Origin of the sequence: Mannheimia massilioguelmaensis (assembly GCF_000940515.1) — a bacterium.
Taxonomy (GTDB): domain Bacteria; phylum Pseudomonadota; class Gammaproteobacteria; order Enterobacterales; family Pasteurellaceae; genus Basfia; species Basfia bettyae.
This window is the reverse complement of the sequence record NZ_CDQL01000005.1, coordinates 1-57,671: the sequence shown is the minus strand read 5'-3', so window position 1 is coordinate 57,671 and position 57,671 is coordinate 1. Positions and strand designations below refer to the sequence as shown.

59 protein-coding genes, 2 rRNA genes and 1 pseudogene (1 of these 62 running past the window's edge) are annotated in these 57,671 nt (G+C 37.5%); 29 read left to right on the top strand and 33 right to left on the bottom strand.

The features are described 5' to 3' along the window. Nucleotides 1-1,178, bottom strand: partial view of a monovalent cation:proton antiporter-2 (CPA2) family protein gene (locus BN1226_RS03405; protein ID WP_044470000.1) — the 5' portion only. It extends 637 nt beyond the left edge of the window; only the first 1,178 of its 1,815 coding nucleotides appear in the window; its start codon is at nt 1,176-1,178; the stop codon falls past the left edge of the window. Between the two features lie 246 nt (nt 1,179-1,424). Here BN1226_RS03405 and hutZ point away from each other — a divergent pair, with 246 nt between their 5' ends. After that, nucleotides 1,425-1,940, top strand: coding sequence for a heme utilization protein HutZ (gene hutZ, locus BN1226_RS03400; protein ID WP_005761166.1), 516 nt, complete (start codon nt 1,425-1,427; stop codon nt 1,938-1,940). Nucleotides 1,941-2,015: 75 nt separating this feature from the next. Here the strand turns inward: hutZ and BN1226_RS03395 are convergent, their stop codons facing one another. The 4 genes from BN1226_RS03395 to envC form a co-directional block, all read right to left on the bottom strand. Next, complete coding sequence (locus tag BN1226_RS03395) at nt 2,016-2,522, bottom strand: DUF2301 domain-containing membrane protein (RefSeq protein WP_044469999.1); 507 nt, start codon at nt 2,520-2,522, stop codon at nt 2,016-2,018. Between the two features lie 109 nt (nt 2,523-2,631). Then, nucleotides 2,632-3,393, bottom strand: coding sequence for a uridine phosphorylase (udp, locus tag BN1226_RS03390; RefSeq protein WP_005761170.1), 762 nt, complete (start codon nt 3,391-3,393; stop codon nt 2,632-2,634). Between the two features lie 80 nt (nt 3,394-3,473). Further along, the gene (locus BN1226_RS03385) at nt 3,474-4,322 is read right to left on the bottom strand and encodes a divergent polysaccharide deacetylase family protein (RefSeq protein WP_156149886.1); all 849 of its coding nucleotides are present in this window, start codon (nt 4,320-4,322) and stop codon (nt 3,474-3,476) included. After that, nucleotides 4,319-5,536, bottom strand: a complete 1,218-nt coding sequence (envC, locus tag BN1226_RS03380) for a murein hydrolase activator EnvC (RefSeq protein WP_044469998.1) — start codon at nt 5,534-5,536, stop codon at nt 4,319-4,321. Before envC ends, BN1226_RS03385 begins: the two co-directional genes overlap by 4 nt. Nucleotides 5,537-5,692: 156 nt before the next feature. Between envC and BN1226_RS03375 the strand changes: the two genes are divergently transcribed. Then, nucleotides 5,693-6,376, top strand: a complete 684-nt coding sequence (locus BN1226_RS03375; protein WP_005761127.1) for a 2,3-diphosphoglycerate-dependent phosphoglycerate mutase — start codon at nt 5,693-5,695, stop codon at nt 6,374-6,376. Nucleotides 6,377-6,526: 150 nt separating this feature from the next. Here the strand turns inward: BN1226_RS03375 and BN1226_RS03370 are convergent, their stop codons facing one another. Further along, nucleotides 6,527-7,849, bottom strand: coding sequence for an anaerobic C4-dicarboxylate transporter (locus tag BN1226_RS03370; protein ID WP_044469997.1), 1,323 nt, complete (start codon nt 7,847-7,849; stop codon nt 6,527-6,529). Between the two features lie 258 nt (nt 7,850-8,107). Here BN1226_RS03370 and BN1226_RS03365 point away from each other — a divergent pair, with 258 nt between their 5' ends. The 5 genes from BN1226_RS03365 to BN1226_RS03345 all read left to right on the top strand — a co-directional run bounded on the left by BN1226_RS03365 (nt 8,108) and on the right by BN1226_RS03345 (nt 11,821). Beyond that, complete coding sequence (locus tag BN1226_RS03365; RefSeq protein ID WP_077064985.1) at nt 8,108-8,545, top strand: rhodanese-like domain-containing protein; 438 nt, start codon at nt 8,108-8,110, stop codon at nt 8,543-8,545. 13 nt (nt 8,546-8,558) lie between these two features. Continuing rightward, nucleotides 8,559-9,077, top strand: coding sequence for a protein-export chaperone SecB (secB, locus tag BN1226_RS03360; protein WP_044469996.1), 519 nt, complete (start codon nt 8,559-8,561; stop codon nt 9,075-9,077). Between the two features lie 91 nt (nt 9,078-9,168). Beyond that, a complete protein-coding gene (gene gpsA / locus BN1226_RS03355; RefSeq protein ID WP_044469995.1) occupies nt 9,169-10,176 on the top strand; it encodes an NAD(P)H-dependent glycerol-3-phosphate dehydrogenase in 1,008 nt (335 codons plus the stop codon). A 27-nt stretch (nt 10,177-10,203) separates the two neighbouring features. Next, nucleotides 10,204-11,001, top strand: coding sequence for a serine O-acetyltransferase (gene cysE, locus BN1226_RS03350; protein WP_005761137.1), 798 nt, complete (start codon nt 10,204-10,206; stop codon nt 10,999-11,001). Nucleotides 11,002-11,008: 7 nt separating this feature from the next. After that, entirely contained in the window at nt 11,009-11,821 is an 813-nt protein-coding gene (locus tag BN1226_RS03345) for a shikimate 5-dehydrogenase (protein WP_044469994.1), read from the top strand. A gap of 151 nt (nt 11,822-11,972) precedes the next feature. On the opposite strand, the gene BN1226_RS03340 is transcribed toward BN1226_RS03345, so the two are convergent. The 3 genes from BN1226_RS03340 to BN1226_RS03330 all read right to left on the bottom strand — a co-directional run bounded on the left by BN1226_RS03340 (nt 11,973) and on the right by BN1226_RS03330 (nt 13,279). After that, the gene (locus BN1226_RS03340; RefSeq protein WP_044469993.1) at nt 11,973-12,302 is read right to left on the bottom strand and encodes a MaoP family protein; all 330 of its coding nucleotides are present in this window, start codon (nt 12,300-12,302) and stop codon (nt 11,973-11,975) included. Between the two features lie 71 nt (nt 12,303-12,373). Next, nucleotides 12,374-12,988 (bottom strand): thiol:disulfide interchange protein DsbA, encoded by a 615-nt coding sequence (gene dsbA / locus BN1226_RS03335; RefSeq protein ID WP_044469992.1) that lies wholly within the window; start codon nt 12,986-12,988, stop codon nt 12,374-12,376. 24 nt (nt 12,989-13,012) lie between these two features. After that, a complete protein-coding gene (locus BN1226_RS03330; protein WP_044469991.1) occupies nt 13,013-13,279 on the bottom strand; it encodes a YihD family protein in 267 nt (88 codons plus the stop codon). A 66-nt stretch (nt 13,280-13,345) separates the two neighbouring features. Here BN1226_RS03330 and mobA point away from each other — a divergent pair, with 66 nt between their 5' ends. The 4 genes from mobA to BN1226_RS03310 all read left to right on the top strand — a co-directional run bounded on the left by mobA (nt 13,346) and on the right by BN1226_RS03310 (nt 17,561). Next, nucleotides 13,346-13,921, top strand: a complete 576-nt coding sequence (gene mobA, locus BN1226_RS03325; RefSeq protein WP_044469990.1) for a molybdenum cofactor guanylyltransferase MobA — start codon at nt 13,346-13,348, stop codon at nt 13,919-13,921. Nucleotides 13,922-13,954: 33 nt separating this feature from the next. Then, nucleotides 13,955-14,473 (top strand): molybdopterin-guanine dinucleotide biosynthesis protein MobB, encoded by a 519-nt coding sequence (gene mobB / locus BN1226_RS03320; protein WP_239384663.1) that lies wholly within the window; start codon nt 13,955-13,957, stop codon nt 14,471-14,473. Between the two features lie 9 nt (nt 14,474-14,482). Continuing rightward, entirely contained in the window at nt 14,483-15,871 is a 1,389-nt protein-coding gene (locus tag BN1226_RS03315) for a DHA2 family efflux MFS transporter permease subunit (protein WP_044469989.1), read from the top strand. Between the two features lie 91 nt (nt 15,872-15,962). Further along, the gene (locus BN1226_RS03310) at nt 15,963-17,561 is read left to right on the top strand and encodes an ABC transporter substrate-binding protein (RefSeq protein WP_044469988.1); all 1,599 of its coding nucleotides are present in this window, start codon (nt 15,963-15,965) and stop codon (nt 17,559-17,561) included. Nucleotides 17,562-17,780: 219 nt separating this feature from the next. Here the strand turns inward: BN1226_RS03310 and proS are convergent, their stop codons facing one another. The 4 genes from proS to lptM form a co-directional block, all read right to left on the bottom strand. Next, complete coding sequence (proS, locus tag BN1226_RS03305) at nt 17,781-19,496, bottom strand: proline--tRNA ligase (protein ID WP_044469987.1); 1,716 nt, start codon at nt 19,494-19,496, stop codon at nt 17,781-17,783. Nucleotides 19,497-19,665: 169 nt separating this feature from the next. Then, nucleotides 19,666-20,283, bottom strand: coding sequence for a glutathione S-transferase family protein (locus tag BN1226_RS03300; RefSeq protein ID WP_044469986.1), 618 nt, complete (start codon nt 20,281-20,283; stop codon nt 19,666-19,668). A gap of 18 nt (nt 20,284-20,301) precedes the next feature. After that, entirely contained in the window at nt 20,302-21,552 is a 1,251-nt protein-coding gene (gene lysA / locus BN1226_RS03295; protein WP_044469985.1) for a diaminopimelate decarboxylase, read from the bottom strand. Nucleotides 21,553-21,575: 23 nt separating this feature from the next. Next, a complete protein-coding gene (lptM, locus tag BN1226_RS10885) occupies nt 21,576-21,698 on the bottom strand; it encodes an LPS translocon maturation chaperone LptM (protein ID WP_239384661.1) in 123 nt (40 codons plus the stop codon). A gap of 97 nt (nt 21,699-21,795) precedes the next feature. Between lptM and cyaY the strand changes: the two genes are divergently transcribed. Together cyaY and recQ are read left to right on the top strand one after the other, a co-directional pair. Then, nucleotides 21,796-22,104, top strand: coding sequence for an iron donor protein CyaY (cyaY, locus tag BN1226_RS03290; RefSeq protein ID WP_044469984.1), 309 nt, complete (start codon nt 21,796-21,798; stop codon nt 22,102-22,104). Continuing rightward, nucleotides 22,104-23,996 (top strand): DNA helicase RecQ, encoded by a 1,893-nt coding sequence (recQ, locus tag BN1226_RS03285; protein ID WP_044469983.1) that lies wholly within the window; start codon nt 22,104-22,106, stop codon nt 23,994-23,996. Before cyaY ends, recQ begins: the two co-directional genes overlap by 1 nt. Before the next feature lie 260 nt (nt 23,997-24,256). Here the strand turns inward: recQ and BN1226_RS03280 are convergent, their stop codons facing one another. Both BN1226_RS03280 and BN1226_RS03275 read right to left on the bottom strand, forming a co-directional pair. Continuing rightward, on the bottom strand, nt 24,257-25,045 hold the full coding sequence (locus tag BN1226_RS03280; RefSeq protein ID WP_044469982.1) for an MBL fold metallo-hydrolase: 789 nt from the start codon (nt 25,043-25,045) through the stop codon (nt 24,257-24,259). 185 nt (nt 25,046-25,230) lie between these two features. After that, nucleotides 25,231-26,133, bottom strand: coding sequence for a LysR family transcriptional regulator (locus BN1226_RS03275; RefSeq protein WP_044469981.1), 903 nt, complete (start codon nt 26,131-26,133; stop codon nt 25,231-25,233). Between the two features lie 112 nt (nt 26,134-26,245). Here BN1226_RS03275 and BN1226_RS03270 point away from each other — a divergent pair, with 112 nt between their 5' ends. From BN1226_RS03270 to BN1226_RS03260, 3 genes are read left to right on the top strand one after another with little or no spacing between them, the layout of a single operon-like run. Beyond that, nucleotides 26,246-26,893: a nitroreductase gene (locus BN1226_RS03270; protein WP_044469980.1), complete on the top strand. Its 648-nt coding sequence runs from the start codon at nt 26,246-26,248 to the stop codon at nt 26,891-26,893. 2 nt (nt 26,894-26,895) lie between these two features. Beyond that, nucleotides 26,896-27,228: a nuclear transport factor 2 family protein gene (locus BN1226_RS03265; RefSeq protein ID WP_044469979.1), complete on the top strand. Its 333-nt coding sequence runs from the start codon at nt 26,896-26,898 to the stop codon at nt 27,226-27,228. A gap of 27 nt (nt 27,229-27,255) precedes the next feature. Beyond that, a complete protein-coding gene (locus BN1226_RS03260) occupies nt 27,256-27,594 on the top strand; it encodes a nuclear transport factor 2 family protein (protein ID WP_044469978.1) in 339 nt (112 codons plus the stop codon). Between the two features lie 331 nt (nt 27,595-27,925). Here the strand turns inward: BN1226_RS03260 and trpS are convergent, their stop codons facing one another. From trpS to rpe, 3 genes are read right to left on the bottom strand one after another with little or no spacing between them, the layout of a single operon-like run. Further along, a complete protein-coding gene (trpS, locus tag BN1226_RS03255; RefSeq protein ID WP_044469977.1) occupies nt 27,926-28,936 on the bottom strand; it encodes a tryptophan--tRNA ligase in 1,011 nt (336 codons plus the stop codon). Nucleotides 28,937-28,982: 46 nt separating this feature from the next. Beyond that, a complete protein-coding gene (locus BN1226_RS03250; RefSeq protein WP_044469976.1) occupies nt 28,983-29,657 on the bottom strand; it encodes a phosphoglycolate phosphatase in 675 nt (224 codons plus the stop codon). Nucleotides 29,658-29,673: 16 nt separating this feature from the next. Next, on the bottom strand, nt 29,674-30,348 hold the full coding sequence (gene rpe, locus BN1226_RS03245; protein WP_005761160.1) for a ribulose-phosphate 3-epimerase: 675 nt from the start codon (nt 30,346-30,348) through the stop codon (nt 29,674-29,676). Nucleotides 30,349-30,488: 140 nt separating this feature from the next. On the opposite strand from rpe, the gene BN1226_RS03240 reads away from it, so the two are divergent. After that, entirely contained in the window at nt 30,489-31,118 is a 630-nt protein-coding gene (locus BN1226_RS03240; protein ID WP_044469975.1) for a LysE/ArgO family amino acid transporter, read from the top strand. A 139-nt stretch (nt 31,119-31,257) separates the two neighbouring features. Here BN1226_RS03240 and ilvC read toward each other — a convergent pair whose 3' ends face one another. After that, nucleotides 31,258-32,736, bottom strand: coding sequence for a ketol-acid reductoisomerase (gene ilvC / locus BN1226_RS03235; RefSeq protein ID WP_044469974.1), 1,479 nt, complete (start codon nt 32,734-32,736; stop codon nt 31,258-31,260). A 163-nt stretch (nt 32,737-32,899) separates the two neighbouring features. On the opposite strand from ilvC, the gene ilvY reads away from it, so the two are divergent. The 6 genes from ilvY to BN1226_RS03205 all read left to right on the top strand — a co-directional run bounded on the left by ilvY (nt 32,900) and on the right by BN1226_RS03205 (nt 39,037). Continuing rightward, nucleotides 32,900-33,781 (top strand): HTH-type transcriptional activator IlvY, encoded by an 882-nt coding sequence (gene ilvY / locus BN1226_RS03230; protein ID WP_044469973.1) that lies wholly within the window; start codon nt 32,900-32,902, stop codon nt 33,779-33,781. Nucleotides 33,782-33,925: 144 nt separating this feature from the next. Continuing rightward, a complete protein-coding gene (gene dprA / locus BN1226_RS03225; RefSeq protein WP_044469972.1) occupies nt 33,926-35,017 on the top strand; it encodes a DNA-processing protein DprA in 1,092 nt (363 codons plus the stop codon). 89 nt (nt 35,018-35,106) lie between these two features. Continuing rightward, complete coding sequence (locus BN1226_RS03220) at nt 35,107-35,370, top strand: oxaloacetate decarboxylase subunit gamma (RefSeq protein WP_044469971.1); 264 nt, start codon at nt 35,107-35,109, stop codon at nt 35,368-35,370. A 24-nt stretch (nt 35,371-35,394) separates the two neighbouring features. Continuing rightward, a complete protein-coding gene (gene oadA, locus BN1226_RS03215) occupies nt 35,395-37,194 on the top strand; it encodes a sodium-extruding oxaloacetate decarboxylase subunit alpha (RefSeq protein ID WP_044469970.1) in 1,800 nt (599 codons plus the stop codon). Between the two features lie 10 nt (nt 37,195-37,204). Beyond that, entirely contained in the window at nt 37,205-38,512 is a 1,308-nt protein-coding gene (locus BN1226_RS03210) for a sodium ion-translocating decarboxylase subunit beta (protein ID WP_044469969.1), read from the top strand. Between the two features lie 108 nt (nt 38,513-38,620). After that, nucleotides 38,621-39,037 carry a PACE efflux transporter gene (locus tag BN1226_RS03205; protein WP_044469968.1) on the top strand — a complete coding sequence of 139 codons (417 nt, stop codon included), beginning with the start codon at nt 38,621-38,623 and terminating at the stop codon, nt 39,035-39,037. Nucleotides 39,038-39,082: 45 nt separating this feature from the next. On the opposite strand, the gene BN1226_RS03200 is transcribed toward BN1226_RS03205, so the two are convergent. Continuing rightward, nucleotides 39,083-40,717, bottom strand: coding sequence for a DNA recombination protein RmuC (locus tag BN1226_RS03200; RefSeq protein WP_044469967.1), 1,635 nt, complete (start codon nt 40,715-40,717; stop codon nt 39,083-39,085). 135 nt (nt 40,718-40,852) lie between these two features. On the opposite strand from BN1226_RS03200, the gene BN1226_RS03195 reads away from it, so the two are divergent. The 4 genes and pseudogenes from BN1226_RS03195 to aroE all read left to right on the top strand — a co-directional run bounded on the left by BN1226_RS03195 (nt 40,853) and on the right by aroE (nt 43,337). Next, nucleotides 40,853-41,416, top strand: coding sequence for a DNA topoisomerase family protein (locus BN1226_RS03195; RefSeq protein ID WP_044469966.1), 564 nt, complete (start codon nt 40,853-40,855; stop codon nt 41,414-41,416). Nucleotide 41,417: 1 nt separating this feature from the next. Continuing rightward, nucleotides 41,418-41,969, top strand: a complete 552-nt coding sequence (gene tsaC, locus BN1226_RS03190) for an L-threonylcarbamoyladenylate synthase type 1 TsaC (protein WP_044469965.1) — start codon at nt 41,418-41,420, stop codon at nt 41,967-41,969. Nucleotides 41,970-41,972: 3 nt separating this feature from the next. Then, nucleotides 41,973-42,425: pseudogene (locus tag BN1226_RS10880) on the top strand (GNAT family N-acetyltransferase); the annotation flags it as partial. A 102-nt stretch (nt 42,426-42,527) separates the two neighbouring features. Further along, on the top strand, nt 42,528-43,337 hold the full coding sequence (gene aroE / locus BN1226_RS10875) for a shikimate dehydrogenase (RefSeq protein ID WP_044470220.1): 810 nt from the start codon (nt 42,528-42,530) through the stop codon (nt 43,335-43,337). A 75-nt stretch (nt 43,338-43,412) separates the two neighbouring features. On the opposite strand, the gene rimO is transcribed toward aroE, so the two are convergent. From rimO to BN1226_RS03145, 8 genes are all read right to left on the bottom strand, one after another. Then, entirely contained in the window at nt 43,413-44,747 is a 1,335-nt protein-coding gene (gene rimO / locus BN1226_RS03180) for a 30S ribosomal protein S12 methylthiotransferase RimO (RefSeq protein ID WP_044469964.1), read from the bottom strand. A gap of 219 nt (nt 44,748-44,966) precedes the next feature. Continuing rightward, nucleotides 44,967-45,605, bottom strand: a complete 639-nt coding sequence (slyD, locus tag BN1226_RS03175; RefSeq protein WP_044469963.1) for a peptidylprolyl isomerase — start codon at nt 45,603-45,605, stop codon at nt 44,967-44,969. Nucleotides 45,606-45,706: 101 nt separating this feature from the next. Beyond that, nucleotides 45,707-46,423 (bottom strand): SIMPL domain-containing protein, encoded by a 717-nt coding sequence (locus BN1226_RS03170; RefSeq protein ID WP_044469962.1) that lies wholly within the window; start codon nt 46,421-46,423, stop codon nt 45,707-45,709. Nucleotides 46,424-46,471: 48 nt separating this feature from the next. After that, complete coding sequence (gene rraB, locus BN1226_RS03165; RefSeq protein WP_005761113.1) at nt 46,472-46,906, bottom strand: ribonuclease E inhibitor RraB; 435 nt, start codon at nt 46,904-46,906, stop codon at nt 46,472-46,474. 92 nt (nt 46,907-46,998) lie between these two features. After that, complete coding sequence (mscL, locus tag BN1226_RS03160; protein WP_005761154.1) at nt 46,999-47,382, bottom strand: large-conductance mechanosensitive channel protein MscL; 384 nt, start codon at nt 47,380-47,382, stop codon at nt 46,999-47,001. 73 nt (nt 47,383-47,455) lie between these two features. Beyond that, entirely contained in the window at nt 47,456-48,832 is a 1,377-nt protein-coding gene (trkA, locus tag BN1226_RS03155; protein ID WP_005761121.1) for a Trk system potassium transporter TrkA, read from the bottom strand. 11 nt (nt 48,833-48,843) lie between these two features. After that, nucleotides 48,844-49,647: a glycosyltransferase family 2 protein gene (locus tag BN1226_RS03150; protein ID WP_044469961.1), complete on the bottom strand. Its 804-nt coding sequence runs from the start codon at nt 49,645-49,647 to the stop codon at nt 48,844-48,846. A gap of 20 nt (nt 49,648-49,667) precedes the next feature. Beyond that, nucleotides 49,668-50,237, bottom strand: coding sequence for an anthranilate synthase component II (locus BN1226_RS03145; protein ID WP_005761141.1), 570 nt, complete (start codon nt 50,235-50,237; stop codon nt 49,668-49,670). Between the two features lie 87 nt (nt 50,238-50,324). On the opposite strand from BN1226_RS03145, the gene BN1226_RS03140 reads away from it, so the two are divergent. Both BN1226_RS03140 and BN1226_RS03135 read left to right on the top strand, forming a co-directional pair. Then, complete coding sequence (locus BN1226_RS03140) at nt 50,325-51,305, top strand: aminodeoxychorismate synthase component I (protein ID WP_044469960.1); 981 nt, start codon at nt 50,325-50,327, stop codon at nt 51,303-51,305. Continuing rightward, nucleotides 51,305-51,889 carry an aminotransferase class IV family protein gene (locus BN1226_RS03135; protein ID WP_082041901.1) on the top strand — a complete coding sequence of 195 codons (585 nt, stop codon included), beginning with the start codon at nt 51,305-51,307 and terminating at the stop codon, nt 51,887-51,889. The genes BN1226_RS03140 and BN1226_RS03135 overlap by 1 nt, the downstream gene beginning before the upstream one ends. Nucleotides 51,890-51,942: 53 nt before the next feature. Here BN1226_RS03135 and BN1226_RS10960 read toward each other — a convergent pair whose 3' ends face one another. The 5 genes from BN1226_RS10960 to BN1226_RS03110 all read right to left on the bottom strand — a co-directional run bounded on the left by BN1226_RS10960 (nt 51,943) and on the right by BN1226_RS03110 (nt 57,531). Further along, nucleotides 51,943-52,188 carry an IS3 family transposase gene (locus tag BN1226_RS10960; protein ID WP_082041900.1) on the bottom strand — a complete coding sequence of 82 codons (246 nt, stop codon included), beginning with the start codon at nt 52,186-52,188 and terminating at the stop codon, nt 51,943-51,945. Nucleotides 52,189-52,924: 736 nt separating this feature from the next. Continuing rightward, complete coding sequence (locus BN1226_RS03125) at nt 52,925-53,578, bottom strand: TfoX/Sxy family DNA transformation protein (protein ID WP_044469958.1); 654 nt, start codon at nt 53,576-53,578, stop codon at nt 52,925-52,927. Between the two features lie 307 nt (nt 53,579-53,885). Further along, entirely contained in the window at nt 53,886-54,197 is a 312-nt protein-coding gene (locus tag BN1226_RS03120) for an IS200/IS605 family transposase (protein WP_044469957.1), read from the bottom strand. Between the two features lie 200 nt (nt 54,198-54,397). Next, nucleotides 54,398-54,513: ribosomal RNA gene (rrf, locus tag BN1226_RS03115) — 5S ribosomal RNA — on the bottom strand. Between the two features lie 118 nt (nt 54,514-54,631). After that, nucleotides 54,632-57,531: ribosomal RNA gene (locus BN1226_RS03110) — 23S ribosomal RNA — on the bottom strand. Nucleotides 57,532-57,671 lie beyond the last annotated feature (140 nt).

Here is a 57,671-nt window from a genome sequence, read left to right as displayed (position 1 = left end):
GATTTTTTAGGCAGACGAGGCTCAATTAATTTTTTATAAACTAGAATAAAAACTGGACTTAACAACATGGAAATAACCACAATAGCTACCCCATTTGCTTGTTCTGTACGAGTAATCACTCTTTGGCTAGCGGCGGCAGAATAAAGCACAAACGCAAATTCACCACCAAGTGCCATTACCACCGCCCGATCAAATGCATCTGTTAAACTTGCTCGAGTTAAGCGTGCAATCATAAAAATACCAATCGCGTTAGCAAACATTAACAACAGCACACTCATGATAATAAAACGAAAATTTTTCATCACTAGCGAAAGATCTAGTGACATTCCAACACCTAGAAAAAATAATCCAAGTAGCAATCCTCGGAAAGGCTCAATATCTGCCTCTAATTGGTGACGGAAACTTGACTCCGATAGCAATACACCTGCCATGAAAGCGCCCATTGCCGTAGAAAGCCCACTGGCTTCCATTAATAATGCGGAACCTAATACCACTAATAATGCAGCGGCAGTCATCATTTCTCGTAATTTTGTTGAAGCGAGAATTCGGAATAGTGGATTCAAATAACGTCCACTGAGCAATAATATTCCGATGCCTCCCATTGCAATCAAAATTTGTTGCCAAATGGGTTCTGCGTCTGAAGCTCCCTCAACAGGAGAAAGGAAGGTGACAATGGCAAATAAGGGCACGATTAATAAATCTTCAAATAATAAGACCGAAATCATACGCTGACCACGTGGTGAACCAATGTCCCCTCGTTCAGTAAGAATTTGAACCACAATCGCCGTTGAAGTCAGCACAAAGCCTGAAGCGATAATAAATGCGGTTTGAAAAGAAAAATTTAATAAATAATATCCCACTAAGGTAATCAAAACACCGCTAGCGAAAACCTGTAAACTGCCTAAACCAAATATTTGCTTTCTTAAACTCCAAAGATGAGATGGCTTCATTTCAAGACCGATAATGAATAAAAACATCACCACACCAAGTTCGGCAATATGTAGGATAGCTTGAGGATCATTTGAAAGTCCAAACCCGAAAGGCCCAATCACTAAACCTGCGGCAAGGTAACCTAAAACTGAGCCTAAACCTAATCGCTTAAATAAAGGCACAATTAACACTGCGGCAGTTAATAAAGTCACCACACTAACTAGCTGATTTGCACTTTCTGCTGCCATACGTTCCCCAAAATTAAAATCATAAATGTACAAAATTACATCATTATTATAAAGATAATATTTTTATTTATAAAGGTTATCAACTTGTAACTTCTATTTTTACATTTAGTTACCAAGATTGTTCGCCTAACATTGTTAAATTTACTTTTCACACAGCTTGTAAACTCCTCTAAAATGATTATAATACATAACGCTATGTTACATTTTATTAACAAAAAACTATCAAATCGAAAAACAAGGGAAGTTATGGCAAAACAAGAAGTTCTTCAAAATCGTTTAGGACCTCAAATTCAAGAGTTAAAAGCTGAAGCAAAAACGATTATGTTAGCTACAGTGGACAGCATGGGTACGCCGAATATCAGCTATGCACCATTTGCGATTAATCAGGGAGAATACCAAGTATTTATTTCTACGATTGCTCGTCATGCACGTAACCTACTTGAAAATCCTAAAGTTTCTTTAATGATTATTGAAGATGAAAGTAAAAGTCGTCAGATTTTTGCTCGTCGCCGTTTATCATTCGATGCAACAGCACGTGTTATTGAACGCCATTCAGCAGAATGGAAAGATGGACTTGCAATGCTTAAAGCAAGACACGGTAAGTTGATTGATGATTTAGCGACCTTAGAAGATTTCAAATTGTTTAGTTTCAAACCTGGTCCTGGTCTATTTGTAAAAGGATTTGGTCAAGCATTCCAAGTCAGCAATGATGATTTAGTGAGTGCTGTTCATTTAGATCAAGGGCATCAAAAAGAAGAATAACCAAAAACTGCGGTTATATTCTGATTAATTTTTTAAACAAAAGGTTTTGCTAAGCAAAACCTTTTTTATTTTTCATTACACCTGATACTTATTTTTATCCCCAATATCAAAATGCAATGGCATACGCCATTTTTGAATAGCTACAATCAAAAATAAAAGCGCAGAAATTGCTGATGTTAACTGCAATAAAACTTCAATATTTAATACATAACCTATCCATAACAAGGCGACAAAAATCGGTTGATAATTCAATGCAAAAACTTTAAAACAAAAATATTCTTTAAAACATAATCCACCAAGAGTAAGTAATGCTCCGCCTAATGCTAACTGTGAAAAACCAAACACTTCACATAATAAAGCCAACCAAGTAGCAAATTGTAAAATCAAACGAAAATACTTTACATAAATATGTAAACTTGATGCACAACAACTCGCAGCGACTAATAATCCGAGCAATGAGAGATTAGGTTGATAAGGTAAAAGCGCAATAAAAATCGCGGCTAACACAAACCCTGAACGGTAGATACAAACGGTTAAGTAATCCCAACTATCCATGGGCGATTTAATATGTGGATCTGCCATAAACTAAACTTTCCTAATAAAATTTACCAGTTTGAAACATGGTATGTACTATATCAAATTTATGATAATAAAAAAGCCTCTTATGAAAGAGGCTCTATTCATTATTTCACTAAATTTTTGCCATTTTACCCGCTGCTTCAACAACAACCGACACTGCCTTTTCTTCTGTGCCTTTTATAGTTGCTTCATTTGGAATTTCTTGTTGAGTACGATTTACAATCACACCAGCAACCATACCCGCTTTTAAGCCAAGTGCCGCACACATGGTAAATAAGGTTGCAGATTCCATTTCATAATTCATTACATTTAATTCTTGCCATTGTTTTAATGAACCTTTAAATTTGGAATATACTTTACCTGTATAAGTATCATAACGTTCTTGGCCTGGGTAAAAGGTATCAGAAGAAGCTGTAATACCTACATAAGGTGTTGTACCCTGTGCAACAGCAGCATTATATAATGCATTAGTACATTCAAAGTTTGCCACCGCAGGATATTCTAGTGGTGCAAAATGTTGGCTTGCTCCATCTAAACGAACAGCGCCTGTGGTTACCAATAAATCACCTACGTTGATATGTGGTTGAATTGCTCCAGTTGTACCAATACGTAAGAATGTTCTTACCCCTAATTGTGCTAATTCTTCAACACAAATTGAAACAGAAGGCCCTCCAATCCCTGTTGAACAAACCACAACAGGCTCACCATCGACATAACCTAGCCAAGAAGTAAATTCTCGAGTTGAGGCTAAAAATTCTGGGTTTTCCATATGTTTTGCAATACGTTCACTACGCGCTGGATCACCTGGTACAATGGCAACTTTAGCGCCCTTTAGCATCGCTTTTGTCAACCCTAAATGAAATACTTCTGACATATGTCCTCCTTAATATACTGAATTTCCTTTTTCTTTTATAAAAAAACCTCTTCAAAAATGAAGAGGTCTTAAGTTTAAACTTATTTAGGCACTCCACGCAACAGCGGAACCGATTCAAATGGTGCAATAGATGTCGGTGCTGGCATATTAGGAAAAATAAAGATAAATGGTTGAGGTGGAACCACTTTCTCATTACGCCATAAGTTCCCCATTCCTACCAGTTGAATATCTGCAGGTAAATTTTTTAATTCTGCTTGTAATACAGCAATAGTATTTTTCCGTGGATGACCAATAGCAATTGCTATACCATGTTTTCTTGCATATTGAATCGCTTGTTGATATTGATGTTGTACATCATTATAAGCATCACTATCATCAAGGAAAATATGACGATCTAATGAATTAACGCCCTGCTGTTTTGCAATTTTTCCCGCTACTGAACGACCAATGGTTCGACTATCTAGAAAAAATAAATGATGTTTATATAACTCCGCCATCAAAAAATGCATTAACGTTGAATCCGCCGTTGCTGCACTTCCCATATGATTATTCATACCAATAGCATTAGGAAGTATTTGTTTAGCCATTTGAACTCGTCGAGCCACTTCTTCCTGGGACATCCCCAATAGTAACCCACCTTCTTCAATTTTCATGTTATTCATAGGCTGCATGGGCATGTGAATCAAAATATCACGGCCTTGTGCTGTAGCTTGTTGATGAATATGTTTAGCATAAGGAGCAGAAGGAATAATTGCCACAGAAATCGCTTTCGGCATAGACAATATTATCTGATCCTCTCGAAGATGGTATCCCATATCATCAATAACAAGTGCAAGTTGAGCAGCCTGACTAAATAAGCTCAATAAACATAATGTCAATAAAATAACGGTTTTTCCTACCGCACTTTTAAACCAAATAATATCAATCATCTTAACCAACTTGCTGGATTAACTGCATTTCCTTGGCGGCGGATCTCAAAGTACAATCCTGTTCTACCTTGACCTCCGCTATTTCCTACTTCAGCAATTTTCTGACCACTACGCACTAAATTACCCACCTTAACGGAAACAGCTTGATTATAACCATATAAAGACATATCACCTTTACCATGATCAATCACTACCACCAAACCATAACCTTGTAACCAACTGGCTAAAATGACTCGACCATCAGCAATCGCCTTGACTGCCGTACCCGCAGATGCACCGATCACCATGCCTTTCCATTTCACTTCACCCACCTGAGTTGCCCCATAAGAATAAAGTGTTTTGCCAATCACAGGACGTGGATACTTACCAGCTAATCCTGTTCCTGTATGCATTAATTGTTGCTCTTGATTCGTCGGTTGATAAGGTCTGTTATTTTTCTTCTCTTCACTGGCTTTTTTCTGCGTATAAGCTTCACGTTCACGTTGTTCTTGTTCTTGTGCCATTTCAGAGGCACGTTGAATCTCATTACGCAATGCATTTTCATTTGCTTTTAGAGTTTCTAATTTATTCTGATCTTTTTCTAATGATTTACTTAATTGATTAAGTGTCAACTGACGTTCATTTTTAACTTTCTGCAATTCTTGCTGTTGCTTCTTTTGAGTGGATAACTGTGTTTTTTGTTCTTCTAATTGAGAACTGAGTAAATTCTTTTGCTCATCTAATTGCTTACGTGTATCACGAATATCTTGAATAGCCGTCATACGAGCTTGATTCATATGCTCATAATAAACTTTCATACGATCTGCTTTTTGTGCATTATCAGACAATAAGTGTTCCACAACAGAGGCAGGATTACCTGAACGATACACAGCATCAAGCTGTTTCGCTAACTTTATTTTCTGTGTTTTTTCTTGTTGTTCTAGCAATTTAATTTGCTTATTAGTTTCATTAATCACTTTACGAGTTTCTTCTACATCAGCCTGTGTCTGACGTAAATTTCCAATCACTCCACTCATTTTGGTTTCCTGAGCTTGTAAAATAGATTGGAGTTGATTTTGGGTACGTTTTTGCTCTGCAATTTTTTGTTCTTGTTGCTTAATTTGTTGCTGAATTTTAGACAAGTCCGCAGATTGTGCAGAAAACGTCCCTAACATCCCGACACAAAAAAGTGCGGTACATTTTAAAGAAATTTTTTTATTAAAATTTGATAGCATTACTAAAACTACCTGAGCTTATTTTATCTTGTCAGTAAATATAGCATTATTTTTGCGAAAGATCAGAAAACATTAGGTTTTAACTTTTAAATCTACCCATTTTTTGCTATAAAATGCGGAGTATTTTTATTAATCCACTGACTCTAGGAGATTTTTATGGAATTAGTATTTATTCGTCACGGTTTAAGTGAATGGAATGCATTAAACCTTTTTACTGGCTGGCGAGATGTCAACCTAAGTGAAAAAGGAATAGAAGAAGCTAAAGAAGCTGGTCGCAAATTAAAAGCTGCAGGTTTCGAATTTGATATTGCATTTACTTCTGTATTAACTCGTGCGATCAAAACTTGTAACTTAGTGTTAGAAGAATCTAACCAATTATGGGTTCCACAAATCAAAACATGGCGTCTAAATGAACGTCACTACGGTGGTTTACAAGGTTTAAATAAAGCTGAAGCAGCAGCTGAACATGGTGATGAACAAGTTCATATTTGGCGTCGTTCATATGATGTTTTACCTCCAGCATTAGATCCAAAAGATCCTAACTCTGCACATAACGATCGCCGTTATGCTCACTTACCTGCTGACGTGGTTCCAGATAATGAAAACTTAAAAGTGACTTTAGAACGTGTATTACCATTCTGGGAAGACCAAATTGCACCCGCTATCTTATCAGGTAAACGTGTATTAGTAGCTGCGCATGGTAACTCATTACGTGCACTTGCTAAACATATTGAAGGTATCTCTGATGCTGATATCATGGATTTAGAAATCCCTACAGGTCAACCATTAGTTTATACTTTAGATGACAACTTAAAAGTAATCAGCAAACGTTACTTATAATCTATATTTTAAAAGAAACGCCTCTCTGCATAAATAGGGAGGCGTTTTTTATTAGAACTTAGAAAAATTTTTCTAATCTTAACCGCACTTTTACGGTTTAAAAAAATAAAAAAGCGGTGTTAATACACCGCTCAATCAATTAAAGCTAATTTATAGGAATAAATTTGCGAATAGTAAACCAAAACCAATACTGAATGCCATACTGAGTAAGCCTGGAATCATGAAGCTGTGGTTAAAAATATATTTACCAATACGAGTTGTACCTGTTGTATCGAAGTCAATTGAAGCAATGATTGGACCATAATTTGGAATAAAGAAATAACCATTCACCGCAACAAATACAGCGATTAAGATTTCTGGTGAAATACCTAATGCAATACCTAGTGGGAATAACGTTGCCACTGTTGCACCTTGGCTATTAACTAAAACAGAAAGAACAAATAATGCAAAGGCAAATGCCCATGGTGCAGTTTCAACTAAACCTTTTACCATTTCTTTTACTTCGTTCATATGAGCTTGCATTAATGTATCACCTAACCATGCGATACCAAAGATAGCAATTACCGCACGCATACCCGCATGGAATACTGAACCACGGGTAATTTCTGTACCATCAGGTTTACAGAAGAAAATAATCAATGCACCAATAGACAACATGACAATTTCAATGGTATGAGCCATACCCATTGGTTTACCATCAAACACTGGACGTAATGATGGAATAGCCCCCATAAGAACAACTAATAGCGCACCAAATAGGAATAAACTCACCGATAATACTGCGGTTGGTTTTAACTTAATTTCATCAGTTGATACAGAAGCACTATTCGCTTTTACATATTCTGGATCTTGTAAACGACGTTGATATTCTGGATCATCTTTTAATTCTTTACCAATTTTATTGACAAACACACAAGCTAAAGCAATCCCTAAAATAGTAGCAGGAATGGTAACCATTAATACGTCAGCTAAAGTAATGCCTTGAGGTTCAAGAAACGCAACCACTGCTACAACCGCCGCCGCAATTGGGCTTGCTACGATAGCAAATTGAGATGCGATAACTGCCATAGAAAGCGGACGTTCTGGACGGATACCATTATGGCGTGCAACTTCGGCAATCACTGGTAATACAGAATAGGCTACGTGACCCGTACCAGCTAAGAAGGTAAACAACCATGTTACAGCAGGTGCCATGAAAGTAATATATTTCGGATTCTTACGTAGAATATTGGTAGCAACTTTGATCATATAATCTAAACCGCCTGCGGCTTGCATTGCTGCTGCGGCAGAAACAACTGCCATGATCATAAACATTACATCAATTGGTAAACCAGCTGGTTTTAAACCAAAAACAAAAGATAAAATGGCAAGACCTAAACCGCCAAATACACCCAAGCCGATACCACCAACTCGAGCACCAATCAAAATACATAGTAAAACTATGGCAAATTGAAGAAGAAACATTGCAGACATAATTGTCTCCCTGGTTACTATTTTATATTTTATTAAACTCAATTGTATTTTAATATTTCTTAAGCTATTTAACGACAGCGATTTCATATTAGAAATAATAACAATTGAAAGCCCTTTGAAATCTGCTGTTAATATACCAATTATGGGGCATTATATCTATAATATAGATCAATTAAATTGCAATAGTTTCTTTGAAAGATGAATAAACTACGGTTATACTTAACCCCTATTTTTGATTACTGATTTTTTGAGAGTAAAATGGAAGAATTAATGCCAATGGCAATTACGTTTGCCAAAAATCATACCCTATTAGTTGTAGCTTGGATTGCTGTATTTGTTTTTGTACTTGTGCAATTCATAAAATCAGCAACCAGCAAAGTTAAAATTGTTTCTAATGCAGAAGCAACGAGCTTAATTAATAATCAAGATGCCATAGTGATTGATTTACGTAATAGTGACGAATTTAAACGTGGTCATATTGCAGGTAGCATGGAATTTAGTGCCACAGACATTAAAAACCAAAATCTTGGCAAGCTTGAACAATATAAAGAACGTCACCTTATTTTAACCTGTGCAAACGGTATAACAGCACGTTCATCAGCACAACTTCTATCAAAACAAGGGTTCTCCCATGTTTATACCTTAAATGAAGGTATTTCAGGTTGGAGAGCAGAAAACTTACCATTAGTTAAATAAAAGGATTATCCCAATGGCAGAAGAAAATCAAGCTGTAACACCAGCAACAGAAGAACAAAAAGAAGCTGTACTGCAAATTCAACGTATTTATGTGAAAGATATTTCTTTTGAAGCACCTAATCTTCCACATATTTTCCAACAAGAGTGGAAACCTAAACTCAACTTTGATTTAAACACTGAAGCAAAACAATTAGCTGAAGATTTATATGAAGTGGTATTAAATATTTCCGTAGAAACTACATTAGAAGACAGTGGCGATCTGGCTTTCCTATGTGAAGTTAAACAAGCAGGCGTCTTTACTATCAGTGGATTAGCAGATATTCAAATGGCACATTGCTTAACTTCACAATGTCCAAATATGTTGTTCCCATATGCTCGTGAATTAGTTTCAAACTTAGTCAACCGTGGTACGTTCCCTGCATTAAATCTTTCTCCTGTAAATTTTGATGCATTGTTCATGGATTTCTTACAACGCCAAGAACAAGAAGAACAAAAAGCGACTGAATCAGCTACTCCTGAAGTTCAGCATTAATCTTAAAATCAATATGGCACGGCTATTGTCCGTGCTATTTTATTTCCGTAATATGGCTTTTTATCTTACTTCAACATTTGCGAGGTAATTTATGAGTACAAATACATCTTCTGTTACGATTCTTGGTGCAGGTTCTTACGGTACAGCACTTGCTATTGCCCTCTCACGTAATGGTTATCCAACTTATCTTTGGGGACATAATCAAGAAGCTTGTCAACAAATGGCAGAACAACGTCAAAATGCACGTTTTCTTCCTAATATTACTTTTCCTGAAGCATTACAAATTGAGTCCGACTTAAAAACTGCGGTACAAAAATCAAAAAATTTACTGATCGTTGTGCCAAGTCATGTATTTGGTGATGTGATTAAACAAGTTAAACCTTATCTGACAAAAGAACACCGTATTGCTTGGGCAACTAAAGGCTTAGAGCGTAATACGGGGCGTTTATTACAGAGCTTAGTAGAACAAGAATTAGGTACTAATTATCCTCTCGGAGTATTATCAGGTCCAACTTTTGCGAAAGAGCTTGCTGCAGGTTTACCAACTGCTATTACCTTTGCTTCAAATGATGAAAAATTTGCTAAAGCGTTCCAAGAACGTATTCACTGCAATAAACATTTTCGTGTATATCTCAATTCCGATATGATTGGTGTACAGCTAGGTGGCGCAATTAAAAATGTGATTGCAATTAGTGCGGGAATGTCTGATGGAATGGGATTCGGTGCCAACGCAAGAACAGCACTGATTACACGAGGTATTGCAGAAATTAGCCGTTTAGGGGTATCCTTAGGAGCTCAAGCACATACCTTTATGGGAATGTCTGGGCTTGGAGATCTTGTGCTTACTTGTACCGACAACCAATCTCGTAATCGCCGTTTTGGCATGATGCTTGGACAAGGCATTAGTGCGGAAGCTGCTATGCAAGAAATTGGGCAAGTGGTGGAAGGCTACTACAATACTAAAGAAGCCTATTTATTGGCTCAACAACAAGGCATAGAAATGCCGATTACTGAACAAGTGTATCAAGTGTTATTCTGTCAAAAAAATGTGAAAGAAGCCGCCTCTGCACTACTCGGTCGAGAACGTAAAGATGAATAATCTCTCTCATTCATAAGGAATGAAAATATGTTACTTGAAGTCTGGAATAATATTAGAAATGAAGCAAAAGGTCTGGTAGATCAAGAACCTATGTTAGCAAGCTTCTTTCACTCCACTATTTTAAAGCATAAAAATTTAGGAAGTGCTCTCAGCTATATTTTGGCGAATAAACTCGCCACTGCCACCATGCCGGCAATTACATTACGTGAAATTATTGAAGAAACATATCAAGAAGACCCACGTATTATTGAATGTGCAGCCTGTGATATTAATGCCGTACGCCAACGTGACCCAGCAGTAGGATTATGGTCAACACCATTGCTCTATTTAAAAGGATTTCATGCTATTCAAAGCTACCGTGTGACCCATCATTTATGGTTACAACGCAGACAATCTTTAGCAATTTACTTACAAAACCAAATTTCTGTGGCTTTTGATGTGGATATTCACCCTGCTGCTCGTATCGGGCGCGGTATTATGTTTGACCATGCTACAGGTATTGTAGTCGGAGAAACTTCAGTAATTGAAAATGACGTATCTATCCTACAAGGTGTAACTCTTGGTGGTACAGGTAAAGAATGCGGTGATCGTCATCCAAAAATTCGTGAAGGTGTAATGATCGGTGCAGGTGCTAAAGTACTTGGCAATATTGAAGTTGGCAAATATGCTAAAATTGGTGCAAATTCTGTCGTACTACAACCAGTTCCAGAATATGCCACTGCCGCAGGTGTGCCAGCTAAAATTATTAGTAAAGACCGTACAACAGTACCAGCCTTTGAAATGAATCAATATTTTATTGATGATGCAGAAGCCTTAAATATCTAGGAAAATTATGATTAATAAAGAGACTAAACTTTGTATGTCCTTAGCGGCTCGTCCCAGTAATCGTGGCACCAGATTCCATAACTATCTTTATGAAAAATTAAACTTAAATTTTATCTATAAAGCGTTTACTACCACAGATATAGAACATGCAATTAAAGGGGTAAGAGCCTTAGGTATTCGTGGCTGTGCAATTTCAATGCCATTCAAAGAAAGTTGCATTCCTTTCATTGATGAACTGTCAGAATCTGCTAAATCCATTGAATCGGTAAATACTATTGTCAATAATGATGGCTATCTCAAAGCTTATAATACTGACTATATTGCTATCGAAAAACTCATTCAAAAATATCAATTATCGCCTCAATCAACTGTCATCTTAAGAGGCAGTGGTGGCATGGCAAAAGCAGTAGTTGCAGCTTTTAAAAATGCGGGATTTAAACAAGTCAAGATTTTAGCCAGAAATACTACTACGGGAAAATATTTGGCTGATCTTTATGGCTATGAACACATTCAAAATTTACATGCTCAACAAGCTGACATTCTGATCAATGTGACGCCTATTGGCATGGCTGGAGGAAAAGAAGCTTCAGATTTAGCTTTTCCTGAAGCGATGATCGAACAAGCAAAAACTATTTTTGATGTAGTAGCCATGCCTGAACTCACACCTTTTATCCAATTAGCAAAAGCGAAAGGTAAGCAAACCATTTCAGGGGCGGAAGTGGCAGTCTTACAAGCTCTTGAACAATTTGAACTCTACACAGGCATTCGCCCTTCTGAACAATTAGTCGCAGAAGCAGGAGCATTCTCTAGAGCAGAATAAAACCAAAGTTGTCCAAAACCGAACACAAATTAAGGCATCAATGATGTCTAGATTTTGAAGGCGATAAAAGTGCGGTTAAAAAATAAAAAATTTAGTTGTTTATACATGAAAAAGGCTTGAATTAATTCAAGCCTTTCATGATTAAGATAAGTTAGTCATTTGCATTAAAATCATCTAGATTATCGCTAACTACACCAGATAACGTATATACACGTTTCGTTGTTGAAGTATGTAAGCGATATTTATTCCAGGTTTTTTCAAAGAAAGTTTCTGCTGGTCGTTCTCCCTTACAGAAAGCAACAAACTGTTTTTCTTCTGCTGTGCTAGGATCACGTTCACCTAAATCTAACGCCTTAAATGCTTGACCATATTGCTCAAGCACTTGTGCTTCTTTAATTGTATAGTCACCGTGACGAGCAAAACCACGTGGATAGTTTTTATCGTCAAAGAAACGACGTTCAACACTAAAACTTTCTGCCATAATATCCTCTTTGTTTATATCTCTTTTAAGTGGCACGCATTAAACCAATTTTTTAGATCTTTTGCAAATAGTTATTTACTTAATAGACCATTTACGGTGTCTACGTAGTCTTGAACGAAATTATCATGTGATAAACCATCCATTTTTACATGGAATTTGTTATTGATATAAAAATCAGGTACTCCACGCACTTTAAATTGTTCTGCCAGATTAATTTGTTTGTTATATAGAGCCGTTACTGCAAAACTATTGATGCCACCATCAAATTGTTCTGCACTCACACCATTATCAAGAAAAATCTGACGAACATCGTTCATAGACTGTAAAGTATTGGCTTTCGCGGCTTTAAATAAGGCTGTTTTCACTTTATCCTCAGCACCAATCGCCATTGCAAGGGCCCATGCGCGAGTTAAATCATCAGAAATACCGCCTAAGAAAGTGACATGATATTGTTTGAATTCGGTACCTTTAGGAATGGCTTGCTTAATTTTTTGTGGAATCTGATATTCCAGTTCAAATGAGTAACAATGAGGGCAATAAAATGAGAAGAATTCAATGACTTCTGGTTGTGCAGAATGGGATTGAGCTAATGTTTCGTATTGTTTGCCTTCCGTTAAATCAGTAGCTTGCACATTAAAAGACAGCGTTGCTAAAGCTGCAATACAAGCAATAAAAAGTTTTTTCATTTCAGTAATCCTTTAAAACTAAGATTATTTAATAATACCACGAGCCTTTAAAATTGCGGTTTTAAAGTCTTCTTCGTAGTCTTTTTTAATACCAGGAATCGGCTCTAATTTATCTTTTCCATGCATCTTTAAATGATAAATAATGACTTCATCTGATAATTCTTCAAGAGGTTTTTCGAAATCTGCCTCTTTTGCAATTTTTTGTAGAATTTGAATAAGATTTAAATCGGAATCTTTAGACCAATATGGTTGTAAAAGTTCCAATACTTCATTAAGACGATGACATTTCATAAAGTTTTCCTTATCATCAATAAACAGGTTACAAATCATACTTGAATTAAGAGAAGTTTACAATTTATGACAATAACAATTAGTGCAGTAATTTTAGCTGGCGGTAAAGCTCGCCGTATGGGAGGCGTGGATAAAGGTTTGCAATTATGGCAAGGTAAACCTTTGGTAGAAACAATTTATCAACGTTTACATTGCCAAATTGATGCTATTTCTATTAATGCCAATCGTAATCAAGATGCTTATGCACAATTGGGTGTGCCTGTTTTTTCTGATCAAAGAGACGGATTTCAAGGCCCCTTAAGTGGTATCCAAACGGCATTAGAGCGGGCCACTACAGATTATGTATTATTTGTACCTTGTGATAGCCCTTGCTTGCCATTAAACCTTGTAGCAAAACTCAAAAGTGCGGTAGAAAATTCAGAAATTTTAATTGCTTATGCCCATGATGGTGAACGAGATCATCCTACTTTTTGCTTGATTTCAACCGCTCTAAAAAAAGAATTAGCAGATTATTTAGCAAGTGGTGAACGTCGAATGTTATGGTTTATGAAAGCTCATGGTGCAGTCGCCGTGGACTTTAGTGGAGATAAACAGGCATTCGTTAATATGAATACTTTAGAAGATTTGCAAGAAAAGGTATAATCAATCTGCAATATTTTGGATGAGATAAACCTTATGAACACACCTATTCCGATGTTGGGTATTACAGGCTACAGTGGTAGTGGCAAAACTACTTTATTAGAAAAATTGATCCCTCAATTAATTACCTTGGGAATTCGAGTAGCTGTAATTAAACATACTCATCATAACCTACAAACGGACAAACCAGGTAAAGATAGCTGGCGGATGAAAGAAGCTGGTGCCAATCAAGTGATAGTCACCTGCGATGAACGTTGGGCAATAATGACCGAAACCCCACAACAGCCTGCTAAGCTGGATTATTTAGCAAAACAATTTGATCCTAACCAACTAGACTTAATACTGGTTGAAGGCTTTAAACAAGAGCCTATAGCAAAGATTCTATTGCATCGTCAAAATATGGAAAAGCCTTTACCTAACCTAGATGAATATGTCATTGCAACAGCAACAGACTACCCTTTGTACACAACCGTTCCTCATTTAGATATTAATAATATTGTTCAAATTGCTCAGTTTATTCAAACCTGGCAGCTTCAACAGTGCGGTCAGATTTAGGTAAATTTTATGAAGCAAGATGTTGATTATCGTCCCTTAGCTTGGATTGCTGCCAGTGCTTTATTTATGCAAGCTTTGGACGGTACAATTTTAAATACCGCATTACCAGCAATTGCTACAGATCTTAATGAATCACCTTTAGCAATGCAGTTAGCGATTATTAGCTACGCCTTAACCGTTGCCCTGTTTATTCCTATTAGTGGTTGGGTGGCAGATAAATATGGTACGTTAAATGTTTTTCGTATCGCAGTAATTACTTTTGCATTAGGCTCTCTTGCTTGTGCTTTTTCTGAATCATTAAATCAATTAGTTGCTTCTCGGGTACTTCAAGGCTTCGGAGGGTCTTTAATGATGCCAGTTGCACGACTAACCATTATTCGTGCAGTCCCCAAAAAACAACTTTTATCAGCTTGGAATATGATGGCCACAGCGGGATTAATGGGGCCTATTTTAGGGCCAATTCTCGGTGGTTGGATTGTTACTTATACTACGTGGCATTGGATTTTCTTAATTAATATCCCTGTGAGTTTAATTGGCATTTTTCTTGCGACTAAATTTATGCCAAATATTACAGGTCAATTACGTAAATTAGACTGGAATGGTTTTTGGTTATTTGGTGGTGGCTTAGTCGGTATTACACTCGGATTAGATCTAGTGACAGAAGTCTTTGTTGCAAAATGGCAAGCAATAGCAATTATTCTAGGCGGTGTGATTTTATTAATTTGCTATATTTCCTATGCGAAAAAACATGTTGATCAAGCTTTAGTTCCATTAGATTTATTTAAAGTACGCACTTTTCGAGTTGGTATGAGTGCTAATTTATTAATTCGTCTTTGTGCCTCTGGTATCCCATTTTTATTACCTCTTATGTATCAAGTCGCATTTAATTTTAGTGCTGATAAGGCGGGTATGTTAATTACCCCTATTGCGATGAGTTCAGTGCTGGCGAAACCGATTAGTATAAAATTGCTTAATCGTTTTGGTTATAAATATGTTCTTATTGGCACGGCAATGGTGATGACCTGTACTATTTTTGCGATGTCTCTTTTACATGCCGATAGCGCGTGGTGGATATTGATCCTAAATGTTGCCCTGTATGGCGCATGTATTTCGATTATTTACTCTTCAATCAATACATTAACCGTAGGCGATTTAGAGGATAAGCAAGCAAGTGCAGGATCAACCATGCTAAGTGTGGTACAGCAAGTGGGTATCGGTATTGGTATTGCCGTATCTGCTTTAATTCTCAGTGTTTATCGTTATTTTTTGGGTGATAATATCGAGCAGTTACAACAGGCATTTAGTTACACTTATATGAGTTCAGCGATATTTGGTGTTCTCCTTGTTTTAGTACTTTTACGCTTGCATCAAGATGATGGTGCGCATTTACATAAATAACAGTTATAACTAATAAGATTTGATTATTTTGTTTACACCAAGTTTTGTTATATTTTAACCTTACTTATTCCCGTTAACCTAGGATTTAAATATGCAATTAACTACTAAATTTATTCTTGCTGCATTTACCTTATCAGCAACGACCTTGGTTCAAGCAGAAACTACGTTTATCAACTGTACGAGCCGTGCACCAACGAGTTTTAGTCCAGTTTTAGTGATGGATGGTATCTCTTATAATGCTAGTTCACAGCAAGTGTATAATCGTTTAGTGGAATTTAAACGTGGTAGTGTGGATATTGAGCCAGGCTTAGCTGAAAGCTGGGAAATTAGCGAAGATGGTTTGAGCTATACTTTCCATTTAAGAAAAGGTGTGAAATTCCATTCCAGTAAACTTTTTACACCAAGCCGAGAATTTAATGCAGATGATGTTTTATTTTCATTCCAACGCCAATTAGATAAACAACATCCATATCATAATGTTTCAAATGCCACTTATCCGTATTTCAATTCCATGAAATTCCCCGAATTATTAAAATCTGTGGAAAAATTAGATGATAATACGGTACGAGTTAACTTAACCCATAAAGATGCTACCTTCTTAGCAAGTTTAGGTATGGATTTCTTATCTATTTATTCTGCAGAATATGCAGATAAAATGTTAAAAGCAAACCAACCTGAAGCTATTGATAAAGAACCTATTGGTACAGGTCCATTCATCTTTGCTGGCTATCAAGTGGATAAATCAGTACGTTTTATTGCCAATCCAGATTATTGGAAAGGAAAACCAAGCTTAGATCGTTTGGTGTTTAGTATCACTCCTGATGCAACAACTCGCTATGCAAAATTACAAACAGGCGCCTGTGATTTAGCAGAGTTTCCAAATGTAGCGGATTTAGAACGAATGAAAGCAGATAAACGGATTCAAATGCCCTCTCAAGAAGGTTTGAATGTGGCTTATATCGCTTTCAATACAGAAAAAGCACCTTTTAATAATGTAAAAGTACGCCAAGCATTAAATTATGCTGTAGATAAAAAAACCATCTTAAATGCTGTTTATCAAGGCGCTGGTGTATCTGCGAAAAATCCATTACCGCCAACAATCTGGAGCTATAACGATAGCATAGAAGAATATCCATACAACCCAGAAAAAGCCAAACAATTATTAGCTGAAGCAGGTTTTCCTAATGGTTTTGAAACAGAATTATGGGTACAGCCTGTAGTGCGCAACTCAAATCCGAACCCACGTCGTATGTCTGAATTAGTACAAAGTGATTGGGAAAAAGTCGGGGTGAAAGCAAAATTAGTAACTTATGAATGGGGTGACTATATTAAACGTGCAAAAGCTGGTGAATTAACAGCTGGTACCTTTGGCTGGTCAGGAGATAATGGCGATCCCGATAATTTCTTAAACCCATTATTAGGTAGCTCAAATATTGGTAATAGTAATTATGCACGTTGGAAAAATGCTGATTTTGACGCTTTATTAGCAAAAGCCATTGGCTTAACAGATAAAGCACAACGTGCGGAATTATACAAACAAGCTCAAGTCATCGTGCATGAGCAAGCACCTTGGATTCCAATGGCGCACGCAGTAACTTATGCCCCATTAAGTGCTCGTGTACGTGACTTTAAACAAAGCCCATTTGGTTATAGTGCCTTCTATGGTGTAAGTGTAGAAGAAAATAAATAATTATGTTTCTATGCAAACCATTCTGTGCTTTTATTATCCATTTATATTAAGCACAGAAGTGACTAAATTAACAAACTGCGGTTAGTTTTTTAAAAATTATTAAGGGGAAATATGATATTTCCCTTTCATTTTTATAAATTCTATAGATAACTAAGTATCTATTGATGACCAAGTAAAAAGGCAGATATTAATATCTGCCTTTTGTTATGGATGAAAGTATTAAGCGTTAATTTGCTCTTTTAAGAAAGCTAACAATTGTTCTTTAGCGATCATTTGCTTTTCGCCTGTGCGACGATTTTTATACTCGATTTCGCCATTTGCCAGGTTTTTCTCACCAATAACAACCATATGTGGCACACCGATTAATTCCATATCCGCAAACATCACACCAGGGCGTTCTTTACGATCATCAAAAATCACTTCAACACCTTGATTGTTTAAGCTGTTATAAAGTTCTTCAGCATAAGCTTGAACACTTTCAGATTTATGCATATTCATTGGCACAATTGCCACAGTAAATGGTGCAATAGCATCACTTGGCCAAATAATACCACGCTCATCATGATGTTGTTCGATTGCAGATGCCACCACTCGTGTTACACCAATACCATAACATCCCATGGTCATCACCAATGGTTTACCGTCTTCACCCTGAACTGTCGCTCCCATCGCTTCTGAATATTTCTTACCCAATTGGAAGATGTGTCCCACTTCAATGCCACGCTTAATTAATAATGTTCCTTTACCATCTGGGCTTGGATCGCCTTCTACCACATTACGTAAATCAGCTACTTTAGGTAATGCCACATCACGCTCCCAGTTGATATTGAAATAATGTTTACCATCAATATTTGCACCCGCAGCAAAATCATTCATCACTGCCACTGAACGGTCAATAATCACTGGAATATTCAAGTTCACTGGGCCCAATGAGCCAACTCCCGCACCGACTTTCGCTTTAATATCCGCTTCATCAGCAAATTCAAATGGTGATGCCACTTCAGGTAATTTTTCTGCTTTGATTTCATTTAGCTCATGATCACCACGAATCACTAATGCCACTAATGGTTGTTCTTCTGTTGCACCTTTTACAATTAAAGTTTTCACCGTTTTCTCAATTGATAAATTAAATTGTGCTACTAATTCTGCAATAGTTTTCGCATTTGGAGTATCAACTAATTGCATTTCTGCCATTGGTGCTTGGCGTTCACCTACAGCGATCGCTTCTGCTAATTCAATATTCGCTGCATAATCAGATTCTGTTGAGAACACCACATCATCTTCACCACTTGAAGCTAATACTTGGAATTCATGTGATGCTGAACCGCCAATAGAGCCTGTATCTGCTTGTACTGCACGGAAATCTAAACCTAAACGAGTGAAAATATTACTATAAGTTTGGTACATCACATCATAGGTTTCTTGTAATGATTCTTTAGTTGTGTGGAAAGAATAAGCATCTTTCATAATAAATTCACGTGAACGCATTACACCAAAACGAGGACGCACTTCATCACGGAATTTTGTTTGAATTTGATATAAATTTAATGGAAGTTGTTTGTATGAACTCACTTCACGACGGACTAAATCCGTAATCACTTCTTCATGAGTCGGTCCTAATACAAAATCACGGTTACCACGATCATTAAAACGCAATAATTCAGGGCCATATTGTTCCCAACGACCAGATTCTTGCCATAACTCGGCAGGTTGAACCACTGGCATTAATACTTCAATAGCACCACTTTTATTCATTTCTTCACGAATGATTTTTTTTACTTTTTCTAATACACGAATACCCGTAGGTAGCCAGTTATATAAACCTGAAGCCATTGGGCGAATCATTCCCGCCCGTAACATTAATTGATGGCTAACCACTTGAGCATCATTTGGGGTCTCTTTTAAGGTTGAGAAAAGGTATTTGCTTGTACGCATTATGATTATTCCTAGTAAATATATTTTTTGAATAGAAAAATTGGCGATAGTGTACCATTTTCAGGTATGTTGGAGAATGGGAATGTAACAAATAAATCGAATTAGAAGCTAAAGTGCGGTAACAATTTTAAAAATTATTACCGCACTTTCACCTTTCATAAATACCAAATTAAGCGCTTAAACCTTGTTTAACTAATACCGTTTTCACCCCAACATCTGCGGCTACACGTTGATAGAAAGGTTCGAGATTTTTAAATTGACTGTAATCTAAACCTAAAGCTTTACACCAACGCAATTCAACATATAAATATACATCAGCTACTGAGATTTGTTCACCAAAGAAAATGTGGCTTTCCAAATGATCATTAGCAATACTTAACATACGAAGGATATTCTCAGCAGCCGCTTTACGGATTTGTTTGCTTAACTCTTCATTACCTTCAGCATAAGCGGGTAAACGAAATAAAGGAGCAAAGGCTTTATGTAAGTCTGCATTGAAAAAAGCTAACCAACGCATTTGTTTTGCTTTATCTTGTGCGGTCTTACTACCAAAAATTTTGGTTTCTGGTGATAAATCATTTAAGTAAGTTAAGATAGCCATATTTTGTGAAAGTGCTAAATCACCATCAACTAATAAAGGGACTTGACCTAAAGGGTTTAATTTTAAATATTCTGCGGATTTAATTTCTTCACGAGTGGCAGCAACTGCTTCATAATCTTCACCAATCCATTCTAAAGCGGTATGTGGAACAATTGAACAAGCACCTGGTAAATAATAAAGTTTCATAAAGTTCTCCTGTATGATTTATGCCAATAAGACTTCTAAAGCCCATAGTTCTTTATGATCAGCACGGCGACGAATTAAATGCGCTTGATTGCCATCCACCATCACTTCCGCCGTTAATGGTCGAGAATTATAAGTAGAAGACATACTTGCCCCATAAGCACCTGCTGAACGTTGTACAAGGTAATCACCTTGAGCAATAGCTAATTGGCGTTGTTTGCCTAAAAAATCTGAAGTTTCACAAATTGGACCAACCACATCATAGACCTGAGATTCACGCATTAAAGTACGGTCAGCTTCAATAATATTCATATAAGCTTCATATAAGGCTGGACGAATCATATCGTTCATACCTGCATCAACAATCGCAAAATTACGGGTTTCATTTGTTTTTAGATATTCTACTTTAGTGACTAAAATCCCCGCATTTGCACTAATGGCTCGGCCTGGCTCAAGAATGATTTCTAAATTTTCATAATGTTTGAGTTTTTCCAGTAACGCTTTAGCATAATCCGTTGGGTGAGGAGGCGTCTCATTAGTATAAGTCACCCCTAAACCACCACCTAAGTCTAAATGCTCAAGGATAATGCCATCTTGAGTTAATTGTTCGATTAAAATCATCAGACGATCTACCGCATCTAAAAACGGTTGAATTTCTGTTAATTGCGAACCAATATGGCAATCCATACCTGTTACTTTAATATGAGGTAATTTAGTGGCTAAATGATAAACTTCACGTGCTTTATCCACACTTATACCAAATTTATTTTCTTTTAACCCAGTAGAGATATAAGGGTGAGTATGAGCATCCACATCAGGATTCACCCGCAATGAAATTGGGGCAATCTTGCCTAATTGACCAGCAATCTCATTAATTCGATATAATTCTGCCTGGCTTTCTACATTGAAACAACGAATGCCTAATTCTAATGCACGGGCAATTTCTTTAGCATTCTTAGCCACACCAGAGAATACTACTTTATGTGGATCGCCACCTGCAACCATAACACGCTCGAGTTCACCTTGCGAAACAATATCAAAACCCGCACCTAATTTTGCCATCACTTGTAAAATGGCAATATTGGGATTAGATTTCACCGCAAAGCAAACTAAATGCGGATGTTCGCCAAAGGCACTATCAAAAGCCTTCCAATGGCGCTCAAGCGTGGCTCGAGAATAAATATAAAGTGGTGTGCCAAATTGTTTAGCAAGCTCAGTGACTGCTAGATCTTCGGCAAATAATTTATTATTTTTATATTGGAAAAAATCCATATGTTGTGTCCTGCTTGCTATTTTTATGGCTGTTCTGTGTGTTTTTGCTGTGTTTGTTCAGGATAATACAAAGGGCCTTTAACGCCACAGCCCATCATAGCAGTACAAAGCGCGGTCAAAATAACTAGAGAAATAAATTTTTTCATGTTGAGTTCCTAACTGATGAAAATTTACATTCATTCTATCTTTAAAGACAGAAAATATCTATAATTCTGCTCTCAAACTAAAAAATAAGGCAATTTTATGAATGTAGCAGAATTTCACGAAAATATTGACCAAATCTGGGACAGTATTGAAGAGCAATTAGAACAACAAGATATTGATGTGGATTGCGAACGTCAGGGTGCAGTATTTAATATTACCTTTAACGATGGCAATCAAATTGTCATCAATAAACAAGAAGCGATGTTAGAACTTTGGTTAGCTAGTCGTTTAGGCGGTTTGCACTTTGCTTATCGTGATGGTGACTGGCTCAACCATGATAACCTACGTTTTTGGGATTGTTTAGCTCAAGCAATGGCATTTTATGGCGAACCTGTGAGCTTCGCTTAATGACTGATGTTGTAGTCAATGAAGTTACTCAAAGTGCGGTGAAAATTTCAAAAAATTTAACCGCACTTGAAGTGTTGCGTTCCGTCTTTGGTTATCAATCCTTTCGTAAAGGTCAAGAAGAAGTGATTGAGGCGGCCTTAACTGGTCGTGATAGCTTAGTGGTCATGGCAACAGGGAATGGCAAATCCCTCTGCTATCAAATTCCTGCTTTATGTTTTGAGGGGCTAACTTTAGTCATTTCACCACTGATTTCTTTAATGAAAGATCAAGTGGATCAGTTACTCACTAATGGTATCTCCGCAGATTTTCTAAATAGTACTCAGTCTTTTGAACAACAACAAAAGGTGCAAAATAAAGCCATTTCGGGAGAGCTGAAATTGCTTTATCTTTCACCTGAAAAAGTGATGACTAATAGTTTTTTTCAGTTCATCTCTTTATGTAATGTCAGCTTTATTGCCATTGATGAAGCCCATTGTATCTCACAATGGGGGCATGATTTTCGTCCTGAATATACCCAATTAGGTGGTCTCAAAAGCTGTTTTCCCAAGGCGCCTGTAATGGCATTAACCGCTACGGCAGACCGCACTACACGGCAAGATATTCTACAAAATTTGCATTTAAATGAACCGCACTTATACGTAGGAAGCTTTGATCGCCCGAATATCCGCTATACCCTAGTGGAAAAATTCAAGCCCATGGATCAGCTCTGTAATTTTGTCGTGGCACAAAAAGGCAAAAGTGGTATTGTTTATTGTAATAGCCGTAGCAAAGTAGAACGCATTGCTGAAGCCTTAAAGAAAAAGGGCGTGTCTGCTGCTGGCTATCATGCCGGCATGGAACCGCAACAACGTGATGCCGTGCAACAAGCTTTCCAGCGAGATAATATTCAAGTAGTCGTAGCAACTATTGCTTTTGGCATGGGAATCAATAAATCTAACGTGCGTTTTGTCGCTCACTTTGATTTATCTCGTAGCATTGAAGCTTATTATCAAGAAACTGGACGTGCAGGACGTGATGATTTGCCTGCAGAAGCCGTATTATTTTACGAACCTGCCGATTATGCCTGGCTACATAAAATGTTGTTAGAAGAGCCCGAAGGTCCACAACGAGAAATCAAACAACATAAGTTAGAAGCTATTGGTGAATTTGCAGAAAGCCAAACTTGTCGCCGTTTAGTATTACTGAATTATTTCGGTGAAAATCGTCAAAAACCTTGTCAAAACTGTGATATTTGTCTCGATCCACCAAAAAAATATGATGGTTTATTAGATGCACAGAAAATTCTTTCTACGATTTACCGCACTGGACAATGTTTTGGTACACAATATGTAATTGGCGTAATGCGAGGATTACAAAATCAGAAGATCAAAGAAAATCAACATGATCAACTGTCGGTATATGGTATTGGTAAAGATAAAAGTAAAGAATATTGGCAATCAGTGATTCGCCAATTAATTCATCTTGGCTTAGTACAACAAATACTCAATGACTTTGGAATGGGAAGCCGATTGCAACTTACTGAAAGTGCAAGACCTGTGTTACGAGGTGAAGTTCCCTTACAATTAGCCATGCCGAGACTATCTTCAGTTACCATGGCTCAAACACCACAGAAAAATGCCATTATCTACTATGATAAAGATTTATTTGCTCGTTTACGTTTCTTACGTAAACAAATTGCTGATAAAGAAAATATTCCGCCTTATATCGTGTTTAATGATGCAACATTGCAAGAAATGGCATTACATCAACCAACAACTCGAGTGGAAATGCTACAAATTAATGGTGTTGGCGCAACCAAATTAGAACGCTATGGGCAAGCATTTATGGCAATTATCAAAGAACATAAATCCTTAGCTAAAGTCAGCAAAAATCCTTTGGAATTACATGCTTAAGCTCTCGCCCTAACATTAGGATAACTTTGGAATTTATTAAAAGCAGTATACAAATATTCTATAATGTGCGGTAAGAAAAAAGAAAATTTATCTAGCTAGATATTATAGTAAGCTGATATTGATACAAATGATTATTCCAAATAAAACCAATAAACGGTTTCAAATATTAAGCTATTTTGTCCAATAAAAAATCTGCACCTTAAGTAGTCACTTGTTAAGCAACTTCTATGGGCAGATTATTTTTAACAAGTTCTTTTCTCTTAGTATTTCAGTAGTTCACCTTCTTTCGGCACACTAACACGGCTTTCCAACCTCTTTGCTTGCAGGAACGTACGCATATCCTCGCTTGATACTGTGCAATGATTTACCGCATCCATATGCACCGTGATGATTTGGGCATTCGGCATTGTGGCTGCCATTTTCGCCACATCGTCCGTGCCGAAAATAATGCCATCTGGGAAACCCTCCAACTTTGCACAGCCTGTGTTCATCACGATCACATCAGGTTGATAGCGGTTCAATGCCAGTTCCACTTCCTCATTCCAAATCGTGTCACCCACCAAATAGAGCGTTTTTTCGTTTTCGGCTTGGAACACCACGCCCATCGCATCGCCCAAAATTTCAGCCAGTTGCGGAATGCTGTACATCTGATCTGAACCGTGCTGACCGTCAGTGCGAGTGAGTTTCACGCCCTGAAATTCAGTCTGTTTACCAATCAGCATCACATTTTCAAAGCCTTGCGAACGCAAAAGCCCTGCATCACCTGCATTTTGCACCAATACAGGCAAGGCTTTTGGAATCGCATTTTGAGCCGCCTCGTCCCAGTGATCCAAATGGGTATGGGTTAAAAGCACAGCATCAATACCAGACACAATCTGCTCAATTCTTTCAGGCAACGCCGTCATCGGGTTGCGTAAATGGCTATTCACCGTGCCAGGAAAACCGTCAAAGCTCTCTTTTTCCGCCAAAAACGGATCCACTAAAAAAGTCACGCCAGCGTAGGTAATTTTAGCCGTGGCATTTCGGAGATGTTGGTAATGTAAAGCCATTATTTTTTCCTTTTTGTAAAATTTTGTTGAAAATAGACCGCTTGTTGCGATGGGGCGTATTATGGGCAAAAGTGCAGTCAGAAAAAATTGACTTTTGGAGCAATTAACGAAAGAATTGGGTCAAGTTGATTGTTGATCGGAAAATCGGATTTTATCAACATTTCCTGAAAATCCAACCGCTTGCCTTATCCCCCCAACCGTTCCGCCAAGAAATCCGCCAACAATTTTACTTTGGCGATTTGGCGGTTGTTCGGCAGATAGACGAGAGAAATGCCGTCTTCGGATAAATAAGGATTGGGCGAAACCTGCCAATCGGGGAGTAGCCGTAGCAACTGCCCGGCGGCGATGTCGTGTTTCGCCAGCCAATCGGGCAGTAGGCTAATGCCCAAGCCGTCTTTGCAGGCTTGCATAAGCATCTCAATGCTGTTGCCGAACAGATTGCCTTTAATCAGCACCGTTTCATTTTTGTTCCCCTGATAAAAATGCCATTTGGGAAATTGGTTCGGGTAGATAAAAGGCAGGCAGTTGTGCTGATTCAACTCTTGTGGCGTGTTGGGTATGCCGTGTTTTGCCGCATAATCGGGGCTGACACAGAGCCAGCGTTCCTGCCCTTTAATCCAACGGGCGACCAGCCGTTCATCTTCCACTTTTCCCAATCGCAAAGCCAAATCTATCGGTATGGCAAACAGATCCACCGTTTCATCACAACCAAACAGTTCCAGCTCGATTTTCGGGTATTTTTGGGCAAATTCTGCCAAAAACGGGGCAATTTGCGTATTGCCGTAACACATCGGAAAGGTAAAACGGAGTTTGCCTTGCGGTGCTGTCATTTCATCTTTCAACGACAAATTCGCCGTGGCTAAATCCGCCAAAATATGCCGTGTTTTCGCCAAATACTGCTCGCCAGCATAAGTGAGATTGAGCTGGCGGGTTGAGCGTTTGAGCAGGCTGATGCCCAGATTCTGCTCTAAATTATCCATTTGACGGGTTACCGATGACACCGCTACGCCCAAGCGTTTGGCGGTAAGGGTAAAACTTTGGGTTTGGGCAATATCGTGAAAAATACGCAGTGCAGAGAAATAGTCCATAGTGCCACCTTATTTTTGCGTTTTATGCAAAACAAAATTCAAATTTTGTCATATTATCATTGAAAGAGAACTAAATTACAATGCACGCCATCAACTTCACAGGAGAAAAACAATGAATACGATTGATACCATTCACGCCCGTCGTTCGGTTCGCCAATTTGACGGTAAGGCGATTGAAATTGACACCTTAAAAGCCATTGTTAAAGACGCACAACAAGCCCCGTCTTGGGCAAATTCCCAGCCTTGGAAAGTGTGGATTGCCACCGGCGACACGCTGGCAAAAATCAAACAAGACCATTTGAATTTTGCCTATCAGGGCATTCGCGGCAATGCCGATTTTTCTACGCAAAGCCGTGATAGCTGGGGAATGTTCGCCCGCCAAAATATGCAGCAATGGTCGCAAGCCTTTTTCGGATTTGAAGGGCAAGGCGGTCAGCATTTTGGCGAATTGCAAGCCCATCTTTACAACTCCCCTGCGATTGTGTATTTAACGCTGGATAAAAATTCATCGGCGTGGGCAATTTACGATTTGGGCGGTTTTGCTCAAACACTGACACTTTCAGCAACCGCACGCGGCATTGACAGCATTGCGGCGTATGAAGTCGTTAAATTCCCTAATTCCCTGCGTCGTCATCTCGGTATTCCTGATAATTTGATGATCGCAATGGGGATTGCGTTGGGTTATAAATCAGACGATCCGCTGAATCAGTTTGTCAGTGATCGTGTGGATTTGAACGAAATGTTAGTGATTAAGGAGTAATAATGGTTACACGCACTGAAGATTATCAAGGCATCGTTGCCGCCGTTAATGACTATGCCGCAGGGCAAAACGGCGATATGGTACGCCTGAAAAATGCCTTTTATCCCGAAGCGATGATTAACGGTCAGCCGATTGAAGCCTTGTATCAAACCGTCGAACGCAAAGGTAAAACCGACTCTACCATTCGCATAGACAGCGTAGATATTACAGGCTATGCCGCCATTGCCAAAGTCGTGACCGAAAATTGGCACGGGGCGAGATTTGTGGAATATATGAGTTTGCTCAAAAGCGAAACAGGCTGGCGGATTATCGCCAAAACCTTTTCACCGTTTTAATTAACTGATTGATTTTTGGAGTAAAAAATGGTCGCAAAAACCAGCGATTTTAATCAAATTGTTAAAATTTTTGAAAACTACACCGAAGGCACCAACGGCGATGTGGCATTGCTTAAAACCACATTTTGGGAAGATGCGATTATCAACGGTTCGCCGATTGAAGTGTTGTATCAAATCGTTGCCGAGCGTGGCAACACAAATTGCACAATGCGGTTGGATTTTTCAGACATTGAAAGCCCTGCTGCCTGCGGGAAATTGATTATTGAAGACTGGCACGGTGCAAATTTTGTGGAATATATGAATTTAATCAAACGCAACGGCGAATGGAAAATTGTCGCCAAAGTGGGCGTGCCGTTTGCGAAGTAATTGAGTTCGCCTCTAAACACAATAAAAGTGCGGACGATTTTCCCAATAATGGGAATGTGGCAGGAAAGTAGATAGATTAACTCGTAGGATTAGGTATTTTGGAAAAAATGAAGTTAAACAAAGAAAATTTCTAAATTAACATTGAGTTTTATCGGTTATTGATGGACTGGCAAGAAGATGAAAAATAAAATCGACACCCCCTAAGTCGCTTTTATTTACTTAATTTTTACGCAAATTTACCAATGCATCAGGCTTAATATCGCTAATGCATTGGTTGGTCTTGAAATAAGCTTTTCAGGTATAAAAAATTATATCCTGTTTTTCCTATAGATTATTCAGCTACAGGTACAAAACCTACTGCGTTGTAAACTTTGTCTAGAGTGGCTTTTGCACGAGCACGCGCTTTTTTTGCACCTTCGGCTGCAATTTTGTTAAGTAGCTCTTCATTATTGCGGTAGTGATAGAAACGTTCTTGTAATGTCGTTAACATTGCAACCACTTCATCTGCGACCGCTGTTTTTAAGTGGCCGTACATTTGCCCTTCAAACTCTTTTTCTAATTGTGGAATTGGTTTATCGGTGATCACAGAAAGTATTTCCAATAAGTTAGACACACCAGCTTTATTTTTTACATCATGTTTTACTACAGGTGGTTCATCGCTATCTGTCATAGCACGTTTGATTTTTTTCGCTACTGATTTTGGATCTTCTAATAAGGTGATAACGTTATTACGGTTATCATCTGATTTAGACATTTTTTTCTCAGGATCTTGTAATGCCATAATGCGAGCACCAGCTTTTGGAATAAATGCTTCAGGAATCACAAATTGATCTTCGCCATACAAGGCATTAAAACGCTGTGCGATATCACGTGTAATTTCTAAATGTTGACGTTGATCTTCGCCAACTGGGACTTGCGCAGCTTGATATAACAAAATATCCGCAGCCATTAAGACTGGATAAGTGAATAAACCCACATTTATATTTTCTGCATAACGTGCTGATTTATCTTTAAATTGAGTCATGCGGCTCATTTCACCAAAATAGGTATAACAATTTAACACCCAGCTAAGTTGAACATGCTCTGGAACATGAGATTGAATAAAAATTGTACTTTTAGCAGGATCAATGCCACAAGCTAAATAAAGTGCTAATACATCTAACGTAGCTTTACGCAGTTTTTCTGGGTCTTGACGTACCGTAATTGCATGTAAGTCAACAATACAGAATAGGCAGTCATAGTCATCTTGCATTTTTACCCATTGGCGTAATGCACCAAGGTAGTTACCGATAGTTAATTCACCTGATGGCTGAACGCCACTTAAGACAACTGGTTTAGTCATTATCATGTTCCTTAAATTTTTCTTTTTTGAACCGCACTTTTGGCGATTATAAAATAGTTAGTAGATCTGCAAAATTATCAAAGACCCAATCAGGGTGAGAATCAGCAATGGGAATATTATAATTATACCCATAAGTTAAGCCAACCGCAGGACAACCCGCAGAATGTGCAGCAAGAATGTCATTTTTAGAATCGCCTACAAATAATATTTGATGTGGGTATAAGCCAAATTTACCACATAAATAATATAATGGTGCTGGGTGAGGTTTGATCGCAGGCAAGGATTGTCCACCAAGCATTTCACTAAATAAATGGTCGATACCAAAGGCAGATAATACAGGTTGTACATGACGAGTTGGTTTATTGGTTACAACAGCTAAAATAAAACCTTGTGCTTTTAATTTTTCTAATGTGGTTTTAACGTTTGGATAAAGGCGACTAATATTACATAAATTCTCACCATAAAAATAATTAAACCGTTCTTTTAGTTTAGTGATTTCGCTTTTAGTTAAGCTTTTACCTGATTGTTCTTTTGCCCAAGTTAATGCACGCTGAATTAAAATATCAGCACCATTACCGATCCAAGTTAGGACTAATTCTTCTGAAGCTTGTGGTAAATCAAATTCTTGTAATGCACTATTTACGGAAAGTGCTAAATCAGGCAGGCTATTGACTAAAGTTCCGTCTAGATCAAAACCGATTAATTTAAATTGTGAACTCATTACTTATCCTTATTAATTATTTTTGAATTTGGCTCAATTGCTGGCGCATTTCTTGGATGACTTTTTGATAATCAGGTTGGTCAAAAATAGCTGAACCCGCTACAAACATATCTGCACCCGCTGCGGCAATCTGAGCAATATTATTCACTTTAACTCCACCATCTACTTCAAGGCGAATATCTAAGCCACTTTCATCAATACGTTTACGGGCTTCTTTTAATTTATTTAAGGTTCCAGGAATAAAAGATTGCCCACCAAAGCCAGGATTTACCGACATTAATAAAATCACATCAATTTTATCCATAACATAATCTAAATAGCTCAGTGGCGTCGCGGGATTGAAAACTAAACCAGCTTTACATCCATGATCACGAATTAGCTGTAAACTGCGATCAATATGTTCTGAGGCTTCTGGATGGAATGTAATATAATTAGCTCCCGCTTTTGCAAAATCGGGAATGATACGATCAACAGGTTTCACCATGAGATGAACATCAATGGGCGCTTCAATGCCATAATCACGTAATGCTTTGCATACTGCGGGGCCAAAAGTAAGATTAGGCACATAATGATTATCCATCACATCAAAATGAATCACATCTGCCCCACTGTTTAATACATGTTTAACATCTTCCCCTAAACGAGCAAGATCCGCAGACAGAATTGAAGGAGCAATTAAATAAGGCTTCATGGTTACCTCGCTAAGTCATTAATAATGCTAGTAGTGTACTACGTTATAAGGCTAAAATTAAGGAAATAATGTTGAATTCTTATCTTTACTTTATAAAATAACTGGATCATTTCAATTAGTTGATAATAATGAGGTATGTTATGGAAATCTTTATGCGAGGATTTCTTGTTTGTGGTAGTTTGATCATTGCTATTGGTGCACAGAATGCCTTTGTTCTGAAACAGGGTTTGCTTAAAAGAAAGGTATTTGCCGTCTCTTTTACATGTTTTCTTTGTGATGTGATTTTGATTTCATTGGGTGTATTAGGCTTAGGAAGTTTAATTAGTGAAAGCCCAATGGCCACTGTCGCCTTGGCTATTGTCGGTACGGTCTTTTTGTTAGTTTATGGTGCGAGAGCATTTCGTTCGGCTTTAACTGGATTATCCGCTTTACAACTGAGTTCAAATCCTGACTCAGCTATTGATTCTACTTGGAAATCCATCTTAGCGACGCTAGCTGTTACGCTATTAAATCCTCATGTGTATTTAGACTGTTTTGCCATCATCGGTGGAATATCTGGTACTTTAAGCGCAGCGGAAAAGCCTATTTTTTTATTAGGTGCGATAACCACATCTTTCCTCTGGTTCTTTAGCTTAGGGTATGGCGCACGTTTATTAATTCCATTATTTAAACATCCAATTACTTGGCGGATTCTAGATTTTCTGATTGGCATTGTGATGTGGTTAATTGCTTATCATTTAGCAGAATATGCATATGAATTGATACTGTAACGTATAAAAAGTGCGGTAGATTTTCTAAAAATTTAGTGCATCTTGGGCTAAATTACTGCTCGCCCTCAGATTTTATCTTTTTAATTAAAAAAGAGCGGTCAAAATGACCGCTCCTACAGCTTTCCGAGTATATAAAAAATTAACCAGCGACCGCAATACGTTTCATATCAGTCATATAACCACGTAATTCTTGACCGATTAATTCAACAGGATGGTTACGGATTTCATCATTCACTTCACGTAAAGTCAGGTTGTCGATTAGCACAGTTGGTGTTGGTTCACCTAAATCGCCTTTTTGTAAGTTAGGAATAATTTCTTTTGCTAAAATTGGTGTTGCTACATGAGAGAATAAATAGTTACCATATTCTGCGGTATCTGAAATAACTACGTTCATTTCATATAAACGTTTACGAGCGATGGTATTAGCAATTAATGGTAACTCGTGTAATGATTCATAATATGCAGATTCTTCATAAATCCCACTTGCAACCATTGCATCAAATGCCATCTCAACACCCGCTTTAACCATTGCAACCATTAATACGCCGTTATCAAAATATTCTTGTTCACTAATTTTGCCTTCATATTTAGGTGCATTTTCAAAAGCGGTTTTTGCCGTCTCTTCACGCCATGTTAATAGATCTTTATCATTATTTGCCCAGTCCGCCATCATCGTTGATGAAAACTGACCACTAATAATATCGTCCATGTGTTTTAGATATAAAAAACTCAAATGTTCTTTAATTTGTTCTGAAAGTTCGAACGCTCTGAGTTTAGCACTGTTTGATAAGCGATCCATCATTAATGTGATGCCACCTTGTTTCAATGCTTCAGTAATGGTTTCCCAACCGAATTGGATTAATTTACCCGCATATGCAGGATCTTTCCCATCTGCAACTAATTTGTCATAGCATACGATTGAACCAGCTTGTAACATACCACAAAGAATCGTTTGTTCACCCATTAAGTCAGATTTCACTTCAGCTACGAATGAAGATTCTAGTACACCGGCACGGTCACCACCGGTTGCACTCGCCCAAGCTTTCGCAATCGCCATACCTTCACCACGTGGATCATTGGCTGGATGAACCGCAATTAATGTAGGCACACCGAAACCACGTTTGTATTCTTCACGCACTTCCGTACCTGGGCATTTCGGTGCTGACATCACAACAGTGATATCTTCACGGATTTTTTCACCTTCTTCAACAATGTTGAAACCATGAGAATAACCAAATGCCGAATCTTTTTTCATTAATGGCATCACATCTGCCACGACTTTTGAATGTTGTTTATCTGGCGTTAAGTTGATCACTAAATCTGCCGTTGGGATTAATTCTTCATATGTACCCACTTTAAAACCATTTTCTGTCGCACGTTGGAATGAAGCTCGCTTTTCCGCAATTGCTGCTGCACGTAATGCGTAGCTTACATCCAAACCAGAATCACGCATATTTAACCCTTGATTTAAACCTTGCGCACCACAACCAACGATGACAATTTTCTTACCTTTTAAGTAGTTACAACCTTCTGCAAATTCAGCACGGTCCATAAAACGACAACGACCTAATTGGTCAAGTTTTTGACGTAAATTTAGAGTATTGAAATAATTAGACATTGATTGCTCCTTGCATCAACTTGTTTGGTAAGTTGTATTATGTTTAGTTTGCATACTGTTTTTATATATTATGTAAACGATTATACGCTTTTTTTATATTGCGTAAATTGATATTATCGGAACTTAATATTGCAATTATTGCAACATAAATTAAGGAGTCTTTATGGATTTTAATGATCTCAAATTGTTTCTGCATTTATCTGAATCAAAAAACTTTAGTAAAACTGCGGTACAAAACCATATGTCCACTTCAACACTCTCTCGTCAAATCCAACGCATGGAAGAGGAATTGGGAGAGCCTTTATTTTTACGAGATAATCGCCGTGTAGCGCTGACAGACTGCGGTGAGAAATTCCAAATTTTTGCGAAACAAAACTGGTATCAATGGCAACAATTCAAACAACAATTACAGATAGATAAAACCCAATTATCAGGAGAACTTCGATTATTCTGCTCAGTCACGGCATCTTATAGTCATTTACCGAAAATCATTGAAAAATTCCGAACACATTATCCCTTCGTAGAAATTAAATTAATGACAGGTGATCCCGCCTCGGCACTAGGTTTAGTACAATCACAAACAGTGGATTTAGCCATTGCTGGGAAACCAGATAATTTACCAAGTTCTATTGCTTTTCATAAAATTGATGACTTAGAATTGTCATTAATTGCCCCTCGTATTGCTTGTCCTGCCACATATTTACTGCAACAAAATCCTATTGATTGGCAACAAATGCCTTTTATTTTCCCTGAGCAAGGCCATGCTCGTCAGCGAATTGAATATTGGCTAAACGTACATAAAAAAATTAAACATCCTAAAATCTATGCTACGGTTGCAGGCCATGAAGGAATTGTGCCAATGGTTGCGCTAGGCTGTGGCTTGGCGATGTTGCCTGATGCTGTGATAAAAAATAGCCCGATGGGTTCACAAGTATCAATCTTTCAATTAGATAATCCTGTTGCGCCTTTTGAACTTGGTGTGTGTGTACAGAAAAAATATCTTCAGCAACCTTTAATCAGAGCATTTTGGGAAACTTTAGAGTAATTAATACATAAAAATTTGTAAAAATAATTGCAATTATGCGACTAAGATCGCAAAAAGAGTAAAAAAATAGCCTAAAAATTTTCCCAAAATTTACCGCACTTTATAATTTTTAATCTGATCGCTTGATAACCTACGGTAAATTTTATGGATAAAACCACGGAAATATTACTCCGTCTGATGCAGGTACCTAAACTCGGTAGTCGCTATATTCAACAAATGCTTCATCATATTAATTTACAGACCTTACAAGATTATGATGCTGAACAATTACATCATATGGGCTGGGATGAAAAACAAATTCAAGCATGGTTTCATCCTAATATGAAATACCTTGAACCCGCTTACCGTTGGGCAGAACAGGCAGATCAACAGATTATTCATCTTCAACAAGCCAGCTATCCCGAACTATTAAAACAAATTGATAGTGCTCCACCAATATTATTTATTAAAGGAAATATTGATACTTTACATCAGCCTCAAATTGCCATGGTGGGTAGCCGTCATTGTTCTGATTATGGTGAATACTGGGCAAAATATTTTGCCTCTGAGCTCTCCTTAGCAGGACTTATCATTACCAGTGGGCTAGCCCTGGGGATTGATGGATTTTGCCACCGAGCAGTAGTAGAACAACAAGGTCAAACTATTGCGGTAATTGGCTCTGGCTTATCACATATTTATCCAAGTCGACATAAAAAATTAGCCCAACAAATTATTGAAAACCAAGGCGCATTAATTTCTGAATTTTTTCCCACTCATCCACCTTTAGCAGAAAATTTTCCTCGCCGTAATCGGATTATTAGTGGCTTATCCCTAGGCACCTTAATTGTTGAAGCTAGTGAACGCAGCGGTTCATTAATAACTGCCAATTATGCTGTGGAACAAAATCGGGAAGTGTTTGCTATCCCTGGTCATATTCAAAATCAATCTAGCCAAGGTTGCCATAAATTGATCCAGCAAGGTGCAATGTTAGTTGAACAAGTTTCAGATATTTTAGAAAACTTACCGCACTTTTCAGCGGCCAATTCATTATCTCGACGCCCCAAATTAACAATAAAAGAGAAACCGCTTCCCACTTATCCTGAATTATACAAACACATTTCTAGCGTTCCTATTAGCATTGATCATTTAGCTGAAAAAACAAATTTAACTATCAATGAATTATTAGTTCAACTGCTAGAACTTGAATTACAAGAATTAATTCAACAAGAAAATGGAAATTATCTGCGGATTTTATAAAAGCGTCGTATAGAATGTGATCTGTTTCAACTTTTTTTAACTTAAAAATTAGTAAGATATATAAAATTAAAATAAAAAATGAGGTAACCATGACAGAATCAGAACTTTTTCAAGAAGGTATTAACCTGATGTTCTCAGGTATGGGATTTGTAATCATCTTTTTACTTATTCTCATTTTTGCCATTACTGGCATTTCAAAAATCATCACAAAATTATTCCCAGAAACAACGCCTATCATACCGCCTAATAAGCCTATTTCAGCAACGCTCACTGCCACCAATGAGGTAGATAAGCTACTACCTATTATTGTTGCAGCAATTGCACATCATCGCCGTCAACAGGGCCTAAATTAATAATTCAACTAAAAGGATTTTATTATGACTAAAAAAATTCAATTTACTGATGTTGTTCTTCGTGATGCACATCAATCCCTTTTTGCAACTCGTTTACGCCTAGATGATATGCTACCCATTGCAACTGAACTAGATAACATTGGTTATTGGTCATTAGAAGCCTGGGGAGGTGCAACATTTGATGCTTGTATCCGCTTTCTAGGTGAAGATCCATGGGTTCGTTTGCGTGAATTAAAAAAAGCATTACCTAAAACCCCATTACAAATGTTACTTCGTGGTCAAAATTTATTAGGTTACCGCCACTATGCAGATGATGTGGTAGATAAATTTGTTGAACGTTGTGTTGCTAACGGTATGTCTGTATTTCGTGTATTTGATGCACTCAATGACCCTCGAAATATGCAACAAGCCTTAAAAGCAGTAAAAAAACAAGGTGGTCATGCACAAGGTACATTAAGTTATACCACTAGCCCGGTTCATACATTAGATACTTGGCTAAATGTTACTGAACAATTATTAGAAATTGGTATTGATAGCCTCGTCATAAAAGATATGTCAGGGATTTTAACCCCAATGGCAGCCTATGAATTAGTCAGTGCAATTAAACAACGTTACGATGTAGAACTTCACTTACACTGCCATTCAACTACAGGTATGGCTGAAATGTCATTATTGAAAGCCATTGAAGCTGGAATAGATGGTATTGATACTTCGATCTCTTCAATGTCTGGTACTTATGGTCACCCAGCTACAGAAGCTTTAGTCGCAACATTACAAGGCACTGAATACGATTCTGGTTTAGATATTCCTAGCCTAGAAAAAATCTCAGCATACTTCCGAGATGTTCGTAAAAAATATGCAAAATTTGAAGGGCAATTACGTGGTACAGACAGCCGCATCTTAGTAGCACAAGTACCTGGAGGTATGTTAACTAACCTGGAAAGCCAATTAAAACAACAAAATGCTTCAGATAAATTAGATGAAGTATTAAAGGAAATTCCACGTGTACGCCAAGATTTAGGTTACATTCCATTAGTAACACCAACATCACAAATTGTTGGTACGCAATCTGTAATTAACGTATTAATGGGTGAACGTTATAAAACCATTGCCAAAGAAACGGCAGGTATTTTAAAAGGTGAATACGGTCGTACACCTGCACCAGTAAATGCAGAACTACAAGCTCGAGTATTAGAAGGTGGTCAACCTGTTACTGATCGCCCAGCCGATCATATTGCGCCAGAAATGGACAAATTAGTCGCAGAAGTGAAACAACAAGCGAAAGAAAAAGGCATTAAATTAGCAGATAATGAAATTGATGATATTTTAATTGTTGCATTATTCCCACAAATTGGCCTTAAATTCTTAGAAAATAGAGGCAATCCAGAAGCATTTGAACCTGCTCCTACCGCTGCTTCTGCTACACCTAAAGCAGCCCTTGTGACAACACCAAAAGCTCAAACAGGCTCAGCTGTTTATACCGTAGAACTTGAAGGAAAAGCATTTGTCGTTAAAGTCAGCGAAGGTGGCGATATCACGAATATTGCACCGACAGCAACACCTGTAGCAACAGCCCCTCAAGCAGCACCATCACAAGCACCTATAGCATCTGGTACACCAGTAACGGCACCAATGGCAGGTAATATTTGGAAAGTGGTTGCCACTGAAGGGAAAAAAGTCGCAGAAGGTGACGTGCTATTAATTCTTGAAGCAATGAAAATGGAAACTGAAATCCGTGCTGCTAAAGCGGGTACAGTTCAAGGTATTACTATTAAAGCAGGTGATACTGTTGCAGTGGGTGACACATTAATGACTTTAGCTTAAGGGTGGTGGTATGGAAAGTATTATTGCTTTACTGAAAGGTACGGGCATTATGCATATGGATTGGGGACAAGCGGTGATGATTCTCATCAGCTTATTACTACTCTGGTTAGCAATTGCTCGTAAATTTGAACCATTACTCCTCTTACCTATCGGTTTTGGTGGTTTATTATCAAATATCCCTGAAGCAGGTCTAGCGATGACAGCTTTAGATAATTTATTGCACTTAGGTAGCGCAGATCAAATCGCAGTTATCGCATCAAAACTAGGTGTAATGGCAGATCCGACTCAGATTAAAGCTGCAATCGCTGCAAGTACTGCTTCTGAAGTCGCACAGCTAGAAGCAGCAGCAGTAGATATGGGATATAGTGCAGGTATTCTTGCCTTATTCTATAACGTTGCTATTGGCTATGGAGTGGCACCACTTGTTATCTTCATGGGGGTAGGTGCAATGACGGACTTTGGTCCATTAATTGCGAATCCTAAAACCTTATTATTAGGTGCAGCAGCACAATTCGGCATTTTTGCAACAGTACTTGGTGCATTAGCATTGAACTATTTTGGTATTATTAGTTTCACGCTTCCACAAGCCGCTTCTATTGGTATTATCGGCGGTGCAGATGGTCCAACGGCTATTTATTTAACAAGTCGTTTAGCGCCTGAATTATTAGGTGCTATTGCGGTAGCTGCTTATTCATATATGGCATTGGTTCCATTAATCCAACCACCAATTATGAAAGCGTTAACCTCTGAGCAAGAGCGAAAAATTCGGATGGTGCAACTACGTAATGTAAGTAACCGAGAAAAAATTATTTTTCCTATCGTATTGTTACTGTTAGTCGCATTATTATTACCAGATGCCGCCCCATTGCTTGGTATGTTCTGTTTTGGTAATTTAATGCGAGTTAGTGGTGTTGTGGAACGCTTAAGTGATACTACCCAAAATGCTTTAATTAACATTGTCACCATTATTTTGGGCTTATCAGTGGGGTCAAAACTTATTGCTGATAAATTCCTACAGCCGCAAACCCTTGGCATCCTTCTACTTGGTGTGGCAGCCTTCTGCATTGGTACAGGTAGTGGAGTATTAATGGCAAAATTTATGAACAAATTTAGTAAAAATAAAATTAATCCTCTTATTGGCTCAGCTGGGGTTTCAGCCGTTCCAATGGCTGCTCGGGTGTCTAATAAAATTGGTTTAGAAGCAGATAACCAAAACTTTTTATTAATGCATGCTATGGGTCCAAATGTCGCGGGGGTAATTGGTTCAGCTATTGCCGCTGGCGTGATGCTGAAATATGTCACCGCAATGATGAACTAAAAAATTTTTACCAAAAACCACCGCACTTTTTGAGTAATCAAAGTGCGGTATTTTTTTGTGAATTTTCAATTTGATATAATAGGAAATAATTATTTTATTGAGAACTATATGAGCCTTTTAGAACGCATCTTCCATTCTGCCTTATTTGAAATTGGTGCTATTTTACTCTCTATCGCCTTTATTTGGATCATGACAGGTACGGCAGGAACCCATGAATCAATTACGATGATATTAATATCCCTTATTGCCATGGTTTGGAATTTTATTTTTAATTGGGTATTTGATCAATTTTTTACAGGTCCCAAAGAACATCGTAGCGCAAAATTAAGACTATTCCATGCTATTAGCTTTGAAGGTGGGCTATTAATTATTACATTACCAATTATTGCCTACTGTCTTAATATTAGCTTGATAACGGCATTCTTTATGGATCTCGGAATTTCTATTATGATTGTGATCTACGGTTATCTGTTTAACTGGATTTATGACCATCTAAGACCCTTAATCATTTCCAACAAACAATAAAAATCCCGATATTTAATCGGGATTTTTATCAATATAACTACAAGTTTAATTAGAGCTATTATCTGGCAACGCTTTGACAATCATTAATTTGTCTGTTTCTAAATCAGAATGCAGTAATTCTACTTCTGGCATTGTCTTATTCGCTTTAGTGGACAAATCTTTAAAACGCTCCACTTTCCCCACTAAACCTTGATTGCCAACTAGAGCTGTCACTGTACTATTATAATGGCCTGTTACAGTAGACAACGTTGTTCCAAGTTTGGATAAACGTTCTGCGACCAAACAAATTTGGTTATAGATTTCCCCTGCTCGCTCACTAATTTCACGAGCTTCAGTATTGCCTCGTTCAATTCGCCACAAATTAGCAACAGTACGTAAAATCGGCATTAAGGTGGTGTGAGATACTAAAATCACATTTTTTTCATAACCATAATTAAATAGATTTAAATCTGTTTTCATTGCCTCAATATAGGCAGGTTCAACTGCAACAAACATCAATACAAAATCTGGGCTACGCATACCAATTAAATTACTATAATCCTTGCGAGATAAATCATCTATATGATTGCGAATAGCCCGCAAATGTTCACGTAAGAACTGTACGCGTTGCGTTTCATCTTCCGTATTGACCGCACTTTCATAGGCCACCAGCGACATTTTACTATCAATAACAAGATGTTTGTTATCAGGTAAGTTCACTACAAAGTCAGGATAATTATTTTTACCTGTTTCATCTTTGAAATGTGCTTGCGATTCATAATGCTCCCCTTTCACTAAACCAGCTAACTGTAATGCACGCTCAAGTTGCATTTCTCCCCAGTTACCTAAAGTTTTTTTCTCGCCTTTTAAGGCTGAAGTCAGGTTATTCGCCTCTTGCGACATTTGGTTTCCAATATTCAGTACGCGTTTAATTTCAGATTCTAAATTAGCATTTCCCTTTAAGGATTCAGAATGAATTTCATTAACACGTTTTTGAAAACCATCAATCTGCTCACGGAAAGGTTTAAGTAGAGAATCTAATGCGGTTTGATTAGATTGGCTAAAACTTTGGCTCTTCTCATCTAAAATACGATTGGCTAAATTTTGAAATTCCGTAGAAAGCTGTTGTTTGCTTTGTGCAAAAGCCTGCTGCTGTTCTGTAAAGTTTTTTTCTTTCTCTGAAAGCGTCGTCTTAAGTTCGGTTAATTCTTGGGTTAATAAGGTCAATTTTTCATTTAAATTAAGAATATCCTGATCTTTACGGACAACCATGCTTTGTTGTTGTTCTAATTGTTGTTGATAATTTAATGACTGTGTATTTTTAATACTAAATTGATCACGTAAAATCGTCATTTTATCCACCGTGATCTGATGACGATTCTGTTCTTCATTCAATTCCGTTTGCAAACTAGAAATCTGTTGATCACGCTCTTGCAAACGAACTTGTAATCCTTCTGCTGTGGTTTGAGAACGAATTATCGCTTGATCCAATTGATTTTTACTCACAGTTAAAGCATCAAATTTTTCAACTAATTGATTGTAATCTAAGATATTTTTATTCAGATCTTGTTGTAATTCTTGTACATCACGTTTACGGCGAGCCATCACAAACAAGAAAATCAAACATAAAATAACGAGTACAATAGTGGCAATCACGAAAGGGTCTTGCAGTAATTCTTGATATTGTTGTAAATCTTGCATCTAAAAATCCTTAGTTAAATGAGTGCTAAGTATAAACTAAAAAACAACAGAATGCGGGCTTAATTCCAATTTTTATATTGTAAACTAAGCTGATTATTGCTACCCTCAGAGTATTATTAGGAATAGAAGATAATTATGAGCGAACCTCTTTTTCAACATACTAAAAGTGAAGAAATTTGTCCTCAATGTGGTTCTCCCTTACAAATGAAGCAAGGGAAAAAAGGCTTATTTCTAGGTTGCTCTGCCTATCCACAATGCGATTTTATAAAACCCTTGCATGCTCAAACAGAAATTCGGGTAATTAAAGCGCTGGACGAGCAGTGTCCTGAATGTGGACATCCTTTATATGTCAAGCAAGGGACATTTGGCATGTTCATTGGCTGTAGCAATTATCCTGATTGTAATTTTATTGTGCATGAACAGCCAGAAACCCAGAATGAAGAAAATATTACTTGTCCTGAATGTCATAAAGGTTTATTGATCGCTCGTCGTGGACGACAAGGTAAAACATTTTACGCATGCAATAAATTTCCACAGTGCAAATTTACCTTACCAAGTAAGCCTTATCCTATTACTTGCCCTCAGTGTGGCGAGGCTGTTTGTACGCTAAAAAAACAATCAGAAACCCACCGCACTTTGATCTGTGCCAATAAGACATGTAAACATAGTTTTGAACAAAAAAGAACAGAAGAAATATAGAATGAAAGTAGCACAAATTGTCGAACAATTAAAACAACAGCAAGTGGTTGCTTATCCCACTGAAGCGGTCTTTGGCTTAGGTTGCGATCCTCGTAGTGAAAGTGCGGTCAAAAAATTATTAATTTTAAAACAACGTCCTGTAGAGAAAGGATTAATTTTAGTAGCTCATAAGCTAGAATTACTCTTACCTTTCATCAATGCTCAACAACTCCATGATCAACATTGGGATTTAATTACCGCCCATTATGATCGTCCAATCACTTGGGTGGTGCCCGCTAATCAGGATACACCAAAATTTATTACGGGGCAGTTTAGCTCGCTTGCCGTTCGTTTATGCACACATCCTGCCGTGGCTCAAATCTGTGAGCAAACAGGCTTTGCAATTACTTCAACCAGTGCCAACCTTAGTGGACATCCTCCTTGTAAAACTGCACAAGAAGTGCGGTCGCAATTTGGAAAATTTTTCCCTGCATTAGATATGCCTGTAGGGAATGCCATTAATCCATCAGAAATTAGAGATATTTTTACCCAGCAAATCTTTAGACAAGGCTAGTTTATGATTGCTACTGAACTTCACGTCAACGATCAAATCTATTTAAAAAAAGTTCAACTTGATGATGCAAAACCTCTTTTTGCAATCATTAGCCGACAGCGAGAATATCTTGGTCGCTGGCTACCTATGATTGATAAGACACACCAACTTGAAGACACTGAAAACTTTATCCAATCACTTGAGCATAGCAATGAATGGGTTTTTGGTATTCACTATAATTGCCAATTGGTAGGGCTGATTAGCTATACAAAAATAGATTATTCAAATTTAAAATTAGATATTGGATATTGGCTTTCAAACACTTTTCAGGGCAAAGGGATTATTACCCAATCCTTACAAGCCTTATTAGATTATGCGTTTAACGAGCTCTACATAAATCGTGTACAAATTAAATGTGCCACAGAGAATATCGCTAGCAAAAAAATCCCTCAACGTTTACATTTCACCTTTGAAGGCATAGAAAGACAAGGATTACTATTATCTTCTGGTGAATTTACCGATTTTGAGATTTACAGTATGTTATCTCAACAATGGAAAGCTTTAAAAAAAGGAATAGATATGGATAAGTACGCTGTTTGGGGTAATCCAATTGCACAAAGTAAGTCTCCCGCTATTCATCAATATTTTGCACAACAGACTCAACAAGTTATGGAATATACCGCTATACTTGGTGATGAACACAATTTTGAGCAACAAATAAAAGATTTTTTCTCAAAAGGAGCAAAAGGTTGTAACATTACCGCCCCATTTAAAGAACGAGCTTATCAACTCGCTGATCAATATAGTGAGCGAGCCTTGACCGCAGGAGCCTGTAATACCTTAAAAAAATTAGACAATGGTAAACTCTATGCAGACAATACTGATGGTGCAGGCTTAGTGAGTGATTTACAACGTTTAGGCTATTTAAAACCGCACCAACATATTCTCATTTTGGGAGCGGGCGGTGCAACTAAAGGCGTGTTACTGCCATTATTACAAGCGCAACAAAAAATCTTAATTGCTAACCGCAGTTTATCTAAAGCACAAGAATTGGCGGCTAAATTTAGTCAATATGGGCAAATCCAAGCCGTTGAATTAGCTAAAATCCCTGTGCAAAAATTTGATTTAGTGATTAATGCCACTTCTCTTGGCTTACAAGGTAAAACCGTAGATATTCATCCAGAAATTTTACAAAAAGCCACCGCAGTTTATGATATGCAATACGCAAAAGATGCGGATACGCCTTTTATTGCACTTGCAAAACGCTTTGGTGTCAAGAATGTGAGTGATGGTTTAGGTATGCTCATTGGGCAAGCCGCACATTCTTTTAAATTATGGCGAGGGGTCATGCCTGACGTAGAATCACTATTCAATCAAAATATTATATAAATAAAATATCCTCTTAATATAAGAGGATATTTTTATTTAATAGCTTGTTCACAATAAATCAGCTATATAAGCTAACTAACATGTTGCCCATAGATCATATTCATCCGCTTGAGTAATGGTTACTGAAATAATATCCCCCACCTTAACGCCGATTTGGCTTATGTTATCTATATAAACAACACCATCAATTTCTGGAGCATCTGCCATAGAACGACCTATCATCCCTTGATCATCAATTTCATCAATAATCACTGATAATGTTTTACCAATTTTTTGTTGCAAGCGAGTTGCTGAAATTTGTTGTTGAAGTTCCATAAAACGCTGGAATCGCTCTTCTTTTACATCCTCTGGTACTTGATCTGCCATATCTGTTGCTTTAGCGCCTTCTACAGGACTAAATTTAAAACAACCCACACGATCTAATTGTGCCTCTTTTAAAAAGTCGAGAAGAATTTGGAAATCTTCTTCTGTTTCCCCTGGAAATCCAACAATAAATGTAGAACGTAATGTTAACTCTGGACAAATTTCACGCCATTTTTTAATACGTTCAAGTACTCGTTCAACAGAACCTGGACGTTTCATTGCCTTTAAAATTTTCGGGCTAGCATGTTGAAGCGGTATATCTAAATAAGGCAGAATTTTGCCTGCTACCATCAGCGGAATTAAGTCATCTACGTGAGGATAGGGATACACATAATGTAAACGAACCCAAACCCCTAAAGTACTTAATTGCTGGCATAATGCCATTAAATTATTTTTAATCGGTGCACCATTCCAGAATACGGTTTTATTTTGTGCTTCTTTTGACTGATCTAATGCATATGCTGAAGTATCTTGAGAAACGACTAAAATTTCTTTTACACCTGAATCAGCTAAGCGTTTTGCTTCATCTAATACTTGTGTAATTGGGCGACTATCCAGTTCTCCACGTAATGAAGGAATGATACAGAATGTACAATGATGATCACAACCTTCAGAGATCTTTAAATACGCATAATGCTTTGGCGTTAACTTAATACCTTGAGCTGGAACTAAGCTAATATAAGGATTGCGTTCTGGGCGAGGAACATATTTATGTACATGTTCCATTACCGCTTCGTAGCTATGTGGGCCTGTAATCTCCAATACTTTTGGATGCACTTCTCGAATTTGATTTTCCTTAGCACCCAAACAACCTGTAACGATAACTTTGCCATTTTCTTCAAGCGCTTCACCGATAGCTTCTAATGACTCTTGTACTGCACTATCAATAAACCCACAAGTATTAACAATAACTAAATCCGCATTTTCATAAGTGGGTATAATATTATATCCATCAGTACGTAACTCCGTTAAAATGCGTTCTGAATCCACTAAATTTTTTGGACATCCCAAACTAACAAAACCAATATTTGGTGCTGAAAAACTCATAAAATTATCTCGAAATAAAATTTTTATTAGAGTGGTACTTTCCACCCACCCCAATCATAGATTGCTACCATTGTATAAAAATCATACTGCAAACATGATAGATTAAAATTAAAACTATGCAAAGTTTTGCAGATAAAAAGACCGCACTTTACATAATTCAAAGTGCGGTACTTTTTATGTCAATTTAAGTAAGATTTCGCGCTAAATAGCGACTCTTTCCTAGTGTTCGTGACCGTGTCCACCACATCCACAACCGCCATGTCCGTGATGATGATTATGGTCATGGTCGTGATCATGGCTATGTCCGCCACATCCACAACCACCATGTCCGTGATCGTGGACATGATCATGTCCACCGCATCCACAACCACCTTCATGATGATGGTGATGATCACCTGAATGAATGTGACCATGAGCGATCTCTTCTGGTGTTGCTTCACGAGCAGAAACCACTTCTACGGTAAATAATAATTCTTGACCAGCTAACATATGGTTGCCATCAACAACGACTTCATCATCAGAGACTTCAGTAATCACTACAGGCAATGGACCCATATCTGTATCAGCAATAAAACGCATACCCACTTCTAAATCATCAACGCCAACAAATACATTTTTTGGTACACGTTGAACCATATTTTCATTATATTCGCCATAACCTTCTTCAGGTTTCACACGCACTTCAAATTTATCACCAACTGATTTACCTTCTAATGCGTTTTCTAAGCCAATAACTAAATTGTTGTGACCTTGTAAATATTCTAATGGTTGATTTGCGGGTGCTTCATCAACTAATACTCCATCTTCTGTACGAACTTGATAAGCAATGCCTACAACAATATTCTTAGCAACTTTCATTTTGACCTCATATTTATGGTTAAAAATTTTCCACGTATTGTATAGGATTTATCATAGCCTGTCATTGAAAAGACAGCCTGTTTATATACAAATACCTAAAATTATTCTTTAATTAATTGAATCTTACCTTCCACAACGGCTTTAATTAAAGTTTTTCCACTTTCTAATTGAACAGGCTCCGACTCAGGCGCGGCTGTAGCCATTCTCATGCTCATCATATTCGCCCCATAGGGTGCATGATAACGATCATCCACATTAGCAACGTTCATCTCTACAATATGATAACTTTTTGCTTGCAAAGATTGTTGGATTAATTCTGCTTTATGCTGGAATTTAGTTAATGCAAGTTTTACCATTTCATCTTCTAAATCAGCTAATGCTTCCTTGGATAAAATTGCATTAATATGATTAATTGCTAGAAAATCAGATACCTCATCTATTAATTGTGACAACTGATCAAAATCTTTACTTTGAACGACTAATTCTGCAGTTTCAACCCAACCATTTTTCTGACTTTTATCGTTATAATGTACTTGTGTTTGGCGATTATTACTTCGAATCTCAATATTATTTTTTTTCTTAATTAAGGCTAATGCTTTATTTAATTTTTCAGCCACCTGTATATTCAGATCTTTTAAACTCTTACCCTCTTCATGTAAATAGAAAGAAACTTGCAATACATCTCTTGTGACTTCTTTTTCTACTTCAGCAGAAAAGCTGATGACATCTTTTAAATTATTATCAATTTGATTATTGGTTTCTGCAAAACAAGCAACAGACACAAATAAACATGACCATATTAGTAATTTAGATTTCATATAAAACTCCTTAAAAAAGAACCGCACTTTTCAGTGCGGTAAAATAAATTAATGGATTTTATGATCGTCTTCCTCGTAGAAGTCATCTTCCTCATTGAAGAATTCTCCATCATCACCATATTCATCCTCTTCAGCATTAGGATCTTCAAAATAGGTTCCCCAACCATCATAAAGCCCACCTTGTTTCTCTAAAATAGGTAGAATTTCTTTTTGCTGTAAATCGATAATTTCAGGTTTTAATGCAACTTCACTAATAATATCAAAACAATAAATAACTTTACCATTATCGTCTTCAAACTCTTCAGCTTCTGATACTTCATATCCCGCTTTAAAGGCATCAACAGCAATTTTTTCCAATTTATCAAAGTCATAATGCGCTACATGATGTTCAATAATATAAAGCGCCTCAGGATCACTCCCATCATTTAATAAATCAGTAATAATTTCTCTGGTTTCAGCTTGTAGTGCTTGCAAATCAGTCATCTTGATATCCTTATTAAGCTTAGCAAATGAGTGAAGAAATAAACAAAAAATCCTCACAATTATTGAGAAGATTTTTTATTCAATAGATGTGATTATTTTTTCAATAAATCACGAATTTCAGTAAGTAGCTCTTCAGATGTAGGCCCTTTCACTACTTCAGCTGGTTTTTTCACCTTATTAATCGCTTTCACCATCATAAAGATCGCAAATGCAATAATAATAAAATCAAAAATATTTTGAATGAATAAACCGTAATTTAATGTTACTGCTGGGGTTTCTCCTACAGCTTCCGCTAATACAATTTTTAAATCTTTAAAATCTACACCACCAGTTAATACACCTAGTACTGGCATAACAATGTCAGCAACTAATGAACTAACAATTTTACCAAATGCACCACCGATGATCACACCGACAGCCATATCAACAACATTTCCGCGCATTGCAAATTCACGGAATTCTTTCATAAAGCTCATAAGATTCTCCTAAGTTAGATTATGTATAAAAGACAGCGTATTATAGTAATTCTATGTTATTTGTATAGCATTTTTAGATGAAAAATGCACTAGGTTGGAACATTTTTTCAACATCAGACACATATTTCTTATCACTAATATAAATAACAACATGATCTTCTTCTTGTAAAATAAGGTTTTTACTTGCAATAATAACTTCATTATCACGTAACAAAGCACCAACCATTACCCCCTGAGGTAATTTTAACTCGCCAAGTTTACGCCCAACAACATTAGATGTAGTTGTATCTCCATGTATGACAAGCTCTAATGCTTCTGCTTGACCATGTCGTAAGGAGACTACATTTTTGACATCACCTTTGCGAACATGACTTAACAACGCGGAGATAGTCGCTTGTTGAGGAGAAACGGCAATATCAATTGTCCCACCTTGAATTAAATTAATATAGGCCATACGCTGAATAAGCACCATTGCTTTTTTTGCGCCAAGACGTTTTGCTAATAGTGCTGACATAATATTTGCCTCATCATCACTAGTGAGAGAAATAAATACATCAATATTCTCAATATGTTCTTCAAATAATAAAGATTGATCAGAAGCATCTCCCTGAAAAACCAGGGTATGGGATAATTTTTCAGTTAAAGCTTTGGCTTTTTCTGCATTTCTCTCTATTAATTTAACACTACAGGTTTCTTCTAGATATTTCGCCACCCCAGCACCAATATTACCACCACCAACAATCATAATCCGTTTATAAGGTTTATCTAATCTCTGTATTTCACTCATAAAGGCTTTTGTATTAACTGTTTCGGTAATAAATGTGACTTCATCACCTGCTTCAATAATGGTTGATCCTTGTGGACGAATTTGTGTATCTTGGCGAAGTATAGAGACAATTCTACAGCCAATATGTGGCAAATGTTCTTTTAAAGTAGAAATAGAATAACCTACCAATGGTCCCCCATAATAGGCTTTCAATACGACTAAACTAATGCGTTTATCTGCAAAATAGGAAATTTGTAACGCTCCAGGATAATCAATCAAACGAATAATTTCATCAGTGACAAGTATCTCAGGTGAAATAATATGATCAATAGGAATCATATTATGATGAAATAATTTATCTTTTTCTCGTAAATATTCTGAATTTCGAATACGTGCAATTTTCGTTGGAGTATGAAATAACGTATACGCCATTTGGCAAGCCACCATATTAACTTCATCAGAACTCGTTACTGCCACTAATAAATCAACATCAGTTGCCCCCGCCTCACGTAACACACGTGGTGATGATGCAGGGCCATTTACCACTCGTAAGTCATGCTTTTGTTGAATATCCTCTAACAGTTCTAATTCACTATCAACCAACGTGATATCGTTATCTTCACTAACGAGGTTTTCTGCAAGCGTTAAGCCAACTTGTCCTGCACCAAGGATAATAATTTTCACAATTTTTCCTTCTAATTACGTTCAATAACCAGAGATTGGATACCAACATTCTCTGTAGATAATACTAATTTTAACTGATTTATTTGCTGACAGATATGATCTGTCACCGAATTTGCTTGTACTATTTTCTCAGCTGTAACTTCTTGAGGAACTTTATTAAACAAAATAGCATCTAGTAATCGTTCCGCATGCATACCTTCACGACAATAATGCAATACACCAACCTCATCAAAAGCTGTCGCAACCAAACTCATTTTTGTGGTTGCAATACCTAATGCCCCATCTTCCCCTCCAAGCTCTTTAAATAATTGATGTTGAGGGAAACCGCCGCAGGCTAAAAAAAATGCACGATTAAATACAATATTTCCACCACAAGTCATACGCATATGCTGCCAGGCAAAATCAAAATTTTCATGTTGACTATAACGCTCAGCAATACCTACAGGTTTCAAAGCTAATCGTACAACAGCCACTTCAGGACGAAAATGAAAAATTGCATCTGCCACTTCTAATGCATTATTTTCATAAGCATCGTCTGCATCCAAAAAAGCAATATAATCTGCTTCACTTTGTAATGCTCCCCAATTACGCGCTTTAGCAACACCTGAATTTTTAGGCATTCTTTCTACTTGAATGAATTCAGAATATTGAGCAGCTAATTGTGTAGCCAACATATAAGTTTGGTCTGTGGATACATCATCAATCAACCACAACTTACCTAAACCTGGCTGATTTAATACAGACATCACTGCTCTTTCTAAAGTTTCTACAACATTGTAACAAGGAATAATGACATCAATTTTGGCAAAACTCATTATGTGCTATCTTTCCTCTTTTATCCATTAAACCAATTTGTAAGTAATTGCTCACCATATTCTGAAATATAAGATTCAGGATGAAATTGTACCCCATAAATTGGTAAAGTTTTATGTTGAAATGCCATAATCACGCCATCATGGCATTCTGCAGTAATTTTTAATTGCTCAGGAAACTCATATTTATCCACTGCCCAAGAATGATATAACCCTACTTTAAATTGCTTAGGTAAACCAGAAAAAATACCAGAATTACACCGCACTTTTAAATTACCAGAGACCCCGTGTCTCACTTCGGCTAAATTATATAAATGTGCACCAAAAAACTGACATAAGGTTTGATGGCCTAAACATACACCTAATATAGATTTACATTGATGGTAACGTGCTAAACAAGCAAATAATTGAGGGTAAGCCTCTGGCACATCAGGGCCTGGAGAGATTAATATATGACTAAAAGCATCAACCTCATCTAAATTTAGTAATTCAACATTGACTATTTCCATTGGAATACATAATCTTCGTAACAAATCCACTAAATTATAGGTAAAAGAGTCATGATTATTTATAATTAATAAACGTTTTTCCATAAAAATCTCAAATCAACAATACTTTAGCTAAGTATAAAATAACAATTGTTGCGTTACTTTAATATTTTATGACTTACACTTAAAAAAATGAATTTTAATCAATTTATTCAACAAGCAAATCAATTTGGGAAACAACATATCCCCTTTTTCTTTCTAATTGATTTTGAACAACAAAAACCTATCCTCTGCCCCATAGAAAGTGCGGTTGAAAATGGCATATTTTTTGATTTCCAAGGGCTAAAAAATTTTCATACTGACAGTAAAGTATTTACAGATAAAATGACATTGCAAAGCTTCCCTATCAGTTTTAATGAATATCAACAAGGTTTCAAGCTGGTAAAACAACAACTACAAAAAGGAAACTCTTATTTACTCAATCTGACCTATCCAACAGAAATTAAAATTAACGGGAATCTGGAACAACTATTTTATCTCACGCAAGCACCTTATAAACTATGGCTAAAAGATCAGTTTTTATGTTTTTCGCCTGAACCCTTTATTAAAATTGAAAATAATCAAATTTTCACTTATCCCATGAAAGGAACGATTAATGCTTGTATTAAGAATGCAAAAGAAAAATTATTAAATAATCCTAAAGAACAGAAAGAACATTATACTATCGTAGATTTAATGCGTAATGATCTCGCTATCGTTGCACAAAATATTCAGGTTAAAAAATTTCGTTACATTGATAAAATTCAAACGAATAGAAGCAGTATCTTGCAGACAAGTTCTGAAATTGTTGGAGATCTTCCGATAAATTGGCAAGAAAATATAGGAACCATTCTCAGTAAATTACTTCCCGCAGGTTCTATTAGTGGGGCACCTAAACAAAAAACCGTTGAAATTATTAAACAAGCTGAAAAACAAAATCGTGGCTATTATACAGGCATTTTTGGTATCTTTAATGGAAATACATTACGAAGTGCGGTGGCAATTCGATTTATTGAGCAACAAAAAAATAAGCTTTACTTTCATAGCGGTGGGGGTATAACTAGCCAAAGTAATGCTGAAGATGAATACCAAGAATTACTTGAAAAAGTTTATTTACCAATAAGTGAAATATAATGCAATATCCGTTATTTGAAACCATCGCTATTGAACAAGGAAAGATTCAAAATATCCAATTACATCAAATGAGATATGAACATTCCTTGTCTTTATACTATGCAAATCGAGCTTATCACATTTTTGATCTTGGAAAAATTTTACAAAAATCGACCGCACTTTTAGCCTTACAAAGTCAACACAATCTGATTCGTTGTCGTATAAATTACAATTATGATAGTTATCAAATTCAATGTTTTCCTTATATGAGAAAGCATTATCATCATTTCCAACCTATCATAGGTGATAACATTGACTACCCATTAAAATATACCGATCGACATATATTCGATAATTTACTAAAACAAAAAAATAATTGTGATGAAATTATAATTATTAAAAACGGTTTTGTAACTGATTGTTCTATAGGAAATCTTATTTTTAAAAAAGATGAGCAATGGTTCACACCTGACACACCACTATTAATTGGTACTCAAAGAACAAAACTATTATCAGAGAAAAAAATCAAAGAAAGAAGAATTAGATTGGAAGATATTGGGGATTTTGAAGAAATCAGAATTATTAATGCGATGAATCCATTATAAATCAAAAAGGCTCAGTGCTTTTAATTTCAATTAAATATGCACACATCAGGAACCTATTTCTGATTTGTCACCGTGGAGTGGAAATCCCGTTGCAGCCTATTGTCTACAATTTTACCAACCTCACCTTGATACGAACGATATCGTCTCCGTTTGCATTTTCCTTTTAAATCCAGCTGTTGCATTATCCTTTTTACTTTTTTTTGGTTAATTATCTCACTTTTCCTCAACATGAGGGTGATGCAACGATAACCATAATTTCCCTGATTTTTGGGATAAATTGCTACTACTTTCTGTAAAATATCTGCATTTTATCTACTTTCTCTGCCTGATGATAAAAGAATGAGCTGCCTTTTAAGGTTGTTAGTTGCAACAACAGTTTAAGCGAGAATTAAGTTAGTAGCGATTTTACGAGATTGTTTTTTTTGCATTTTTGCTTGGTTAAGCGCCTGCAATTTTTTTAAGAGGGCATTCTCCGCATTCCAGTTCTAAAATACGATAACGAAAATGTTCTTCTTCTGTTTTTTGGGACCGGTGACCTTTTCAATTATTTCGGTTTCATTGACATGACGACCTTTGAGTTTAAGAAATAAACTGGTTATAGCTTGTTTCTCAAAAGCTTGCAAGCATTGGCGGATAATACATGAATTGGCGATACCAAAATAAAAGCAGGCACGGCTTGCAATACATTGTCCATTTTTGATTGCTTATATCACGGATAATTTGAATTAGGGCGAATAGGTTTGTTTTCTACCAAGCACAAATAAGGCATCCAAACCATTATGATTATATAGGCTAATCCGGCGTTTTAGTGAGGTTTCTGAAAGTTGAATATACTGACGAGTGAATGACTGATTTTTCCCACGTGGAAGATAAAATTCTATCACCTGTTGTTTCAAGGATTAGTTGTATTTAGTTATAAAAAATCTGCACCTTAATTTGTTGGTTGTTTAGTCCAACTTTTAGGATGCAGATCAATTCTCTAAAACACTGATATTAGCCCTTCAAGTTTACTAACTTCTTGATAATTAATCTTAATTAGAGCAAATATTCACTTTTGATTTCTTTATAGCCTGCCTCTACTAGCATTTTATTGAGAATGAGTAATGCTTGTTTTCTTTCTGCATGAGTTAACAAGCTAACATGCTTATTTTGCAGAGCAGCTAATAATAGCCAAAACAATTCAATATTAATTGGAATACCTTTTTGTTTGAGTTGGATAAAACATTTAAATGGGCCAACCTCTTTAAAAGTTTTAACATCATAAATATCTATTTTAGCTAATAAACGTTCATGCTTAATTGATAAATTAGGTAATTCCTTAATTCGCTCTTTGCGTGCCAATTCAGCATCTAACTTTTTTTGCTGAATTTGTTTAACTGAAGCAATGACTAAACGCTTATAAACATTCTCATCCTTAGTCACAGATATTGGCAATTCATAATAATTTGCAATAGCGAGATCTGAAGATTTTGCGGTGGTTGTCCATGAAACAGCCCCCATATTCTCAAACACCTCAGCTAACTTATGCTCACCTTTTAAATAAAATTGTCCTTTACTATAAATGCCAAACATTAAATCTTGATAGAATAATCCATATCCCATAAAGAGGTGCCTAGCAGTTACCTCACCACCTAAAAACTCACCAAGACGTTTTCTAATTTCATAAGTATCTTGATTTGTCAGTGTCATGATTCCTTTCTCCTATAAAACTAACTATCCTTTGTTATTAATTAATTCATATGATAAATATATACATTTATTATAATAAAATTAAATTAGTTAATATATTTTTGCGAGTTAGATCGCAAAAACTTAATTAACTTGAAGAAAAATTAAAAAGATCACTTAAGAAAGTATCACTTACAAGTCACTAAATATATAAAAATTTCCATAAATAAAATATATTAGCTAATAAAATTTTCCCTATTTCATCTTTTTAATAGCAATCCTCCGTGAAATCGGCGGTTTTTAGGCTACCCTATAAAGAGCTAGGACTTCACATCTCCCTTAAAATAGACCACATATTCTTTTTCCTGATATATTCGTCTACCAAACCCACTGTACTCACGTAATAGCCTTTTGTCCAAAAATTCCGGTTTGCATCCTTATATTTCAAATTCGCATGCTTTTCAAATATCATAAGCGAAGATTTTCCCTTTAAATATCCCATAAAGCTTGATATCGCCTTATCTACTCGCAATTTGCCATAAATCACTTTCCTAAGATATTTGGGAATAAACACAATATGATACTTACAGTTTGATCTCATATGCGATAGACTTGCATCGTCATTGGATTTACTTACCATGACTGTCCTCCTATATGTTGAATTTTGGTTGTCAGCCTTATTCATTATAGGAGGACTTTTTATTTCTACCCAACGCTTAAGCTCTTTGATTCCATACGCAAAGCGTATGGTTTTTATAGCTCAACTTTTTGTCTAACTATAAACAAAAAAACCGTTAATCCCTCGATTAACGGTTTCCTTCGGCTATTTGCCTAATTATGACCTGGCGGTGACCTACTCTCACATGGGGATCCCCCACACTACCATCGGCGTTTCGGCGTTTCACTTCTGAGTTCGGCATGGGGTCAGGTGGGACCACCGCACTTTCGCCGCCAAGATTATCCTTCTATTCTTATCTCTATTCCTTATTAGTCTACACTTCGTCTACACTAATCATCCTTCATCTAAATAAAAAACAAGCCTTCCACTTCATAAAAAAAACACTTGAGCGTTGTATGGCTAAGCCTCTCGGGCAATTAGTATCTGTTAGCTCAATGGCTCACACCACTTACACATCAGACCTATCTACGTCGTCGTCTTCAACAACCCTTACTAGTTTATACTAGGGAGAACTCATCTTAAGGCAAGTTTCGTGCTTAGATGCTTTCAGCACTTATCTCTCCCGCATTTAGCTACCCAGCAATGCCTCTGGCGAGACAACTGGAACACCAGTGATGCGTCCACTCCGGTCCTCTCGTACTAGGAGCAGCCCCTTTCAATTCTCCAACGCCCACGGCAGATAGGGACCAAACTGTCTCACGACGTTTTAAACCCAGCTCGCGTACCACTTTAAATGGCGAACAGCCATACCCTTGGGACCTACTTCAGCCCCAGGATGTGATGAGCCGACATCGAGGTGCCAAACACCGCCGTCGATATGAACTCTTGGGCGGTATCAGCCTGTTATCCCCGGAGTACCTTTTATCCGTTGAGCGATGGCCCTTCCATTCAGAACCACCGGATCACTATGACCTGCTTTCGCACCTGCTCGACTTGTCTGTCTCGCAGTTAAGCTTGCTTATACCATTGCACTAACCTCACGATGTCCGACCGTGATTAGCAAACCTTCGTGCTCCTCCGTTACTCTTTGGGAGGAGACCGCCCCAGTCAAACTACCCACCAGACACTGTCCGAGTACTCGTTCCGAATACTTCGTTAGAACATCAAACGTTAAAGGGTGGTATTTCAAGGTCGACTCCACAATCACTGGCGTGACCGCTTCTAAGTCTCCCACCTATCCTACACATCAAAATTCAATGTTCAGTGTCAAGCTATAGTAAAGGTTCACGGGGTCTTTCCGTCTAGCCGCGGGTACACCGCATCTTCACGGCGATTTCAATTTCACTGAGTCTCGGGTGGAGACAGCCTGGCCATCATTATGCCATTCGTGCAGGTCGGAACTTACCCGACAAGGAATTTCGCTACCTTAGGACCGTTATAGTTACGGCCGCCGTTTACTGGGGCTTCGATCAGGAGCTTCTCTTGCGATAACTCCATCAATTAACCTTCCAGCACCGGGCAGGCATCACACCCTATACGTCCACTTTCGTGTTTGCAGAGTGCTGTGTTTTTAATAAACAGTTGCAGCCAGCTGGTATCTTCGACCGGTTCAACCTTCATCCGCGAGGGATTACAATCTACGCCGGCGCACCTTCTCCCGAAGTTACGGTGCTATTTTGCCTAGTTCCTTCACCCGAGTTCTCTCAAGCGCCTGAGTATTCTCTACCTGACCACCTGTGTCGGTTTATAGTACGGTTTAGTGTAACCTACAGCTTAGTGGCTTTTCCTGGAAGCGTGGTATCAGTTACTTCAGCACCGTGGTGCCTCGTCATCATCTCTCAGTGTTTATAGTGAACCGGATTTGCCTAATTCACCCACCTACTAACTTAAACAGGGATTTCCAACACCCTGATAACCTAACCTTCTCCGTCCCCACATCGCAATTACACCAAGTACGGGAATATTAACCCGTTTCCCATCGACTACGCTCTTCAGCCTCGCCTTAGGGGCCGACTCACCCTGCCCCGATTAACGTTGGACAGGAACCCTTGGTCTTCCGGCGAACGAGTTTTTCACTCGTTTTATCGTTACTTATGTCAGCATTCGCACTTGTGATACGTCCAGCAAGCCTCTCAACTCACCTTCTTCCGCTTACACAACGCTCCCCTACCCAACAGTCTTACGACTGATGCCGCAGCTTCGGTGCTATGTTTGAGCCCCGTTACATCTTCCGCGCAGGCCGACTCGACTAGTGAGCTATTACGCTTTCTTTAAATGATGGCTGCTTCTAAGCCAACATCCTAGCTGTCTAAGCCTTCCCACTTCGTTTCCCACTTAACATAAACTTTGGGACCTTAGCTGGCGGTCTGGGTTGTTTCCCTCTCCACGACGAACGTTAGCACCCGCCGTGTGTCTCCTGAGTATCACTCTTCGGTATTCGTAGTTTGCATCGGGTTGGTAATCCGGGATGGACCCCTAGCCGAAACAGTGCTCTACCCCCGAAGGTGTCCGCTCAAGGCTCTACCTAAATAGATTTCGGGGAGAACCAGCTATCTCCCGGTTTGATTGGCCTTTCACCCCCAGCCACAGGTCATCCGCTAATTTTTCAACATTAGTCGGTTCGGTCCTCCAGTTAGTGTTACCCAACCTTCAACCTGCCCATGGCTAGATCACCGGGTTTCGGGTCTATATCATGCAACTCTTCGCCCAGTTAAGACTCGGTTTCCCTTCGGCTCCCTTATTCAGTTAACCTCGCTACATAATATAAGTCGCTGACCCATTATACAAAAGGTACGCAGTCACAGAATTATTCCGCTCCCACTGCTTGTACGCACAAGGTTTCAGGTTCTATTTCACTCCCCTCACCGGGGTTCTTTTCGCCTTTCCTTCACAGTACTGGTTCACTATCGGTCAATCAGGAGTATTTAGCCTTGGAGGATGGTCCCCCCTTCTTCAAACAGGATTTCTCGTGTCCCGCCCTACTTCTCGTTAGCTTAGTACCATTATTCTGCCTTCGGATACGGGATTATCACCCTCTACGATTCTGCTTCCCAGCACATTCTCCTAACATAATAACTATTACTAACTGGCTCCTCCGCTTTCGCTCGCCGCTACTCACAGAATCTCGGTTGATTTCTTTTCCTCGGGGTACTTAGATGTTTCAGTTCTCCCGGTTTGCCTTTATTACCTATGGATTCAGTAATAAATAGTAGATTCTTCATCTACTGGGTTTCCCCATTCGGATATCTTGGATTATTCGCTTCTTATCAACTCATCCAAGCTTTTCGCAGATTTGCACGTCCTTCTTCGCCTCTGATTGCCAAGGCATCCACCTTGTGCGCTTCGTCACTTAACCATACAACCTCAAGTATTCTTTTTGCAAAGCTTTCCTTTTGTTGTACGCTTCGTTAAACAACTCAACAATTAACTGCCTTTTCTCAGTTAATCGCGTTTTTTTACTCAGACTTTTTCATAGTAGTACGCTCTTTCGATTTG

What these genes read in the sequence shown, in the direction of transcription:
- hutZ (WP_005761166.1), top strand. Translation starts at nt 1,425, where the DNA reads ATGGCAAAACAAGAAGTTCTTCAAAATCGTTTAGGACCTCAAATTCAA.
- BN1226_RS03395 (WP_044469999.1), bottom strand. Translation starts at nt 2,522, where the DNA reads ATGGCAGATCCACATATTAAATCGCCCATGGATAGTTGGGATTACTTA.
- udp (WP_005761170.1), bottom strand. Translation starts at nt 3,393, where the DNA reads ATGTCAGAAGTATTTCATTTAGGGTTGACAAAAGCGATGCTAAAGGGC.
- BN1226_RS03385 (WP_156149886.1), bottom strand. Translation starts at nt 4,322, where the DNA reads ATGATTGATATTATTTGGTTTAAAAGTGCGGTAGGAAAAACCGTTATT.
- envC (WP_044469998.1), bottom strand. Translation starts at nt 5,536, where the DNA reads ATGCTATCAAATTTTAATAAAAAAATTTCTTTAAAATGTACCGCACTT.
- BN1226_RS03375 (WP_005761127.1), top strand. Translation starts at nt 5,693, where the DNA reads ATGGAATTAGTATTTATTCGTCACGGTTTAAGTGAATGGAATGCATTA.
- BN1226_RS03370 (WP_044469997.1), bottom strand. Translation starts at nt 7,849, where the DNA reads ATGTCTGCAATGTTTCTTCTTCAATTTGCCATAGTTTTACTATGTATT.
- BN1226_RS03365 (WP_077064985.1), top strand. Translation starts at nt 8,108, where the DNA reads ATGGAAGAATTAATGCCAATGGCAATTACGTTTGCCAAAAATCATACC.
- secB (WP_044469996.1), top strand. Translation starts at nt 8,559, where the DNA reads ATGGCAGAAGAAAATCAAGCTGTAACACCAGCAACAGAAGAACAAAAA.
- gpsA (WP_044469995.1), top strand. Translation starts at nt 9,169, where the DNA reads ATGAGTACAAATACATCTTCTGTTACGATTCTTGGTGCAGGTTCTTAC.
- cysE (WP_005761137.1), top strand. Translation starts at nt 10,204, where the DNA reads ATGTTACTTGAAGTCTGGAATAATATTAGAAATGAAGCAAAAGGTCTG.
- BN1226_RS03345 (WP_044469994.1), top strand. Translation starts at nt 11,009, where the DNA reads ATGATTAATAAAGAGACTAAACTTTGTATGTCCTTAGCGGCTCGTCCC.
- BN1226_RS03340 (WP_044469993.1), bottom strand. Translation starts at nt 12,302, where the DNA reads ATGGCAGAAAGTTTTAGTGTTGAACGTCGTTTCTTTGACGATAAAAAC.
- dsbA (WP_044469992.1), bottom strand. Translation starts at nt 12,988, where the DNA reads ATGAAAAAACTTTTTATTGCTTGTATTGCAGCTTTAGCAACGCTGTCT.
- BN1226_RS03330 (WP_044469991.1), bottom strand. Translation starts at nt 13,279, where the DNA reads ATGAAATGTCATCGTCTTAATGAAGTATTGGAACTTTTACAACCATAT.
- mobA (WP_044469990.1), top strand. Translation starts at nt 13,346, where the DNA reads ATGACAATAACAATTAGTGCAGTAATTTTAGCTGGCGGTAAAGCTCGC.
- mobB (WP_239384663.1), top strand. Translation starts at nt 13,955, where the DNA reads ATGAACACACCTATTCCGATGTTGGGTATTACAGGCTACAGTGGTAGT.
- BN1226_RS03315 (WP_044469989.1), top strand. Translation starts at nt 14,483, where the DNA reads ATGAAGCAAGATGTTGATTATCGTCCCTTAGCTTGGATTGCTGCCAGT.
- BN1226_RS03310 (WP_044469988.1), top strand. Translation starts at nt 15,963, where the DNA reads ATGCAATTAACTACTAAATTTATTCTTGCTGCATTTACCTTATCAGCA.
- proS (WP_044469987.1), bottom strand. Translation starts at nt 19,496, where the DNA reads ATGCGTACAAGCAAATACCTTTTCTCAACCTTAAAAGAGACCCCAAAT.
- BN1226_RS03300 (WP_044469986.1), bottom strand. Translation starts at nt 20,283, where the DNA reads ATGAAACTTTATTATTTACCAGGTGCTTGTTCAATTGTTCCACATACC.
- lysA (WP_044469985.1), bottom strand. Translation starts at nt 21,552, where the DNA reads ATGGATTTTTTCCAATATAAAAATAATAAATTATTTGCCGAAGATCTA.
- lptM (WP_239384661.1), bottom strand. Translation starts at nt 21,698, where the DNA reads ATGAAAAAATTTATTTCTCTAGTTATTTTGACCGCGCTTTGTACTGCT.
- cyaY (WP_044469984.1), top strand. Translation starts at nt 21,796, where the DNA reads ATGAATGTAGCAGAATTTCACGAAAATATTGACCAAATCTGGGACAGT.
- recQ (WP_044469983.1), top strand. Translation starts at nt 22,104, where the DNA reads ATGACTGATGTTGTAGTCAATGAAGTTACTCAAAGTGCGGTGAAAATT.
- BN1226_RS03280 (WP_044469982.1), bottom strand. Translation starts at nt 25,045, where the DNA reads ATGGCTTTACATTACCAACATCTCCGAAATGCCACGGCTAAAATTACC.
- BN1226_RS03275 (WP_044469981.1), bottom strand. Translation starts at nt 26,133, where the DNA reads ATGGACTATTTCTCTGCACTGCGTATTTTTCACGATATTGCCCAAACC.
- BN1226_RS03270 (WP_044469980.1), top strand. Translation starts at nt 26,246, where the DNA reads ATGAATACGATTGATACCATTCACGCCCGTCGTTCGGTTCGCCAATTT.
- BN1226_RS03265 (WP_044469979.1), top strand. Translation starts at nt 26,896, where the DNA reads ATGGTTACACGCACTGAAGATTATCAAGGCATCGTTGCCGCCGTTAAT.
- BN1226_RS03260 (WP_044469978.1), top strand. Translation starts at nt 27,256, where the DNA reads ATGGTCGCAAAAACCAGCGATTTTAATCAAATTGTTAAAATTTTTGAA.
- trpS (WP_044469977.1), bottom strand. Translation starts at nt 28,936, where the DNA reads ATGACTAAACCAGTTGTCTTAAGTGGCGTTCAGCCATCAGGTGAATTA.
- BN1226_RS03250 (WP_044469976.1), bottom strand. Translation starts at nt 29,657, where the DNA reads ATGAGTTCACAATTTAAATTAATCGGTTTTGATCTAGACGGAACTTTA.
- rpe (WP_005761160.1), bottom strand. Translation starts at nt 30,348, where the DNA reads ATGAAGCCTTATTTAATTGCTCCTTCAATTCTGTCTGCGGATCTTGCT.
- BN1226_RS03240 (WP_044469975.1), top strand. Translation starts at nt 30,489, where the DNA reads ATGGAAATCTTTATGCGAGGATTTCTTGTTTGTGGTAGTTTGATCATT.
- ilvC (WP_044469974.1), bottom strand. Translation starts at nt 32,736, where the DNA reads ATGTCTAATTATTTCAATACTCTAAATTTACGTCAAAAACTTGACCAA.
- ilvY (WP_044469973.1), top strand. Translation starts at nt 32,900, where the DNA reads ATGGATTTTAATGATCTCAAATTGTTTCTGCATTTATCTGAATCAAAA.
- dprA (WP_044469972.1), top strand. Translation starts at nt 33,926, where the DNA reads ATGGATAAAACCACGGAAATATTACTCCGTCTGATGCAGGTACCTAAA.
- BN1226_RS03220 (WP_044469971.1), top strand. Translation starts at nt 35,107, where the DNA reads ATGACAGAATCAGAACTTTTTCAAGAAGGTATTAACCTGATGTTCTCA.
- oadA (WP_044469970.1), top strand. Translation starts at nt 35,395, where the DNA reads ATGACTAAAAAAATTCAATTTACTGATGTTGTTCTTCGTGATGCACAT.
- BN1226_RS03210 (WP_044469969.1), top strand. Translation starts at nt 37,205, where the DNA reads ATGGAAAGTATTATTGCTTTACTGAAAGGTACGGGCATTATGCATATG.
- BN1226_RS03205 (WP_044469968.1), top strand. Translation starts at nt 38,621, where the DNA reads ATGAGCCTTTTAGAACGCATCTTCCATTCTGCCTTATTTGAAATTGGT.
- BN1226_RS03200 (WP_044469967.1), bottom strand. Translation starts at nt 40,717, where the DNA reads ATGCAAGATTTACAACAATATCAAGAATTACTGCAAGACCCTTTCGTG.
- BN1226_RS03195 (WP_044469966.1), top strand. Translation starts at nt 40,853, where the DNA reads ATGAGCGAACCTCTTTTTCAACATACTAAAAGTGAAGAAATTTGTCCT.
- tsaC (WP_044469965.1), top strand. Translation starts at nt 41,418, where the DNA reads ATGAAAGTAGCACAAATTGTCGAACAATTAAAACAACAGCAAGTGGTT.
- aroE (WP_044470220.1), top strand. Translation starts at nt 42,528, where the DNA reads ATGGATAAGTACGCTGTTTGGGGTAATCCAATTGCACAAAGTAAGTCT.
- rimO (WP_044469964.1), bottom strand. Translation starts at nt 44,747, where the DNA reads ATGAGTTTTTCAGCACCAAATATTGGTTTTGTTAGTTTGGGATGTCCA.
- slyD (WP_044469963.1), bottom strand. Translation starts at nt 45,605, where the DNA reads ATGAAAGTTGCTAAGAATATTGTTGTAGGCATTGCTTATCAAGTTCGT.
- BN1226_RS03170 (WP_044469962.1), bottom strand. Translation starts at nt 46,423, where the DNA reads ATGAAATCTAAATTACTAATATGGTCATGTTTATTTGTGTCTGTTGCT.
- rraB (WP_005761113.1), bottom strand. Translation starts at nt 46,906, where the DNA reads ATGACTGATTTGCAAGCACTACAAGCTGAAACCAGAGAAATTATTACT.
- mscL (WP_005761154.1), bottom strand. Translation starts at nt 47,382, where the DNA reads ATGAGCTTTATGAAAGAATTCCGTGAATTTGCAATGCGCGGAAATGTT.
- BN1226_RS03150 (WP_044469961.1), bottom strand. Translation starts at nt 49,647, where the DNA reads ATGAGTTTTGCCAAAATTGATGTCATTATTCCTTGTTACAATGTTGTA.
- BN1226_RS03145 (WP_005761141.1), bottom strand. Translation starts at nt 50,237, where the DNA reads ATGGAAAAACGTTTATTAATTATAAATAATCATGACTCTTTTACCTAT.
- BN1226_RS03140 (WP_044469960.1), top strand. Translation starts at nt 50,325, where the DNA reads ATGAATTTTAATCAATTTATTCAACAAGCAAATCAATTTGGGAAACAA.
- BN1226_RS03135 (WP_082041901.1), top strand. Translation starts at nt 51,305, where the DNA reads ATGCAATATCCGTTATTTGAAACCATCGCTATTGAACAAGGAAAGATT.
- BN1226_RS03125 (WP_044469958.1), bottom strand. Translation starts at nt 53,578, where the DNA reads ATGACACTGACAAATCAAGATACTTATGAAATTAGAAAACGTCTTGGT.
- BN1226_RS03120 (WP_044469957.1), bottom strand. Translation starts at nt 54,197, where the DNA reads ATGGTAAGTAAATCCAATGACGATGCAAGTCTATCGCATATGAGATCA.